This is a genomic window from Amphritea atlantica, assembly GCF_018860855.1.
GTDB classification, from domain to species: domain Bacteria; phylum Pseudomonadota; class Gammaproteobacteria; order Pseudomonadales; family Balneatricaceae; genus Amphritea; species Amphritea atlantica_A.
The window spans coordinates 230,686-288,356 of sequence record NZ_JAHKQE010000030.1 but is presented as its reverse complement, the minus strand read 5'-3'; the positions used below and the strand labels follow the sequence as shown (position 1 = coordinate 288,356).

At 46.8% G+C, this 57,671-nt stretch carries 61 protein-coding genes and 4 tRNA genes (2 of these 65 only partly in view); 15 read left to right on the top strand and 50 right to left on the bottom strand.

All coding sequences use genetic code 11. From position 1 onward, the window contains the following. The 6 genes from KO512_RS14705 to KO512_RS14680 form a co-directional block, all read right to left on the bottom strand. Window positions 1–727, bottom strand: the start of a protein-coding gene (locus tag KO512_RS14705; RefSeq protein ID WP_215953097.1) for a GGDEF/EAL domain-containing response regulator. Its footprint begins 1,490 nt before the window's first position; only the first 727 of its 2,217 coding nucleotides appear in the window; its start codon is at window positions 725–727; its stop codon lies off the left edge, out of view. A 371-nt stretch (window positions 728–1,098) separates the two neighbouring features. Continuing rightward, window positions 1,099–2,325 (bottom strand): tyrosine-type recombinase/integrase, encoded by a 1,227-nt coding sequence (locus tag KO512_RS20520; RefSeq protein ID WP_215953096.1) that lies wholly within the window; start codon window positions 2,323–2,325, stop codon window positions 1,099–1,101. A gap of 1,340 nt (window positions 2,326–3,665) precedes the next feature. Next, complete coding sequence (locus tag KO512_RS14695) at window positions 3,666–3,944, bottom strand: hypothetical protein (RefSeq protein WP_215953095.1); 279 nt, start codon at window positions 3,942–3,944, stop codon at window positions 3,666–3,668. An 82-nt stretch (window positions 3,945–4,026) separates the two neighbouring features. Next, window positions 4,027–4,692 (bottom strand): response regulator, encoded by a 666-nt coding sequence (locus KO512_RS14690; RefSeq protein WP_215953094.1) that lies wholly within the window; start codon window positions 4,690–4,692, stop codon window positions 4,027–4,029. A 73-nt stretch (window positions 4,693–4,765) separates the two neighbouring features. Then, window positions 4,766–5,218, bottom strand: coding sequence for a response regulator (locus KO512_RS14685; RefSeq protein WP_215953093.1), 453 nt, complete (start codon window positions 5,216–5,218; stop codon window positions 4,766–4,768). A 20-nt stretch (window positions 5,219–5,238) separates the two neighbouring features. Then, window positions 5,239–6,114 (bottom strand): DNA-binding protein, encoded by an 876-nt coding sequence (locus KO512_RS14680; protein WP_215953092.1) that lies wholly within the window; start codon window positions 6,112–6,114, stop codon window positions 5,239–5,241. Window positions 6,115–6,339: 225 nt separating this feature from the next. Here KO512_RS14680 and gap point away from each other — a divergent pair, with 225 nt between their 5' ends. Beyond that, window positions 6,340–7,347 (top strand): type I glyceraldehyde-3-phosphate dehydrogenase, encoded by a 1,008-nt coding sequence (gene gap / locus KO512_RS14675; RefSeq protein WP_215953091.1) that lies wholly within the window; start codon window positions 6,340–6,342, stop codon window positions 7,345–7,347. A gap of 255 nt (window positions 7,348–7,602) precedes the next feature. Here the strand turns inward: gap and KO512_RS14670 are convergent. The 11 genes from KO512_RS14670 to KO512_RS14620 all read right to left on the bottom strand — a co-directional run bounded on the left by KO512_RS14670 (window position 7,603) and on the right by KO512_RS14620 (window position 17,325). Continuing rightward, window positions 7,603–7,678 (bottom strand) — tRNA-Gly (locus KO512_RS14670). A 46-nt stretch (window positions 7,679–7,724) separates the two neighbouring features. Further along, window positions 7,725–7,811 (bottom strand) — tRNA-Leu (locus KO512_RS14665). A gap of 443 nt (window positions 7,812–8,254) precedes the next feature. Next, a complete protein-coding gene (locus tag KO512_RS14660) occupies window positions 8,255–9,586 on the bottom strand; it encodes a hypothetical protein (RefSeq protein ID WP_215953090.1) in 1,332 nt (443 codons plus the stop codon). Window positions 9,587–9,588: 2 nt separating this feature from the next. Further along, complete coding sequence (locus KO512_RS14655) at window positions 9,589–10,149, bottom strand: hypothetical protein (protein WP_215953089.1); 561 nt, start codon at window positions 10,147–10,149, stop codon at window positions 9,589–9,591. Between the two features lie 70 nt (window positions 10,150–10,219). Beyond that, window positions 10,220–10,723 carry a YbjN domain-containing protein gene (locus KO512_RS14650; RefSeq protein ID WP_215953088.1) on the bottom strand — a complete coding sequence of 168 codons (504 nt, stop codon included), beginning with the start codon at window positions 10,721–10,723 and terminating at the stop codon, window positions 10,220–10,222. After that, a complete protein-coding gene (locus KO512_RS14645) occupies window positions 10,723–13,473 on the bottom strand; it encodes an AAA family ATPase (protein WP_215953087.1) in 2,751 nt (916 codons plus the stop codon). The genes KO512_RS14650 and KO512_RS14645 overlap by 1 nt, the downstream gene beginning before the upstream one ends. 723 nt (window positions 13,474–14,196) lie before the next feature. Continuing rightward, window positions 14,197–14,270: transfer RNA gene (locus tag KO512_RS14640), tRNA-Cys, on the bottom strand. Window positions 14,271–14,311: 41 nt separating this feature from the next. After that, window positions 14,312–14,387, bottom strand: a tRNA-Gly gene (locus KO512_RS14635). Window positions 14,388–14,499: 112 nt separating this feature from the next. Then, window positions 14,500–15,048 carry a CDP-diacylglycerol--glycerol-3-phosphate 3-phosphatidyltransferase gene (gene pgsA / locus KO512_RS14630; RefSeq protein ID WP_215953086.1) on the bottom strand — a complete coding sequence of 183 codons (549 nt, stop codon included), beginning with the start codon at window positions 15,046–15,048 and terminating at the stop codon, window positions 14,500–14,502. A 50-nt stretch (window positions 15,049–15,098) separates the two neighbouring features. Then, the gene (uvrC, locus tag KO512_RS14625) at window positions 15,099–16,985 is read right to left on the bottom strand and encodes an excinuclease ABC subunit UvrC (protein ID WP_215953085.1); all 1,887 of its coding nucleotides are present in this window, start codon (window positions 16,983–16,985) and stop codon (window positions 15,099–15,101) included. A gap of 25 nt (window positions 16,986–17,010) precedes the next feature. Then, the gene (locus KO512_RS14620; protein ID WP_215953084.1) at window positions 17,011–17,325 is read right to left on the bottom strand and encodes an excinuclease ABC subunit C; all 315 of its coding nucleotides are present in this window, start codon (window positions 17,323–17,325) and stop codon (window positions 17,011–17,013) included. 83 nt (window positions 17,326–17,408) lie between these two features. Here KO512_RS14620 and KO512_RS14615 point away from each other — a divergent pair, with 83 nt between their 5' ends. Beyond that, window positions 17,409–18,359 (top strand): DUF1853 family protein, encoded by a 951-nt coding sequence (locus tag KO512_RS14615; RefSeq protein WP_215953083.1) that lies wholly within the window; start codon window positions 17,409–17,411, stop codon window positions 18,357–18,359. A gap of 84 nt (window positions 18,360–18,443) precedes the next feature. Here KO512_RS14615 and KO512_RS14610 read toward each other — a convergent pair whose 3' ends face one another. Then, window positions 18,444–18,587: a hypothetical protein gene (locus KO512_RS14610; protein WP_215953082.1), complete on the bottom strand. Its 144-nt coding sequence runs from the start codon at window positions 18,585–18,587 to the stop codon at window positions 18,444–18,446. Between the two features lie 208 nt (window positions 18,588–18,795). Next, window positions 18,796–19,659: an NAD(P)-dependent oxidoreductase gene (locus KO512_RS14605; RefSeq protein ID WP_215953081.1), complete on the bottom strand. Its 864-nt coding sequence runs from the start codon at window positions 19,657–19,659 to the stop codon at window positions 18,796–18,798. Between the two features lie 98 nt (window positions 19,660–19,757). On the opposite strand from KO512_RS14605, the gene KO512_RS14600 reads away from it, so the two are divergent. After that, window positions 19,758–20,303 carry a TlpA disulfide reductase family protein gene (locus KO512_RS14600; RefSeq protein ID WP_215953080.1) on the top strand — a complete coding sequence of 182 codons (546 nt, stop codon included), beginning with the start codon at window positions 19,758–19,760 and terminating at the stop codon, window positions 20,301–20,303. A gap of 190 nt (window positions 20,304–20,493) precedes the next feature. Here KO512_RS14600 and KO512_RS14595 read toward each other — a convergent pair whose 3' ends face one another. The 3 genes from KO512_RS14595 to KO512_RS14585 form a co-directional block, all read right to left on the bottom strand. Continuing rightward, window positions 20,494–21,675 carry a pyridoxal-phosphate-dependent aminotransferase family protein gene (locus tag KO512_RS14595; protein WP_215953079.1) on the bottom strand — a complete coding sequence of 394 codons (1,182 nt, stop codon included), beginning with the start codon at window positions 21,673–21,675 and terminating at the stop codon, window positions 20,494–20,496. A 65-nt stretch (window positions 21,676–21,740) separates the two neighbouring features. After that, window positions 21,741–22,499 (bottom strand): 5'-methylthioadenosine/S-adenosylhomocysteine nucleosidase, encoded by a 759-nt coding sequence (mtnN, locus tag KO512_RS14590; protein WP_215953078.1) that lies wholly within the window; start codon window positions 22,497–22,499, stop codon window positions 21,741–21,743. A 222-nt stretch (window positions 22,500–22,721) separates the two neighbouring features. Next, window positions 22,722–23,513: a pseudouridine synthase gene (locus KO512_RS14585; RefSeq protein ID WP_215953077.1), complete on the bottom strand. Its 792-nt coding sequence runs from the start codon at window positions 23,511–23,513 to the stop codon at window positions 22,722–22,724. Window positions 23,514–23,759: 246 nt separating this feature from the next. On the opposite strand from KO512_RS14585, the gene KO512_RS14580 reads away from it, so the two are divergent. The 8 genes from KO512_RS14580 to KO512_RS14545 all read left to right on the top strand — a co-directional run bounded on the left by KO512_RS14580 (window position 23,760) and on the right by KO512_RS14545 (window position 28,271). Next, window positions 23,760–24,440 carry a Bax inhibitor-1/YccA family protein gene (locus KO512_RS14580; protein ID WP_215953141.1) on the top strand — a complete coding sequence of 227 codons (681 nt, stop codon included), beginning with the start codon at window positions 23,760–23,762 and terminating at the stop codon, window positions 24,438–24,440. 95 nt (window positions 24,441–24,535) lie between these two features. Next, window positions 24,536–24,928 carry a sulfurtransferase complex subunit TusD gene (gene tusD, locus KO512_RS14575; protein WP_215953076.1) on the top strand — a complete coding sequence of 131 codons (393 nt, stop codon included), beginning with the start codon at window positions 24,536–24,538 and terminating at the stop codon, window positions 24,926–24,928. Window positions 24,929–24,931: 3 nt separating this feature from the next. Beyond that, window positions 24,932–25,300: a sulfurtransferase complex subunit TusC gene (gene tusC / locus KO512_RS14570; RefSeq protein WP_215953075.1), complete on the top strand. Its 369-nt coding sequence runs from the start codon at window positions 24,932–24,934 to the stop codon at window positions 25,298–25,300. Beyond that, the gene (gene tusB / locus KO512_RS14565) at window positions 25,300–25,596 is read left to right on the top strand and encodes a sulfurtransferase complex subunit TusB (protein ID WP_215953074.1); all 297 of its coding nucleotides are present in this window, start codon (window positions 25,300–25,302) and stop codon (window positions 25,594–25,596) included. Before tusC ends, tusB begins: the two co-directional genes overlap by 1 nt. Before the next feature lies 1 nt (window position 25,597). Next, complete coding sequence (locus tag KO512_RS14560) at window positions 25,598–25,954, top strand: TusE/DsrC/DsvC family sulfur relay protein (RefSeq protein WP_215953073.1); 357 nt, start codon at window positions 25,598–25,600, stop codon at window positions 25,952–25,954. Window positions 25,955–25,967: 13 nt separating this feature from the next. Beyond that, the gene (locus KO512_RS14555) at window positions 25,968–26,891 is read left to right on the top strand and encodes an NAD(P)-dependent oxidoreductase (protein ID WP_215953072.1); all 924 of its coding nucleotides are present in this window, start codon (window positions 25,968–25,970) and stop codon (window positions 26,889–26,891) included. A gap of 46 nt (window positions 26,892–26,937) precedes the next feature. Next, window positions 26,938–27,714, top strand: coding sequence for a hydroxypyruvate isomerase family protein (locus tag KO512_RS14550; RefSeq protein WP_215953071.1), 777 nt, complete (start codon window positions 26,938–26,940; stop codon window positions 27,712–27,714). An 11-nt stretch (window positions 27,715–27,725) separates the two neighbouring features. Beyond that, a complete protein-coding gene (locus tag KO512_RS14545; protein WP_436792279.1) occupies window positions 27,726–28,271 on the top strand; it encodes a chemotaxis protein CheW in 546 nt (181 codons plus the stop codon). A 208-nt stretch (window positions 28,272–28,479) separates the two neighbouring features. On the opposite strand, the gene KO512_RS14540 is transcribed toward KO512_RS14545, so the two are convergent. The 16 genes from KO512_RS14540 to KO512_RS14465 all read right to left on the bottom strand — a co-directional run bounded on the left by KO512_RS14540 (window position 28,480) and on the right by KO512_RS14465 (window position 41,279). Continuing rightward, complete coding sequence (locus tag KO512_RS14540; protein WP_215953070.1) at window positions 28,480–28,884, bottom strand: secondary thiamine-phosphate synthase enzyme YjbQ; 405 nt, start codon at window positions 28,882–28,884, stop codon at window positions 28,480–28,482. An 85-nt stretch (window positions 28,885–28,969) separates the two neighbouring features. Further along, window positions 28,970–30,070, bottom strand: a complete 1,101-nt coding sequence (locus KO512_RS14535; RefSeq protein ID WP_215953069.1) for a malate dehydrogenase — start codon at window positions 30,068–30,070, stop codon at window positions 28,970–28,972. A 147-nt stretch (window positions 30,071–30,217) separates the two neighbouring features. Continuing rightward, on the bottom strand, window positions 30,218–31,105 hold the full coding sequence (locus KO512_RS14530; protein ID WP_252735031.1) for a radical SAM protein: 888 nt from the start codon (window positions 31,103–31,105) through the stop codon (window positions 30,218–30,220). 8 nt (window positions 31,106–31,113) lie between these two features. Beyond that, a complete protein-coding gene (locus KO512_RS14525) occupies window positions 31,114–31,902 on the bottom strand; it encodes a TatD family hydrolase (protein ID WP_215953067.1) in 789 nt (262 codons plus the stop codon). 16 nt (window positions 31,903–31,918) lie between these two features. Further along, the gene (locus tag KO512_RS14520) at window positions 31,919–32,269 is read right to left on the bottom strand and encodes a PilZ domain-containing protein (protein WP_215953066.1); all 351 of its coding nucleotides are present in this window, start codon (window positions 32,267–32,269) and stop codon (window positions 31,919–31,921) included. Between the two features lie 95 nt (window positions 32,270–32,364). Then, on the bottom strand, window positions 32,365–33,384 hold the full coding sequence (locus KO512_RS14515) for a DNA polymerase III subunit delta' (protein WP_215953065.1): 1,020 nt from the start codon (window positions 33,382–33,384) through the stop codon (window positions 32,365–32,367). After that, window positions 33,381–34,016 (bottom strand): dTMP kinase, encoded by a 636-nt coding sequence (gene tmk / locus KO512_RS14510; protein WP_215953064.1) that lies wholly within the window; start codon window positions 34,014–34,016, stop codon window positions 33,381–33,383. The genes KO512_RS14515 and tmk overlap by 4 nt, the downstream gene beginning before the upstream one ends. A gap of 38 nt (window positions 34,017–34,054) precedes the next feature. After that, complete coding sequence (mltG, locus tag KO512_RS14505; protein WP_215953063.1) at window positions 34,055–35,086, bottom strand: endolytic transglycosylase MltG; 1,032 nt, start codon at window positions 35,084–35,086, stop codon at window positions 34,055–34,057. Then, window positions 35,086–35,985 carry an aminodeoxychorismate lyase gene (gene pabC / locus KO512_RS14500; protein ID WP_215953062.1) on the bottom strand — a complete coding sequence of 300 codons (900 nt, stop codon included), beginning with the start codon at window positions 35,983–35,985 and terminating at the stop codon, window positions 35,086–35,088. The genes mltG and pabC overlap by 1 nt, the downstream gene beginning before the upstream one ends. Beyond that, entirely contained in the window at window positions 35,985–37,223 is a 1,239-nt protein-coding gene (gene fabF / locus KO512_RS14495) for a beta-ketoacyl-ACP synthase II (RefSeq protein ID WP_215953061.1), read from the bottom strand. The genes pabC and fabF overlap by 1 nt, the downstream gene beginning before the upstream one ends. A gap of 89 nt (window positions 37,224–37,312) precedes the next feature. Next, complete coding sequence (gene acpP / locus KO512_RS14490) at window positions 37,313–37,546, bottom strand: acyl carrier protein (protein ID WP_126160046.1); 234 nt, start codon at window positions 37,544–37,546, stop codon at window positions 37,313–37,315. A gap of 159 nt (window positions 37,547–37,705) precedes the next feature. Then, window positions 37,706–38,449, bottom strand: coding sequence for a 3-oxoacyl-ACP reductase FabG (fabG, locus tag KO512_RS14485; RefSeq protein WP_215953060.1), 744 nt, complete (start codon window positions 38,447–38,449; stop codon window positions 37,706–37,708). 24 nt (window positions 38,450–38,473) lie between these two features. Beyond that, the gene (fabD, locus tag KO512_RS14480; protein ID WP_215953059.1) at window positions 38,474–39,406 is read right to left on the bottom strand and encodes an ACP S-malonyltransferase; all 933 of its coding nucleotides are present in this window, start codon (window positions 39,404–39,406) and stop codon (window positions 38,474–38,476) included. A gap of 116 nt (window positions 39,407–39,522) precedes the next feature. Further along, entirely contained in the window at window positions 39,523–40,560 is a 1,038-nt protein-coding gene (gene plsX, locus KO512_RS14475; RefSeq protein WP_252735030.1) for a phosphate acyltransferase PlsX, read from the bottom strand. Window positions 40,561–40,562: 2 nt separating this feature from the next. Beyond that, window positions 40,563–40,745 carry a 50S ribosomal protein L32 gene (gene rpmF, locus KO512_RS14470; protein WP_215953058.1) on the bottom strand — a complete coding sequence of 61 codons (183 nt, stop codon included), beginning with the start codon at window positions 40,743–40,745 and terminating at the stop codon, window positions 40,563–40,565. Between the two features lie 18 nt (window positions 40,746–40,763). After that, window positions 40,764–41,279: a YceD family protein gene (locus KO512_RS14465; protein WP_215953057.1), complete on the bottom strand. Its 516-nt coding sequence runs from the start codon at window positions 41,277–41,279 to the stop codon at window positions 40,764–40,766. A 121-nt stretch (window positions 41,280–41,400) separates the two neighbouring features. Between KO512_RS14465 and KO512_RS14460 the strand changes: the two genes are divergently transcribed. From KO512_RS14460 to KO512_RS14450, 3 genes are all read left to right on the top strand, one after another. Beyond that, window positions 41,401–41,979 carry a Maf family protein gene (locus KO512_RS14460; protein ID WP_215953056.1) on the top strand — a complete coding sequence of 193 codons (579 nt, stop codon included), beginning with the start codon at window positions 41,401–41,403 and terminating at the stop codon, window positions 41,977–41,979. Between the two features lie 167 nt (window positions 41,980–42,146). Further along, complete coding sequence (locus KO512_RS14455) at window positions 42,147–43,064, top strand: homocysteine S-methyltransferase family protein (protein ID WP_215953055.1); 918 nt, start codon at window positions 42,147–42,149, stop codon at window positions 43,062–43,064. A 262-nt stretch (window positions 43,065–43,326) separates the two neighbouring features. Continuing rightward, the gene (locus tag KO512_RS14450; protein WP_215953054.1) at window positions 43,327–43,923 is read left to right on the top strand and encodes a YiiX/YebB-like N1pC/P60 family cysteine hydrolase; all 597 of its coding nucleotides are present in this window, start codon (window positions 43,327–43,329) and stop codon (window positions 43,921–43,923) included. Between the two features lie 35 nt (window positions 43,924–43,958). Here KO512_RS14450 and KO512_RS14445 read toward each other — a convergent pair whose 3' ends face one another. After that, window positions 43,959–44,879: a cation diffusion facilitator family transporter gene (locus tag KO512_RS14445; protein WP_215953053.1), complete on the bottom strand. Its 921-nt coding sequence runs from the start codon at window positions 44,877–44,879 to the stop codon at window positions 43,959–43,961. A gap of 185 nt (window positions 44,880–45,064) precedes the next feature. Here KO512_RS14445 and KO512_RS14440 point away from each other — a divergent pair, with 185 nt between their 5' ends. Next, window positions 45,065–47,467 (top strand): fatty acid cis/trans isomerase, encoded by a 2,403-nt coding sequence (locus KO512_RS14440; RefSeq protein ID WP_215953052.1) that lies wholly within the window; start codon window positions 45,065–45,067, stop codon window positions 47,465–47,467. Window positions 47,468–47,532: 65 nt separating this feature from the next. On the opposite strand, the gene KO512_RS14435 is transcribed toward KO512_RS14440, so the two are convergent. The 11 genes from KO512_RS14435 to paaN all read right to left on the bottom strand — a co-directional run. Beyond that, window positions 47,533–47,817 carry a hypothetical protein gene (locus KO512_RS14435; RefSeq protein ID WP_215953051.1) on the bottom strand — a complete coding sequence of 95 codons (285 nt, stop codon included), beginning with the start codon at window positions 47,815–47,817 and terminating at the stop codon, window positions 47,533–47,535. A 500-nt stretch (window positions 47,818–48,317) separates the two neighbouring features. After that, complete coding sequence (locus KO512_RS14430) at window positions 48,318–48,962, bottom strand: DsbA family oxidoreductase (RefSeq protein WP_215953050.1); 645 nt, start codon at window positions 48,960–48,962, stop codon at window positions 48,318–48,320. 149 nt (window positions 48,963–49,111) lie between these two features. After that, entirely contained in the window at window positions 49,112–49,978 is an 867-nt protein-coding gene (yghU, locus tag KO512_RS14425; RefSeq protein WP_215953049.1) for a glutathione-dependent disulfide-bond oxidoreductase, read from the bottom strand. Window positions 49,979–49,992: 14 nt separating this feature from the next. Beyond that, on the bottom strand, window positions 49,993–50,673 hold the full coding sequence (locus KO512_RS14420; protein ID WP_215953048.1) for a glutathione S-transferase family protein: 681 nt from the start codon (window positions 50,671–50,673) through the stop codon (window positions 49,993–49,995). Window positions 50,674–50,748: 75 nt separating this feature from the next. Continuing rightward, on the bottom strand, window positions 50,749–51,423 hold the full coding sequence (locus KO512_RS14415) for a haloacid dehalogenase type II (protein ID WP_215953047.1): 675 nt from the start codon (window positions 51,421–51,423) through the stop codon (window positions 50,749–50,751). Window positions 51,424–51,539: 116 nt separating this feature from the next. Then, a complete protein-coding gene (locus KO512_RS14410) occupies window positions 51,540–52,058 on the bottom strand; it encodes a hypothetical protein (protein ID WP_215953046.1) in 519 nt (172 codons plus the stop codon). Between the two features lie 629 nt (window positions 52,059–52,687). Then, entirely contained in the window at window positions 52,688–53,692 is a 1,005-nt protein-coding gene (sppA, locus tag KO512_RS14405) for a signal peptide peptidase SppA (protein WP_303492303.1), read from the bottom strand. Window positions 53,693–53,732: 40 nt separating this feature from the next. Then, the gene (locus KO512_RS14400; protein WP_215953045.1) at window positions 53,733–54,395 is read right to left on the bottom strand and encodes an HAD-IIIA family hydrolase; all 663 of its coding nucleotides are present in this window, start codon (window positions 54,393–54,395) and stop codon (window positions 53,733–53,735) included. 109 nt (window positions 54,396–54,504) lie between these two features. Next, a complete protein-coding gene (locus KO512_RS14395; protein ID WP_252735029.1) occupies window positions 54,505–55,254 on the bottom strand; it encodes an SDR family oxidoreductase in 750 nt (249 codons plus the stop codon). 192 nt (window positions 55,255–55,446) lie between these two features. Further along, window positions 55,447–56,232 (bottom strand): enoyl-CoA hydratase-related protein, encoded by a 786-nt coding sequence (locus tag KO512_RS14390; RefSeq protein WP_215953044.1) that lies wholly within the window; start codon window positions 56,230–56,232, stop codon window positions 55,447–55,449. Between the two features lie 132 nt (window positions 56,233–56,364). Continuing rightward, window positions 56,365–57,671 carry the 3' portion of a phenylacetic acid degradation protein PaaN gene (gene paaN / locus KO512_RS14385; protein ID WP_215953043.1) on the bottom strand. It continues 373 nt past the right edge of the window, so the window shows 1,307 of its 1,680 coding nt (coding positions 374–1,680); its start codon lies beyond the right edge, outside the window; it ends in the stop codon at window positions 56,365–56,367.

Below are 57,671 nucleotides of genomic sequence, written 5' to 3'. Positions count from 1 at the left end.
CTTCAAGTTTAAGCTCGCCAAGGCTTTTATATTTTCGATCAGATACATTAAAGCTACCACTGACAGCGAGGATTCGGGCGTCAGGAGAGAATTGGTCACCCTGATAAGAGAAGCAAACAATGCCGCCTTGCTGGATCCCAATGATATGGCCGATTTCATTGAGGACAGTTTCTGTGAAACTGGTTAAGTTTTGCTTATTACTGATGCTGCGTGCTGCATCAACCAGCATCTGTAAGCCTTGCTTAGCCTCAATGAGTTCTGAAAGATAGCGCCACGTACGGATATGACTGCTGACGACGGTATGCAGCGTATCCCGTACTAGATCAGATTTATTCCAGTATTCATCGATATCGTACTGAGCCATCACTTCATTACGGGGTGCCATCCCTGGCTGCCCAGTCACGAGAATAATACGTACCGTTGAATTACCCAGTACATCTCGAATAGTTCCAGCCAGTCTTAGGCCCGCATCATCGTCCTCCATGACCACATCAAGGAGGATGACGCAGATATCATTGTTATGAGAAATAACTTGCGCGGCTTCACTGATTGAGTTTGCGGTTAGCATCTCAACTGGACGGCCATAAACGATCAAATCTTTTAAGCTATAAATCAGAGAGGCTTGGTAGGTAGTATCATCCTCAACACTGAGCACCTTCCACGGTGAAACGGACATTTCACTGACACTTGAATCTTCAGAAAAATGGAATAATTCTAGTTCTGACATAAAGAATCCTTTGCTCTAGTCAAGGCATGCTTTGATAGTATTAAATGAATATCATTATTTGGCAATCGAAACTTGGGCAAAGGATAGTATTATTAATGTTTGTTTTTGTTGAAAAAACAACGATAGGCCGCACATAAAGCAGGCCTTAAAAAGGTGCTGTTCTGCATAAAACGTTGAGGCAGATCCCTAGAGGACGATAGTTACAAGCCCTTTTTTCGTTATTAAAAATGCTCGGGGTAGCTAGCCTTAGGAGAATAACAAGCACCCCAACGCAAAATCATTAATTTACAGCCAATAAATTCAACTCATAACTTTAATAGATCAATATAATCAAATGATTATAAAGATTAATAAAGTAAATTATTTGACTATCAAACCCCTTGGTCTTTGGCGCTCGATGCCCGTTCCATATTGTCAGAATCAACATACAGTTCATCGGTAGTTCTGATACTTCCATGACCTAGGTCGGCTTGAACATGTGCAAGATTACGACCGGCAGCGACTTCCATTGACGCGCCAGTGTGTCTTAACCAATGGGTGGTAGCGGCACGGAGCTCTGAGGCTTCAACATCAAAGCCATCCTGAATAAGGGCATGGCAGCCTTCTTGCAGCGCCCATTCAACAATATTGCGCAGTTGACGACTGCCAATGCCACGGTTTTTAACGCGGGACTCAATGACCGGTTCAGCAGAGTCTTTAGAGGGAAGGGGACTCAGGCCTCGATGGAGGCGATATCGTTGCAAAAACTGAATATACTCATTAGAAATTGAAACATCCCGCTCTTTGGAACCTTTACCGTAGGTACGAAACCACCAGTTACCCTCATGATCCCGGTGAAAGTGGGACATCACCGGCAACCAGTTAGGCCGTTCAGAAAGCTCTGAAATCCGTAGTTTAAGTGATTTAAGGGTGGCCACCACAAACAGTGTTCTTTCATGTTCGGCGTCAGCATCAGCCATCGATTTAGCGGCACTGAGCAGGTATTCCCACTGCAATTCGGATAAGCGACGAGCGGTGTTGATACCGGTTTCTTGACGTAGATAGGGGCAGTTTTTCTTCACAATTGGAATATGGTTGCCAGGCGCATAATCCTCAGCCATAAGATAGTTAAATAGCACGCTAAGGTTAGAGAACAAACCCTGCCAAGATTTAGTATTAAGCCTGCCCATACCGGCCCCCACAAGACGAAATGGCCGCCAGTTAGGGTTAGGTTGGCGCTGACCATTATTGCTCAAGAAGCGCTTTTCGATATGTTTTGATTGCCATAGAGGGTCGGGCTTGGCGACAAAATCCATGTATTCTTCCAAATCACGACGACGCAATGTGGCAATGGATCGCTTTTTGATTAACCAAGCCCAAAGGAGAAGCCGTTCAGCATCACCTCGGAATTTATCGTAGGTATCCCGACTTTTTTTGCTATAGCTACAGAGGAAGTCTTTGGTATAACGATAATCATCTAAGGCATCATCAACAGCAACATTTAGCACGAAGTCCTCAACCGCAGGCGATTGATCAGGAAACGTGGCATTACGAGGGATCTGATTAAAGTGCTTAGCTGAATCAAATAAGGGTAAGCCGGGAAAGTTTTTGTTCGACACAGACTTTAAACCTCAATCACCGATACGGGATAAAGGCTGTATTATAAAGATTAGACGCTCTCATTACCAGTAGTGTCTACTACTGGAAGTAGGATCAAGAGCATTAATAACGGTGTTTCAGCTCTTAAGCCCAGCACCTTATTCTAAGGATATTTAGATAAACGATAGCCATCACTGTCGACTGCTTATCTCAACAGCAACTTGATTAGATCGGCATTAGCTTAGCCATTAAAGTTTCAAAGGTGCTCATTCAGTGAACCCGAATATCACCAATCAATGTCTCTACGATTGAGGTTCGTTATTTACCCTGCGATGACTGATAGATTTTTGGACGACAAACTTATCCAAGTATCCAAGTTTATCAGTAGGATGATTGGCTGCTAAAACGTGAAGACTATTCGAGACTGATTTTAAGGACAGCATTTGAGAGTTAAGTAATAAGCACATCGTTTCAGGTTCTGTTTACATTGACAGAATGCCTCCCGAAAGCACTAAGTGAAGTTGGTCCGATTTAGGCAATAGTTTCTCAACCAGATTGAATTACCCCTAAACGGGCAGATTAGTTTGGTGACCGTAAGGCTTAGAAAAATACAAATTGTTACGTTGAGTCACCGGAAGAAAACACACCTGTCGGGTAGTCATCTGCTGACGGAATAGTGAGGTTAAAATATGACGTGCGCTGAGTTACATGAAACCACGTATTACCCACAAAAAAAGATTTAGCGGGCCTCTCCGCACGATGCGTTTTGGCATCAGTACAAGACAAGAATGCCATCAGCATACACTCAAACAATTCAAACGGATTTAACCGAGTTATAACGATCCACTCGGCGGGCGACAACGATACAGATGACTACCCATAACTTAGATTACGTTAAATAGAGCAAAGCGCTGAGGAAGCAGCATGACCCGCTCAGGCAGAACCATAAATAATTATCCTATTTAACATAATATACATTATACGAAGTTATATATTTATAAAGATAACCGCTATTTCGGCATTATAAAGACTGCTATTACTCACTTCGCTATAGCTTGGTTAAAGAGAAAAACAGTAAGAATTAGCGTGCGCTACGTGAAAAATTTGAGGTTATTGGCACTAACTGCCGCCAAACATCGCTCTACGCACACATGCTCAACCTTGCTTTAATGGTTCACAGAATTCAAACAGCGACGAATGTAAAAACAGGCATTATGATGCCGGCCTGCTCTGCTAATTTGATAGCCTTAGGTGTGGTTATTAGAGGTAATAATTCGGTGTTAATACGATAGAAATACGCTTTGATGCCGGTCTTTGAGCGTTCACTAAAAGAACGCTTTCGAGTAGATTAACGAGAAATTCAAGAGATTAAAACAGGCTGTGCTGGACACTCATAACTACAGACTAGGTATGGTGAAACAGCAACCAGTTCTTGAGTTTGGTATGACTGAACAATGAGCTCTTGAGCCCCACAAGTTTTGTCCGTTTTAGCAAGCACCTGATATGGCACACCTCGGCAAAGCAGCCGCCGATCATCACTATAAAAATCGGCATCAAGGTAGATTTCATCTCCGACGTTTATTTCCCGCCAGAGAAAATCAGCTTCGAGTATCAGCTCAGATTGATCCTGACTATACATAGATTGGGCCTCAGATAAGCATGCATGAAAAGCTAGATTGACCCCAAAGCCAACCTATAATTCACGGCCCGAAATAGATTATTCAGGCTTCTACAATCTTATGACGAATAGCCAGATGTACAAGCTCAGAATTGTTATTGATACCCAGTTTGCGCAGAATATTGGCGCGATGGGCATGTACCGTTTTAGGACTAAGAAACATATCTTCGGCAACCTGAGCGGCAGAGTGCCCTTGAGCCAAGCAGGAAAAAACCTGAAATTCACGTTTCGTGAGTTTGGCAAAAGGCGAGCAGGAATCGCCGCCTCCGGGTGTAATCATCTCTCGAATGCTTTCAGCGTAGTAAGTATGCCCTTCTGACACCATATGAACAGCTTTTATAAGCTCGTCAGGCGCGCAACGCTTAGTCAGGTAGCCAGAGGCGCCGGCTTGAACAACATGGGCTGGAAACGGCTCACTCTCCATGACCGTCAACACCAAGACACGGGCTTCAGGATCTTTTGCACGAATAACGCGGATCGCTTCGAGTCCACCATAACCCTGCGCACTACCGCTTTCAGAGCTGTCGGTAGGCATCGACAGATCCATAATCACCACATCGGGCCGGACAGAGAGATATTTTTCGACCGCTTCTTGGCCGCTGCTCGCCTCAGCGATGATATCGATCTGGCTATCATTATCCAATAAACGCTGGAACCCTGCTCTTACAACAGGATGATCATCAACCAATAATACCGTGATAGCGCTCATGTATAGCCTGAATCCATTTGATTATCATGTGCAGTAATTATACCCATCAAAGCGACAGAGTGTAGCGATTAGGTCAACTGTTATCGTTTTCAACCATACTATCGGCACCGCAATAAACACCATGGGTATCGATATCAAGGGCTACAGCCGGCGAAACATCATCAGAACGCACCACAACAGGCATGGCAACGAGTTCATCGCTATAGCCGACGAGCTTAATGCCCTCCTTCTTACAATGCATCAATACCTTCTCCAACGCTCGGATAACGGCGGCTTGGCGGGTGCTTAAATGGCGATCGCTGGGCTGATCATCAGAGGGCTTTTTGCTGGTCACCTGGCGAATGGCATAACCCTGTTCATCTACTAATTGCAGGGTAATCCCCGCCAATTTTTCTTTGACCAAGACGACCTTGCCCAGGTTAAAAACAACCTCGTCCGTGCAGCAAACAGAACCGTCGGGGTCGCAGCTTTTGATCCCTTCCAGAATCTCTCCGTAGGCGGAGCCTTTATCCAGATATGTGTCCATAATCCCTATAATTCAACTAATTATGACTTTAACTTAAAGTTTTCTAGCAAGGAATGAAGCCGTTCAACTTCACTCTCTTTTTCTTTTAACCGAGCTTCGAGCAGCGGCTCAAGACGACTAGACGTGGAGCGCTGCTCAAGTTCCTGATAGCGCAAATCTTGTTGGCTGATTACCTGCTCCAACTGGTGTTTCTCTTTAATACTGCTGCGCTCAACATCAAATAGAGACTCTCTGAGCTGACGATTTTCATCTTGCAACGTTTGCAGGTGCTTTTCCAGCCGAGAAGACTCTCCCTCAAGGTACTGATTTTTATGTTGATACTCCAGCAATTCCTGCTGGTGATTGCCATCACCACAACGTTCCATCCGATCTAGAGTAATCTCATACTCTTTAATTTGACGCTTTAGATCACGATTTTCCGCTTCAAGACGCATCTCTCTTTCGTCCTGCTCCAGCTGTTTTTTCTGCAGCTGTGCAATATACGCAAGGTTTTGCTGATTTTCAGCCATTAGTTTATCAGATAGGTCCTGCAAGCGACGTAGATCATCTCGGTGGGCCGTATTTTGCCCTTCGAGTGAGGATTCTAGCTCGAGATAGTGCTGTTCTAATTGTTGTCGTTGATCTGACAACTGATGTTCGGCATAGGCCAGTGCTTGCTGCCATAGGGTGTTAGCGCTATTAAATACGGGTTCAGGTATCTCTGGACGGGCGTTTTGCTCTAACAGTCTTTTTCCTAACCCCTGCCACCAATCATTTAACGCCTTATTGATGGTAGTAAGACTACCTGAGCCTAGCTCATTGCGTACCATCTGCTGCGTTGGCTTGCGCCCCTCAGCCAGTAAGTTATCAGCGATTTCAAATACTTTTTCATAGGTTTTAGGCTGTGTTGTCAGCATTATCTCAGGCCACATTGATATTAAAAATACACAATACATATTGGATACTAATCTTATATCAGTTGCATCAATGCGACCAGTTAAATCCCCTGCTATTTTATAGACCCCATCGACCCACCACCTCAAAATAAGAGGTCTCTGCGCAGTTTAATTTTTACCAGACTTTGCTTTATTGCATTATCGTTTTATGCTGAAACTAAAGTCATGCAACACAAGGAGCACCTCATGCCTATCAGAGTCGCGATAAATGGTTATGGACGCATAGGTCGCAATATTCTTCGCGCCCTTTACGAGTCAGGTAAAAATAGCCAGATTAAAATTATTGCTATTAACGATCTCGGCGACAGCAAAGTTAACGCACATCTAACTGAGTTCGATAGCGTACATGGACACTTCAATCATCCTGTCAGCGCCGAAGGTGATTTAATGAGAGTGGCTGGGGATGACATTAAAATTATCAGTGAAGCGGATCCTCACGCCCTACCGTGGGCTGAACTGAATATTGATATCGTTTATGAATGTACCGGTCACTTTACCAGCAGAGAAACTGCGTCGGTCCATCTAGATCAGGGCGCTAAGCGCGTTTTAGTATCGGCCCCTGCCAAAAATGCCGACGCCACGATTGTCTACGGCGTTAACCACGGCATTCTCAAACCTGAGCACAAGGTCATATCCAACGCTTCATGCACCACCAACTGCCTCGCCCCTGTCGCCAAAACGTTGAACGATAATATCGGCATTACTGAAGGTATTATGACGACGATTCACGCCTACACAAACGATCAACACCTGCTGGATGTTTATAGCAATGATATCTATCGCGCACGGGCTGCGGGTCTATCGATGATCCCTACCCGTACCGGCGCTGCTGAAGCGGTTGGCATTGTAATGCCTGAACTGAAAGGCAAATTGACAGGACTCGCCGTGCGTGTGCCGACAGCAAACGTATCACTGGTGGATCTCTGCTTTAGGCCTGGCCGCAAAACCTCGGTAGAAGAGATTAACCAACTAATGCGAGAAGCATCCCAAGGTAGCCTAAAAAATATACTCGAATATAATGAGCTTCCACTGGTGTCGGTGGATTTCAATCACCATTCAGCGTCGTCTATTTTTGATAGTAATCAAACCCATGTAATGGACGGTCTGGTAAAGGTTTTTGCTTGGTATGATAACGAATGGGGTTTTTCAAACCGAATGCTGGATACCACACTCGAAATTTTTCGCGATCAATAACAACATAGACTCTCGTGCGATCACTCAGACACATGCATAGGTGGTCGCCGCACTCTCTTTAGTAACCATTAACGTTGATCGCTTAGCGTTTAGATTTTTTTGAATCGATAACCGTAGCAAGGTATTGAGGATAAATGACTAACAAAGGATGAGGAAAATATAGAAATGCTTAATGCTCTAAGCTATGCAGCTGGACATAAAGAACTATGAGATAGATTTAGCAAAGAAGAGATGCAGAAGAATAACAAGTGAAACTGGAGCGGAATATCGGGCTCGAACCGACGACCTGAACCTTGGCAAGGTTCCGCTCTACCAACTGAGCTAATTCCGCTTCACTTTTTTTACTCTAATCATTCATCCATTGAATGATCATTAAATGGTGCCCGGAGCCGGACTTGAACCGGCACGACCTTTCAGTCGGGAGATTTTAAGTCTCCTATGTCTACCGATTCCATCATCCGGGCAAAACATAAAGACTCAGCTGTAATTTAACTGACTCTGTCTAAGTTGAGACCTGCTTCAAATCCCTTTCAGCTCAACAACTTGAGGGCTATTATCCGAATATAAACATTAAATGCAAGCCCTATCTGCCAATATTTTTACAACTATTAGAGTCGGTTAAATCGAATAGCAAAATGACGTTATTGACTACAGGACTAACCACCCACTTCCAAGCAACTGAATCGAAACAAATTTAACAACAGAAGCGACTCAAATCCCTCTGAGCATTGTGCGCTGCTCGCTTCATACGACGGCACAAAAATCCACTCTACTCAAGCGCTCGCTAGATGCTCGACTTGCTAATGATCAACAATCATTCAGCATCTAAGCGATCTTAAAAAACCGCAAGAATTTAAAAAGTCACCGGTTATGGTTCAAAATAGCTCTCACCTTTGTCCAACGGTTGCTACACCTTGGCGCTATCGTAACGATCATCTTCAGAAGCGGTATTCAATAATTCATACTTAATACCCAGCAAAGGAATCTCATCGTCTGGACCGTAGGTAGCAAGAACCGCCTCAATCGTCTTGCGTGTGCTACGAATGCGAGGCGAATAGTGGGATAGCTGAATATTCTTGGATAACATTGAAAACAGTTTTTTACTGTCATCGCCAAGGCTTTCATATGAGTCTTCCGCCGCTTTATAGAGGTCGCTTTCACTGGCTTCGTCAGAGGCCCCATAAAGAATTTGCTCTGTTTCAGCATAGCGGTGAGAGAATGCGTATTTAATCTGCTGTGAGCTAGGTAGGTTATTAATCAGATCAACCAAAAACAGCGCTCCCGTATTAAAATACAAGCACTTACCTGATTGATTCGGTGTGGTGTGCGTCATTAAAAAATAACCCGCCAAGAGCACTTCAGGGCTCCAGCGTCCTAGGTCAGCACCCACGCTTTCCTTCAGCTCATTAAGCTCTGAAATGTAAAAGCAGAAAGGCAATAATGGATGAACCTTCTCATTCGAGCCGGTTAAAGAGTTGCTGACCTCCTGAAGATCCAGCCGCTCCATAACAGCATTTTTAGCATCCGCTAACCAATTTTCACTGCTCCCCGCGCCGATAAATTGGCCTTTAAAATATCCGTGCTCATAGGCGTCTAAAAGCAGTATCTTCTTTCCCGGCGCTTGCACTGAAATATTCCACGATTCATTCACCGATGAATATTTGAATGCCAAATCAATAGAGTCTACAAGCTGTTGAATATGCTGCTTTATATCGGTGTGCAGCTTTTCTAATACATCGGTAATACCGTTTTTATTGGTGGCTAAAATCTCTTGGATGTAACTGGCTTTATGCTGATCATCAATGAAGTTGATCACCGAATATTTAGCCGCCGTTTCGCGCTTAAGAAAGGAATAAAAGCCCTCTTCAAACCGGTTAGAAGCGGACACTAAACTATTCGCAGATTGCGTGATCGCATAATAGCTATCGATCAGTTGTTCGTGCAAACCCTCGTAATAGGTATGCAGTTCTTGCGATTGCTGACGAGCAGAGATATCGGCAGTACGCGAAGCGATCGCAATCGCTACATAGGCCCCCGCAAATGCGATAGGTAAGCCTATAATCAGGTTCAGAGAGTCTGCAACCGCCGACCACTGATCAAAATGCATCAACGCTAACATATCAGCAGGACTGATCCACCACAGTGTCACCGCAAACAGAATCACAGAGACAAACAGGAGAAAAATAATGCCTAATTTAAAATCACGAAACTCACGATTTTTTCTAGGAGCACGAGCCATTTCTATTTTATCCCCTGATTGCGCCGCTTAATCTCAACTAGCAACTCTAGCTGCTGATCGGAATTCATTTTTGATATTTCGTGGCTTAAATCAGATTTGTAATCAAGCAGCGGTAACCGCCCCTCTTCGACAGCGGCTCTGACATCCTGATCATTGGTATCAATTAACGTGATTAAGGCTTTAACCACACGGATAACCTGCTGCTTTGTGAGCGAAGCATCTTCTAGCGGGAAATCAACAATCATTCTGATTTCGCCGTCTCGATGATCATAATCATAAAAACAGAGCTTCTTCTCGAAGGATTTACGAACAGCCACTTCAAAAAAAGCCTTGCGATTATTCCGATCAACGCAATTATAAAGCTTGGGGACGATAAACTTAATTAACTCACCGTTCTCCTGCACTGAAAACAGAACGGTAGCGTAGTGGTCGCCATCTTTATCCTTATATACCTTGGTTGGAAAACCAGAATAGATATACCCACCACTGTCACTAGGCTTAGACTTATATTTCCAACCAATATCATCTAAAAGCGCTTCCAGTTGTTTAAAAGACGTTGCCACACCTATCCCCTATGAACATATAAAAATAAGGCCAAACACACGGGTTTGACCTAGGTAAACAATCGTCAAATTAAATGCCGGTATTGCCATCTAGAGCAGCCAATTGAGCGAGTAGCTCTTGGCGCTTAAGTTCTTTAGGATCGATCTCAGCCTCGACACCTAGCACCTGCTTCATTTCAGGAATTATTTCACAACTTTTGGTGATCGTATTGAGCATACGTGCGAACTGCTTAAGCGTTAAATCGCCGTCCTCTATACCAAAACCAATGCTGATGTGGTGATCATGATCACTCGGGTCGTATTCCCACGCCCCCAGTTTTGTCTGATAGTTTCTATAGAGCATCCAGCTGAGTAGCGCTGCTCTATTTTCGTCATTAGCCTCTTTGACTAGATCGTCTAGATGCTGGACGGTACGAATTTGCAAGAATTCGCCATCTTCCATTAGGCGGATGACAATCATGACTTGCCCATTCTCATCCTTCGCACCGGTCAGCAGTGTATCCTCATCTTTCTGCTGATAATTAAAATCCAACTCATCCAAATACTGCTCAAGCTTATTTAACGTAATTGCCATTAAAAATTCTCCATTAATTTACAAAATTTCATCTGATCTAAAACTTCTTCATCTAAAACGGCTTCAGCGACGGCTTCAATTTTAGGCCAGTGTTGCGACACTAATTCGTGGGTTTTGGCCGTTGCTTCATCTATCCAGCAAGCCATTCTTTCATCAACTTTATTTTGATAAGAGGGATGATCTGTATAACCTCTCATCGCTTCAATATTCAGGTTATACAGACTGTCATCCATACCCCAGCAACCAATGGCCAGCCAGGCATAATGCATCGCTTGCTTAAGGTCTCCCGCAGCGCCGCTATCCAGCCCTTGCTCAGCAAACTGCTTCAACTGTGCCGCTCGTCCGGCCAAAGCAACGCAAGACATATTAAATAGAAAGGATCGGGTGTAGTCGTGGCTTTGCTCGTTATCATAGGAAACCATGCCGAGAAAATCTGCACGCGCAACCACGGTAATCTGCTCAATACGCCGCTCCGGCAGCAAAATATGTGAAATCACAGCATGTGCCGCCTCGTGATAAGCGGTCTCTTCAAGATGTTGACGACTATCTTCTAAGTTTAACGGCTGACCATACTTAAGCGTATTAATCTGTTCTAAGAGACATTGCTGATCAACCCGCTCCATCCCCTCACGCAAGGCAAACAGAACACTTTCACGAGATACTTTTTGCAGGTCTGCACCACTAAAGCCCGCGGTCAGCAATAGCACCTGATCAATATCAATATTGGAATCAAACATCTCTTTTTCCAACATCTTACCAATAAACCAGCTACGTGCGTCTTTATCTAACTGTGGCACCTCATAGTGTAGATCGATACGACCGGAGCGTAATATCGCCGAGTCAATCAGCTCCTTTCGATTGGTTGCAGCAATAATAAATACGTCATCATCATTACCACTAAAACCATCAATCTCAACAAGCATACGATTCACTAGTGCATCGGCTTGGGGGCCTGCGGCTCCTCGTTTCGGCAATGCATCAATTTCATCAATAAAAATAACGGATGGAGCATATTCTCGCGCTCTAGCAAATAGCTTGCGAATAAAGTCTTCATTAAGCAGGTCATTACCCGAACAGGAGAGAAAAGGTAAATCCGCTTGATGGGCAAAGGCTTTAGCCAGCAGGGTTTTGCCCGTACCCGGCACACCATAGAGCAGCATACCTTTAGGCGGCTGCACCCCCTGCTGAGATAGATACTCACGCTCTTTAAGCAAATGTATAACCTCATTCAGGCGGGCTTTAATCTTGTGATGGCCAGCGATCTGCTCAAAGGAAATATCAGGTAGGTCAACCTGAATGCCTGACGCATCGCTAAAGTCATCCTCGTTTGCCAACTTTTCGATGCGAGCATTAGTATATTGCAAAGACAACACGCCATCGCTTTCATGGATCTCAAAATCAAAGAATACCCGCTGATGCTTAGTGACCAACAGGTTCGGTAACTTGATAAAATCCAACTCAGCAAGAAAAGTCTCCGCGCTTTCGCTCAAGGAGATCATGACACGCTCTACATTGACATCTGGGTGTTGCAGCAAATAATCAGTGATAGGGTCAAATGCAAGATCTCCTATGCGTGATTTCATCTCACGGGTATCAAACCTTGGCGCAAATCTCAGCACCAATAACGGCACTAACGTTTCTAACGATTGAAATTGCACCGCCAATCCGAGCTTGCTTTCAAAAGACTGACTATCATCAATCAGCAGCTGCGTTGCAATCTTAGATAAACCCGTGAGCGATAGCTTCTTAAACAGCACAACACTGCCCTGGGCTAACCGAGATAGCAGCTCAGGGGGAATCGCGGCAACCGTATTACCATTCTCAACTTTTGTTTCTTTACGAATCACCTGAAGTAGCGTCTCTCGCGCTTGATGAGGATTGTTTTCTGTTTGGCTGGTAAAGGTGCGATTACTGTAGAGGCTGCTACCCAAATTAGAGGTGAAAATAATGATGGTCTCCCTGAAATCCACCTCTTCACCGCTATATTCATCCTTTAGGTATCCGGCTGACAGCATTCTTAAGAGTGATGTTTGCACCCGAGTATGGGACTTCTCTACTTCATCAAAGATAATGATCGACTTTGGATTGTCTTTTACAAACTGAGTCAGCTGACCTTCCCCTGCACTTTCAAACCCTTTGCGCAGGCCGACAAGGGCAAATCCCTCTTTTTCAGAGTTCAGCTGGGTCATATCAAACGACTTAACTTTATAGCCCTGAAGTCCCAACCCCAGAATTTCCGCCATGTAGGTCTTACCGGTTGCAGGCGGACCTAAGAATGAAAAAATAGCCCTAGGACGATTCGCTTTCTCGGCCCATGACATTTTCATCACGGCGTCACTCACCGCTTCTACCGCTTCGTCCTGATCAAATATCTGACTAGTCAGCAGCTCATTCATCTCAGCCAAGCTGGCGACAACGGATTTATAGAGTCCCTTGCGAATATTGAAATACAGCTCCGATACATTAGATTCGAAAGAGATCCCTAGCGTTTTTAGTTCAGCAATCAGTGCTTGAACCTCTGGCGCATAAGAAACCCGCTCTTTAGATGCTATTTGCTCGAGCAGTTCAGATGAAAACAGTTCAGATTTTTCGTGAGACGTTGAAACATCAACGAGCTCGCACACCTTGGTGAAAGCGGCACTATCCGCTGCTTTTAACGCCGTCAATGACTGCTGGATATGGGAAATATTAATCCATGAAGCGCTTTCTTGAAGGGCAAAGACTTTTGCGCCTAATAAGATCTTTCGCATGTTGTATTATCCTAATGACGAATGATGCAATCCGATTCTTGATCACACTCTGTCGCCCAAAACGTTACACAAGCACCGCTATGGCACAGCGATAACTAGAAATCGATTCATCTATCACGGCTACTGGCAGTAAAAGCATTCTGGGTGCATTTATAACGCAGCCCAACTAAAGCCAAGCATTAGGTAATACAATGAGTTAAAACCGAGACACAGGAAAACAGCTCTACACTCTCAGTTCTACATTAATTTTATTCATGTGAAGAATGTTATCAAAATTATGGGGGCTTTACCTACTAACTTTGCCTCGAAGATTGATTCACATTCGATATATTGAGGGACTAGATAAGCGGAGGTCTAACACAGAACTTTAGCTGTCTATTTTTTGTTCAATTTAAAGGCATTTGCCATCTTTAGACGTTAAGACGAACCACCAATAAATCAATACAACGCAGCACTAAAAAATTGAGTACAAAAAACGATTAAGACGTGATGAGCAAATAAAACAGGCGCAATGTTATGACTGACCGGCTGAATATCGAAAATCCAGTGCTGCAAAATAACAGATCAAGCAGCAAGTGATACCTGGGGCAAAAACTCCGAACGATTACCACGTGGCTGAGCACCCTTTCGTTTGTGTTCGAAAGTCATCTGCGGAGTTATTCTGAAGGTAAATTTTAGGCATAAAAAAAGCCACCTAAGTGACTGTTTTAGTAAGTATTTAAATGGAGGCGCGGGTCGGAATCGAACCGGCGTTCACGGAGTTGCAGTCCGCTGCATGACCACTCTGCCACCGCGCCTAAGGTAATTACTTACCATCCAATCTTGCGTTACCGCAAAATGGAGCGGAATATCGGGCTCGAACCGACGACCTGAACCTTGGCAAGGTTCCGCTCTACCAACTGAGCTAATTCCGCGTGCTTCCTAAGAAGTGGTGCGTATTATAGACAGCTCTCCTTTTATGTCAACAACTTTTCAGTAGTAAAAAAGTGCAATCAGATTAACAAGTTAGATCTGTATAACGATTGATCAGATATCTTCTGTCAGATCCGGCCATGCCGCCTTTAGATAGATATACATAGACCACAGGGTTAGCACCGAGGCCAGATAAAGCGCACCGATACCGATCCATGACAACATCGTATAAGGCGCAAAGCCCAGCATAATCATGATTGACAGCATTTGCAGTGCCGTTTTTAACTTGCCGATATAAGAGACCGCTATGTTCGCTCGCTTACCTAACTCTGCCATCCATTCACGCAATGCAGAAATCACAATCTCCCGACTAATAATCACAATGGCCGGTGCAGTAATCCAAAAAACCGAATAAGTATCCACCAATAATACCAGCGCAGTAGCCACCATCAGTTTATCGGCAACGGGATCAAGAAAAGCGCCGAAGGGTGATGCCTGGTCTAGTTTTCGCGCCAAATAACCATCAAACCAATCGGTTACCGCCGCAAACGCAAACACAAAGGCCGCTGCCATCGGTCCCCAGGCATAAGGCAGGTAATAAATTAAAACAAATACTGGGATCAGAACAATGCGCAACAGTGTCAGGATATTGGGTATTTTCATCGATGTTCAACTTTCCTGTTCAACGTGGCTGTGTGTAAATAGTGCGACCATTAGGGGTCGTGATGTAGCGAAGCATATATATCTTCTGCAATTTTGCGGCTTATAGTAGAGACTTTTCCAATTTCTTCAATACTTGCCGTCTCAATAGACTGAACACTGCCAAAATGCTTTAACAACTCACGCCGCCGTTTGGGGCCAACGCCGGGAATTCCCTCAAGGGATGATTTACGGCGGGCTTTACCACGACGTGCTCGGTGTCCGGTAATCGCAAAGCGGTGTGACTCATCTCGAATATACTGTATCAGATGCAGGGCCGGTGAGTCAGCCCGCAAAGCGATCTCGACTCCCGTCTCTCCCATAATCAAGGTTTCCAGCCCCGCCTTACGATCACTACCTTTGGCTACTCCGACAATCAATACTTCTTCGATCTGCAGCTCGGCTAGCACCTCCACTGCCTGAGTCACCTGCCCTTTACCACCATCAATCCAGAGAATGTCAGGCAGTTTGCCTTCGCCTTTTTTCAGCCGGGTATAGCGTCGGGTTAATGCTTGATGCATAGCAGCGTAATCATCACCGCCGGTGATACCCTCGATATTAAAATGGCGATAATCCGATTTCAGTGGGCCGTTGCGATCAAATACGACGCAGGAAGCCACCGTTGCTTCACCCGAACTATGGCTAATATCAAAACATTCCATGCGCTGCGGAATCGAATCCAACTGCAGCGCTTCCTGTAACGCCAGATAGCGATTGTAGATACTCTGTTTACTGGCCAAGTGACTCTGCAAATTTTGCTCGGCATTGGTTTGCGCCAATTTTTGCCAAGCGGCCTTATCAGAGCGCACGCGATGCACCAAAGTGACTTTACGTCCACTGCGCTCACCTAACGCATCTTCTAATACTTCCCGATCCGCGGGTTCCTCTAAGGTCACTAATACCGGTGGAATCTCTCGCCCTCCGGCTAGATACCATTGCGCGATAAAAGCGGACAGCAGCTCTGTAGTGGTCTCTTCAATACCAAAACGAGGGTGATACACCTTACTGCCAATAATTCGCCCGCCTCGCACAAACAACATATGCATACAGACCGAACCGGACTGCTGAGCACACCCAATCACATCTGCATCGCCGGTTTGACCGCTCACATGCTGCTGCTCTTGTACTTGCTGCAGGCTGGATATCTGATCTCGGTAGATCGCCGCCTCTTCAAACTTGAGTGCACTGGATGCTGTCTCCATTTGAGAAGCTAATTCATCCATAATGTGGCTATTTTTGCCTTCCAGAAACATCATTGCATGACGAATATCGGTCTGATATGCCTCCGGTGTAGGAATGCCAACACAGGGTGCACTGCAACGCTTGATTTGATATTGCAGACAGGGGCGCGAACGATTTTTAAAGAAACTCTCTTCGCACTGACGAATACGAAACACCCTTTGCATAATTGCCAAGCTATCACGAACCGCACCGCTACTGGGGAAAGGCCCAAAATAGCGGCCTTTTTGCCGTTTGGCACCGCGATGAAAGCGCACCGCAGGGTATTCTTGGCCAGTAGAAACGAAGATATATGGATAGGACTTATCGTCCCGCAATAGAATATTATAGGGCGGACGATTCGTCTTGATTAGATTTTGTTCGAGCAGTAAAGCCTCGGTTTCACTATTGGTCACCGTAACCTGAATATCCGCAATACGGCTAACTAACGCCTGCGTTTTGGTATTCAGGCCAGTTGGCCGAAAATAGCTACTGACACGATTTTTAAGGTTCTTGGCTTTGCCGACATAGAGAATCTCACCCGCACGATTAAACATCTGATAGATGCCTGGCCGTCGCGTCAAACGGGAGAGAAACCCCTTGCTATCAAAAGAGTCATCATCGCGCTGTTCCGGCTGCTTATTTAGCTCCGCCAGCGAGTCATTATCAGGGGTATCATTCATGCGGCTATTCTAACTGTCCGCCCTTCTACTCCTCAAGAAGATTCAATAACTTATTAGCATCCATATGATAATGGGTCGCTTCTCGATGGATCTCTTCGAGTTGCTGGCGGGTTGCATCTGAGATGCCCGCACCGCGAGACAAACTGACTTCCAGATAAACACTGATCTCGGCATAATAATAGAGCCGCGCATTAAAGCTTTGCGCCCGTTTAAGTTTAGAAAGAGAGATCATAGCGCCATTGAGCATAATGGTGTTGATATCAGAGTCGCTCATCAGGGGATGACGATCTTGTTCTGCTGCTAAATTATTCAAATCAACCGCGCGTTTATTTGCTGCCATGAGACATCCTGAAAAAAGTGGAGTAGAGTTAATGATATCTTATTACTTTATGAGCTTTTCACTTTAATGTGAATATTTGAGCTATGAACCTATCTTTAAGTTGTCATCCTGATCACCTTTCTGAATCAGATCCCCTGCAATCACGTTTATCCTATCAACATGAGATCATTCGAGATCTGCACTGGTTAATCTACAGTCCCTCGTTAATGACACTGCCTGATGACCAGTCATCGGATTGGTTATTTAATCAATCAGCTATTCATGAACGCCTGCAAAAACTCGATGAAAATCCTCAACCACTGATTAACGCATTACGCCAACAAGCCAAGTTTCGACTCGGCTACTACTTTGAAGATTTGATTAGAATGTACATTCAATCATTTATTCAACCCATTGATCTTAAGTGCAATATACAAGTTTCAAGAGATAAAACAACGGTAGGAGAATATGACTTTTTAATGGCCCTTAAAGAGGGCATGAAAATTCATCTTGAAGCCGCGGTAAAGTTTTATCTATGCACCTCACAAGACCCTGAGAACTGTGCTTTAGAGGACTTTATTGGCCCCAATCGTTCAGATCGGCTCGACAAAAAATGGCAACGACTCACCGACCATCAGATGCGCCTATCGCATACCGATGCAGGGAAAGACCGCGCCACCTCCCTAGGATTACTCCCAGAAAAACATTCGCTTCTCTTACGAGGTTATCTGTTTTATCCCTTTGCCCACTGGCTGGATTATCACCCCCCTGCCCCTATTAGTGCTGATCATTTAAAAGGGTGGTGGGTTCGAGGCGCTGACGTTGAGTCGCTGGGGTCGGAATATCAGTATGTCATGCTGATGAAGCCTCGCTGGCTAGCATTAGCGCTGTGCGGCTTTCAGGAAACACTCTCCTGCTCTGAACTCATTGAGAGAACCGATGATATCACTACCCCGAAACTGATCGCTCGGCTACAGTTTGATTCTAACGAGGGGCTTTGGCGTGAAATGGATAGAGGCTTTATAGTGCCGGATAGCTGGAATCTTAAGCGCTAATAGCCGCTCATTAACAAATATGACGGGCAAATTTCAAGCATAAAAAAAGCAGCCATTGTGGCTGCTTTTAAAAAACACGTTTAATTACTTAACGCGCTCGGTCGCTTTCGCTGCATCTTTTGCCATGCACTTGCGTAGGTAGTAAATCGCAACGAAAGAACCTACAACCATTGCTGAAACGATTACCATACTTGGTACGAAAGAGATCATGCTGTATTTATCGGCCATAGAACTGTCCTCATGTGTTACCGTCATGACTAAAGACGGATAATTTATGTGGTTATATATTTTTTAGTTATTAGGCGCGATTATAGAGCATCCTCTCTCAGGCACAATAGTCTAAAGCTCTATTCATCCGTATGTGCTTTTTACCCGTTTACTAAGCAGGACATCCGTCCTGCTCAAAGCCTAGCCCTAAACGATGAATAAGCTTTACTTACTTTTCAAGACGTTTAACCAGACTAGAGGTATCCCAACGATTACCACCGAGCTTTTGTACTTCCGCATAAAACTGATCAACCAGCGCGGTGACTGGCAACTGAGCACCATTGCTACGCGCTTCATCTAGCGTGATCTTGAGATCTTTACGCATCCAGTCGACAGCAAAACCGAAATCAAACTGATCATCGATCATCGTTTGATGGCGATTGGTCATCTGCCAAGAACCTGCAGCACCATGCTGAATCACATCAAACACGGCTGATGCATCAAGCCCCGCCTGCTTCGCAAAATGAACCCCTTCAGCAAGCCCTTGCACTAGCCCTGCAATACAGATCTGGTTGACCATTTTAGCCAACTGACCACAACCGGCCTGACCTAATAATTTAGCTGATTTTGCATAGCAATCGATTACCGGCATCACCTTATCAAAAACGGTAGGCTCACCACCGATCATAATACTCAGCACGCCATTTTCAGCACCTGCTTGACCGCCAGAAACGGGCGCATCAAGAAACTCTAGCCCTTGCTCTGCGGCAACAATCGCCAGCTCTCGGGCTATTTCAGCCGAAGCGGTGGTGTGGTCAACCAAAATCGCACCCTGCGCCATGCTACTAAACACGCCCTGAGAACCTGTAACCACTGACCGCAAGTCGTTATCATTCCCTACACAGGTAAAGACAATCTCAGCATCACGGGCTGCCTCGGCAGGTGTGACAGCGCTTTTACCTTTGTACTCCTGACACCATTGATCGGCTTTGCTTGCCGTGCGGTTATAAACAGTGACCTCATGTCCAGCTTTTGCCAGATGACCCGCCATTGGATAGCCCATCACTCCCAGACCGATAAATGCAACTTTCATACGCTCTCCACTCCACCCTAAGGCTGACTATTGTTATGATCAGACTATTCTATGCTAATGATATATATTCAAACACCTTTAATTTTTAGAGCTAAAAAATGCCATTACCCCACATCACCTCAGCTAGCCACACACGGCCATCGAAGAAGCATGGCTTTATTGCCCTGCTGATCATTATGCTATGCAGTGCTGCGCTCAGCCCTGCAGCATTTGCGGCAAAGTCTTTTTATGACGACCTCAAAGTGAACCATCTCGATGACACCTCGGCCGACCTCAATCAATACAAAGGCCGCTTGGTGCTGGTTAATTTTTGGGCCACCTGGTGCCCGCCCTGCGTTGAGGAGATGCCTTCATTGCAGCGACTACAACAGCAGTTTGATCCTGAAAAGTTTCAGGTGATTGCTATTAATCTCGGCCAGAGTAGCGCAACTGTAGAACAGTTTTTTGCCCAGCAAGCCTTTGACTTCGATCTACCTGTTTACTTGGATAGTAAAGGCCAAGGATTTTCTCAGCTGAAAATAGCAGGCATGCCCTCAAGCTTTCTCATCAGTGCTGATGGCGAGCTGATCGAAAAAATTGTCGGTGCTCGTGAGTGGGATCACCCAGCCAATCTAAAAGCAGTACACGAGATGATACAAGAGTAATAAGTGCGCCGACTAAATCAGATATCGCTTTACTTATCACGGCATAAGGTGATCAACCGCTAGCAAGGATTAGTAGCGTTCAGAAAGAAAACAACGTCGACTCATAGAGTCGACGTTGTTTGATGAATGTTAAGGCTTTCTAGCAAGTTGTGTGATGACTCAATCATTACACGATGAATTAGATAACACCTTACTTCGCGCTATAAACTGCTTCAGCAGCGGGAATCGCTTTACCGGTTTTAATGTCCGCGCCCATCGCCGAGAGTGTGTTTTCTAAAGCATTCAAGCAGAGCAAGACATTCTTCTTATTGCAGGCACTGCCCATTAAGCCGATACGCCATACTTTGCCAGCCAACGCACCGAGCCCTGCACCGATCTCTAGACTGTAATCATCCAACAAGCGGTTACGTACTTTAGCTTCATCAATCCCTTCTGGGACAAACACCGAATTTAGTTGCGGCAAACGATACGGCTCTTCAACAAGGAAGCCGATGCCCATCGCTTCGAGTCCATCGCGCAAAGCATTGTGATGATGCTGATGACGGGCCCAAGCGTTTTCTAAACCCTCCTCTTCCAGCATGACCAAGGATTCGTGAAAAGCATACAGAGAGTTGACCGGCGCCGTGTGATGATAAGCACGCTTAGCGCCGCCACCCCAATAGCCCATCACCAATTTCTGATCGAGGAACCAACTAGGCGTTTTGCTTTGACGTTGCTCAATCACTTCAATAGCACGGGTATTAAAACTGACCGGCGAAATGCCCGGCGGGCAAGAAAGACACTTCTGAGTGCCTGAATACACCGCATCAATACCCCAACCATCCACATCTATCTCACTGCCGCCTAACGATGTCACCGCATCAACAATGGTCAACGCGTTATACTTACGGGCGATTTGGCACAGCGTTTTAGCATCAGACAGCACCCCAGTTGAGGTTTCCGCATGCACAAACGCCAATACTTTAACATCGCTATTGGCTGCAAATGCCGCTTCTACTTTGGCAGGATCAACAGGCTTGCCCCACTCGTCCTCCACCATAATCGCGGTCGCACCAAAGCGTTCGACATTCTCTTTCATCCGACCGCCAAACACACCGTTCTGACAGACAATGACTTTATCACCTGGCTCAACCAAGTTGACAAAGCAAGCTTCCATACCGGCAGAACCCGGTGCCGAAATGGGCATGGTCAACGGGCTTTCGGTTTTAAAGGCATACTGCAGCATCTGTTTAACTTCATCCATCATGCGGATGAACTCAGGATCAAGGTGACCGATCGTTGGCCGCGCCAATGCAGCAAGAACCCGAGGATCTACATCAGAAGGGCCTGGGCCCATTAAAGTGCGCTGCGGCGGATAGAAAGATTTAGTCATAGTATGTGGCTCTTTAATATTATTTTTTAACGTATGTCGATAATTTCAGCATTAGACAATGGCTATCAGGCGGCTTCTTTAGCAATGGTCTCTACAATGGCAATCACCATCTCAGCCGAATGTTTTGCTGCAACCAGCAAGAACTGGTCAAACGAAAGGTTAGATTCTTTTCCGGCAATATCCGACAAGGCCCGAATGACGATAAACGGCATATCAAACTGATAACAGGTTTGCGCGATCGCAGCGGCTTCCATCTCGACCGCTTTCATCGTCGGAAAAAGCGCTCGGGTCTGAGCAACACGTTCGGGGCAGTTCATAAAAGAATCACCGGTGGCGATTAAACCTTTCACCGTATTAATGCCGACCATTTGGGAAATACAGCGCTGCGCAACATCGGCCAAGAAATTATCCGGCGTGAAGCCCGCTGGTAACCCAGGCACCTGGCCATGCTCATAACCGAAAATGGTCACATCAACATCGTGGTGACGCACTTCATCACAAATCACCACATCCCCGACTTCTAACTCTGTAGCAAAACCGCCGGCGGAACCGGTGTTAATGACACAGGTCGGTTCAAATGTTTGTAGCATCAGGGTCGTACCGATAGCGGCATTGACTTTACCGATGCCTGACTTAAGCAGTACGACATCAACGCCGTGCAGCGTACCCGTATAGAGGCTATAACCAGCGATGGTATATTCCTGCCGACCCTCCAGGGTTTGTTTCAGCAATTCGACCTCTTCATCCATGGCGCCGATAATACCGATTTTGAGCTTGTCAGACTGAGCGTTCAGGCGCTCAGCGAAGGAGGTGTTGTTGGTCATTCAGGTGATTCCATCACGAGTAGTAAAAAGAGAGTGTTAATAAAGATCAAGGATACGCAATTTGTGCCACCGAACAAATAGACAATAGTTAGAAAAAGACATTAAACCATCAGTTTTATTCGAGTATTTAAGAAATTAGGCCTTAGGTTTTTAATAAGGCCTTTAATTAGTGGGTAAACATAACTCTTTATAGGCAATACAGGCCCAAGATGAAAATCCAACTTATTGCGTTATATTGATTTCGTCAGCGGCATTATCACCACTCGGCTCTATGCTTTCATCAGGTGCGGGGTACAATCCCTGCCAGCCAAATTGTGAAAACAACTGATCAATCCATGCCGTCACCGGTGCATTAATAACGACCGGCTGCTGGGTAAAGGGATGGATAAACTCAAGCTGTGTTGCCATCAACAGTAATCGCTCTAAACCAAAATGCTCGCGAAACAGCGTATTATGCTTGCCATCGCCATGCTGGGTATCGCCCACCAAGGGGTGAAAGATATGTTTAAAGTGGCGGCGAATCTGATGCTTACGCCCCGTTTTAGGTTTTACCTCGACTAATGAATAGCGTGCGGCGGGGTATTTACTGACTGGAATGGGCAACTCCACTATACCTAAGCGTCGATATTCACTGACAGCCTCTTTAGCCGGCTTATTTGGATTCGCTCTCTTATCCGCCACTTTATCGATAATCTCTTTCAACGGATAATCAATAATGTCCTGCTCTTCGGTATAACCACGACAGACACACAGATAGGTTTTCTGCACACGACGTTCGGCGAAACAGATATTCAACTTATTGGCGGCTTCCGATGATTTTGCAAAAATCAGCACCCCAGAGGTTGGTCGATCGAGACGATGAACGGTATAAGCTTTCATGCCTAATTGTTCACGGATCAACGCAACAGCATTAGGCGCGCGCCGCTCAATAGGACTCGGATGCACCAACAATCCTGCGGGCTTATCGATTGCAAAATAGTGTTCATCTTCAAAGATGACGTTGATGGAGTACATCGTTATAACTTACCTAAATAGATCAAGGCGGGCAGCTTAACAATAAATTATCCCATTGCCTATGAACCCAACGGGCATGATCAGGTCATATATATGAAGAGATAAAGGTTATCAGTATCGCCATTAAACAGGATAAAGCATTTAACACATATTCCCTGTATGGTTGAAATACTGACAAAAACCTATATATATAACCTATCAATAAACTTAAACGGCACCTAAAGCCTTAATTTTCAGAGGGATATGATGCGTAATATCGATACAATGACCGTCCGTTCAGAGCAATCTGTACTGTCGACCAATAAGGTGATTCGCAATACCTACATGCTGCTGTCCATGACGATGGTGTTCAGTGCAGTAACTGCGGGTATCTCTATGGTCATCAACCCACCAATGATCTTCGCTTTGGGAGCAATGATCCTCGGTATGGTCTTAACCTTCGTTATCAGTAAAAAACAAAATAGCGCTGCGGCACTACCTTTAGTTTTTGCTTTTACCGGTTTGTTTGGTTTTGCCCTAGGCCCAATCCTGAATCGCTATCTAGGCATGGCCAATGGCGGCGAGATCGTTATGACGGCGATGGGTATGACGGCAGCAACCTTCCTAGGTTTGTCTGCTTACGTACTGACCAGCAAAAAAGATTTCAGCTTTATGGGTGGATTCCTATCAGCTGGCCTAATCATAGTACTGGTTGCTATGGTTGCCTTGATGATTCTGCCAATGTTTGGCGTTAACGTTGGCGCAATGCATCTCGCACTGTCGGCTGCTGTTGTTCTGCTAATGTCTGGTTTTATTTTGTATGACACCAGCAACATTGTTAACGGCACTTACACAAACTACATCATGGCCACCGTTAGCCTCTACACCAGCATATTTAACCTGTTCATCCACCTACTAAGCCTAGTTGGATTCCTTAACGACGACTAAGCACAGCTACTTCGCTTAGACTGAAAAGCACACACAAAGCCTTGCAATCCTGATAAGATTGCAGGGCTTTTTTAGTTTACAGAAATCAAACCATTATGAAGTTTTCAATCGTTATTACCGGCGCGCCGTACAGCTCTCAGGCATCCGCCAGCGCTTTGCAGTTTAGCCGCAGCGTTCTGAGGCTTGGACACGAGATTCATCGGGTGTTTTTTTATGCTGATGGTGTCCACAGTGGCACAGCACTCGCCGCACCGCCCCAGGACGAAACCAATATTCCTGCTGAGTGGACCACTCTGGCACAGGAGCATCAGCTTGATTTAGTCGTCTGCATTGCCGCTGCTGTACGCCGTGGAATATTGGATGAAGGTGAGGCCCGTCGCTATGAAAAAAGTGGCCACAACCTTGCGCCAGATTTTACCCTGTCAGGCTTAGGGCAACTGGTCGAGGCTGGCATTGTGTCCGACCGCGTTGTGACGTTTGGAGCTTAAAACATGAGTGACACAAAAAAATCATTCCTGATTATCAATCGCAAAGCCCCCTACGGTAGCAGTGCCGCCCGAGACGCTTTAGATGTCGCCCTAACCATATCGGTATTTGAACAACCCCTTAGTCTGCTATATATGGATGATGCGGTATGGCAATTACTACCGGATCACCAAGCGGGCGCCATTGGTCAGAAAAACCTTTCAGCAAACCTTGCGATGCTGGAAATGTACGATATCGACCAACTGTACGTTTGTCGCCAAGCACTAAACCAACGGGGCATCCGCCCCAGCGATATCAAATTAAATATCACCCTGCTGGATTCACAGGGCATTGCTGCGCTGATCAAACAACAAGATCAAGTATTGAGTTTCTGATGACAACACTACATTTGATTAACAAAACCCCCTCAGAAAGCAGCGCGCTACGTGATAGCCTATCGGCGATCAGCGACGGTGATGCGCTACTGCTGATTGAAAACGGCGTATACGCAGCCATGCCTGCCTATGCGGAACGATTTACCCGTTTACCCAGAACAATACAATGTTACTTGCTAAATAATGATGCTCTAGCGCGGGGTTTGAATGACCTTAATCCCGATTTCGGTGCCATCGATTACGACGGCTTTGTTGAGTTGAGCTGTCGTTATAACAAAGTAGTGAGTTGGTTCTAATATGACAGCAGATAACAACGAGCAGCAATACTTACAGGTTAACGAGCAAACGATCCCTGTTGATCCTGAGGGCTATTTACGTCATCTAGATGACTGGAATGAAGCGGTTGCCGAACAACTAGCCGCACAAGAAGCGATTCAACTCACGGAAGCTCACTGGGAGATTCTGCGCGTACTGCGGCAGTTCTATCAACAGTTCGAAATGTCTCCGGCTATGCGCCCACTGATCAAAGCCGTCGCCAACGAACTGGGTAGTGACAAGGGTAAAAGCATCTACCTGATGAGCCTATTTCCCGGCAGTCCGGCCAAATTAGCCAGCAAGATTGCCGGACTACCAAAACCCACTAACTGCCTATAACGGAGTACTAAAGATGCGGATCGCTTTTTTGGGCATCGGCTTAATGGGCCGCCCTATGGCCAGTCATTTATTAACCGCGGGCTTCCAACTCAGCTTATGGAACCGCACCCGCAGTAAAGCTGAAGCTTTGGTCTGTTTAGGCGCACAGGTTGCCAATACCCCAGCAGAAGCAATTGCCGATGCCGATATCATTATCACCATGCTAGAGAACGGCCCTATTGTTGATCAGGTGCTGTTTAACTCAACGCCTGCAGTGCAATTTAAAGCCGGCAGCACGGTAATTGATATGAGTTCGATCCCTCCCGAGATGGCCCGCCAACACGCAGAAAAACTGCAGAACATGGCGGTAAATTACCTTGATGCGCCAGTATCAGGCGGCACTGTCGGTGCAGAACAGGCATCCCTATCCATTATGGCCGGTGGTAATGCGGCCGTCTTTGAAGGCTGCCAAGCAGTCTTTTCAGCATTAGGGAAAGCCACCTATATAGGCCCGGCCGGATCAGGTCAGCTTGCCAAATGTGCCAATCAAGCCATTGTAGGCATTACCATAGGTGCGGTTTCAGAAGCACTGCTGTTGGCCGCTGAAGGCGGAGCCGATCCTGCCGCCGTACGTCAAGCGCTACTCGGTGGCTTTGCCGGCAGCCGCATTCTTGAACTGCATGGGCAACGAATGATCGATCGTGAATTCAATCCTGGCGCGACCTCTCGAGTGCAGCTTAAAGATCTGCGGACCATTTTAGATACCGCCCATAGCGAACAACTAAAATTACCGCTGGTCGAACAGACCTATCAGCAATACCAAAAGCTGGTCGATAACGGCTTAGAAGAGGTCGATCACAGCGGCTTACTACTACAACTGGAAATCGACAATGGCGATCGTCGGTTAAACGATAAAGCGACACAATCACCCTACTCCACAAACGATAAAAACAACTAAACACCGATTTAGCCATATCGATAAGAACAACAGAGAGTTATGTTATATGCCTAATTTTGCCGTTAATCTAAGCATGCTATTCACCGAGGTGCCTTTAGCCGAACGTTTTTCTGCTGCCGCTGAGCAAGGCTTTAGCAAGGTCGAGATTCAATTTCCTTACGCCTTAGCCGCCACCGAGATTGCCCACTTACTTAAGCAGAACAATCAACAGATTGTGCTTTTAAATGCACCCGCTGGCGATGCACAAAAAGGCGACCGTGGTATCGCGTGCCACCCTCACCGAGTGTCTGAATTCCGTGAAGGTGTAGCCCAAGCGATTGACTATGCCAAACAACTAAACTGTCCTAATATCAATATATTATCTGGCATATCTCCGGTTGGCTATGATGCCGATTTGATTGAAAAAACCTTAATTGACAACCTAACATTCTGTGCTGAACAGATGGCCGAAGCAGGCATTCAGCTGCTTGTCGAAGCGATCAATACTCAAGATATCCCCGGCTTCTTTGTTAATAACAGCCGACAAGCCTTTGCATTATTTGAGGCGATAGGCCACCCAAATATAAAACTGCAGTATGATATCTATCATATGCAGATTATGGAGGGTAACCTGATTCATACCTTGACGAACAATCTCGATAAGATTGGCCATATCCAGTTTGCCGATGTACCTGGGCGGCATGAACCTCAAACTGGTGAACTAAACTTCAGCAATATTTTTCAAGCTCTGGATGATATGGGATACTCAGGTATTACCAGCCTTGAATATAATCCTTCCGTCAGCACGACTGAAAGTCTGCACTGGCTGAAACAGATAGCATAAGAGAGCAACCCATGGGTCTTGAAGACGCAGCAGAACAACTACAGCAGATTCAGGCAGAACTGAGCGCTAACGTGTACGATCTGCATAAAAAGAATGGTGAGAGCCAGGAAGCCTATCGTAAGTGGGCGACCTTTTCGATTGCCGATGAACTCTATGCAATTGATGTGATGCAGGTAAAAGAGGTGTTGCGCTACACCGACATTACGCCGGTTCCTGGCGCACGGGATGGCGTACTGGGCATTATCAACCTACGCGGTAGCGTCGTTACGGTGGTGAGTTCGCGTACTCTTTTTTGCCTAGAAGACAAAGAGATCGATCACAATACCCGCATTATCGTTGTCGAATTTGATGATCAGGAAGTACTAGGTATTTTGGTCGACGGCGTTGATGAAGTGATTAACCTGCCGGAAAGTGAAACCGATCGCGCCCCAGGCGTGCTGCGCGAAGACAGTCAGCGACAGTTTGTTCAAGGGGTATGCTATCGGGAAGAGCACCTTATTATCCTACTGGACCTCGATAAGATGTTGGCAGGTTTTAAACTTCCATCAGAAGAGTAACGGATAACCGAGCCATAGTCCGCGCACCTATTTGCAATCACTCTCGACAACATCAAGCGACATAAAAGATAGCCCGTTAAAGCGACTTTGCCGTCACCACGGGCTGTTTTTATAACCTTCGATTAGCTCGACCTTCTTTGGTTATCTGCTATATAGCGCCCAAAAAAGCACCTACCTCAAGCACGAAACCAACTCACTCAAGCAAAACCTAACCAATATGCGCCGCAATACATCTAACCTGATGATGATGGCGATGTTCCCAACAAAACACACCTTGCCAAGTCCCCAGCAGCAAACGACCCTCCATTATTGGGATCGACAGTGTGGTCGCCGTTAATGCCGCTTTAATATGTGCAGGCATGTCATCACACCCTTCAGACAGGTGGGTATACAGGGGATCACCCTCAGGCACGAGACGGTTAAGCCAGTTTTCTAAATCATGTTGCGCACTCGGATCGGCATTTTCCTGGATCGTCAGGCTCGCACTGGTGTGCTGAATCAACAAACTGCAAAGCCCCTCCTTCACAGCGCTACGACTAACGAGACGATTAACCTGCTCGGTAAACTCATATAACCCCTGCCCACGGGTGGTTACACTGATAATCTCAACCATCGTTCTTTATCCTCTATAAAAAACCCCGCTAGAGCATGTCACTCTAGCAGGGCTATAAACAGCGGAATACTCAATAAACCTAAAATTAAAGCACTCGGCTATTATTCAAAAACTTACTTTCAGGAGCTGGCCCAGTGCCGTCGGCATAGAGAGTAACGCCTGACTTCAGACAGATCGTCAAGTTCATGTGTGACTCTTCGGTCTCTGTTGGCAGCAGATGATTGATCACTGCTTTTTCTTCCAGCAGCTCAAGCTCTGTAGCAGTCAGCTGTTTACGACTGAAATCACTGATATCCAACCCATGGACAATCTGATAACGACCGTAGTTACAACGCACAGGGAATGAGAAGAAAATTCCCTTCTCAATGCCATAACTACCGTCGCTGATGATCCCCATGCTAACAATTTCACCAGGCTCAGTTCCCTGTGACCAGTTATGCATCTGATCAACAATGGCCTGCGCCGCTGAAGCAGCACTCGACAGCCCTCGAGCCTTAATAATCTCGCTGCCGCGTTCTTGCACCCGAGGAATAAACTCATCCCGATACCAAGCGGTATCAATCTGCCCCATAGCAGGCGCACCAAATACCGTGGCGTGATGCAGGTCTGGATACTGAGTGGGCGAGTGGTTACCCCAAATGATGATATTCTGAATATCACGGGCAGTGACACCACACTGACTGGCCAACATCCCTTTAGCACGGTTATGATCCAAACGAGTCAAACAGGTAAACTGAGAAGGGCTTAGCTTAGGCGCATTCCGACTGGCAATCAGTGCATTGGTGTTCGCCGGGTTGCCGGTCACCAGCACTTTAACATCACGGTTTGCAAAATCATTTAGAGCCTTACCCTGACGGGCAAAGATTTCGGCATTCACTTCCAGCAGATCACTGCGTTCCATGCCCGGTCCACGCGGACGTGCGCCTACCAGCAATGCGTAATGGCAGTTACAAAAGCCCTCTTCAACGTTATCGTGCAGGGTAATTGTGTGTAGCAATGGATAGGCACAATCTTCCAGCTCCATGGCAACACCACGCAACGACTCCATCGCCCCCGGCAGCTCAATCAACTGCAGAATCACCGGCTGATCCTTACCCATCATCTCGCCGGCAGCAATTTTAAATAACAAACTATAACTAATGGCACCCGCGGCACCCGTTACTGCAATACGGACTGGTCTTCTCATCTTATATTCCTTTTTATTATATACCTATCAGCAACGCACCTTATACAAAAGCATAAAGCAGCGACTTTACAATGTAACGACGACTAAAGAACCAATCGTTATGCTGTTTAAGTATATGGCTAGATTCAAGTTGTAGATTGGTTGGCGTTACAAGCCCCGTTGATAGTCCTGACGAAGAAACACCCGATCGGGCGTTTCGATAGCGCTACGTAACTGCTTAAGCATCATTTCAAGGTCACGGTTAAGAACTCCTTTCAAAACCAAAAAATTTGACGCATGGTCGCTGCGAAAAATAGTTTTCTCCAACCTTAGATTTGATAAAAACAGTTCCATCTCTTCAAATAACTGCCGCTGATTGAGGGCCGTAAAATCGCCACCAAACCCCTGCGCCACGCGTTGATTACCCCGCCGAGAGAAAAGCACCAGCGTTGCCAGGTAATCAGGCTGTACTCGGTTGATCAGTTTGGCAGACGACAGCGCATGCTGATTGCTCATTCGCGTCCCGCCCAGGCCGTTTATCAGCATAACCGATGTTTTAATACCGGCTTCTTTTGCCTTTAGCAGAGACTCGGCCGTCGTTTGAAAGGTTTCGCCTTTATCGATACAACGCAAGATTTCATCATCGCCGCTTTCAGCACCGACATAAATCAAGCTTAAACCCAGCTCTCGTAGCTGTTGCAACTCCTCAACAGACTTATGTTTAAGATTAGAGGGCAAGGCATAAGTGGATACCCGCGTCACATTGGGCAGATGAGTACGAATAGCCTCCAGAATCGTTTTTAAGCGCCGAAACGACAGCACCATAGGATCGCCATCACCTAGGAAAACCCGCCTGACACCGGGAAGCTGCTGACCACAGCGGCGAATCTCTTCAAGCAGTACGGCTTCATTTTTTGGTTTGAATTTTTTCTGGGGATCAATATACATCTCACAGAAAGTACAACGGTTCCAACTGCAGCCATTCGTGACTTGCAGAATCAATGAATTCGCTTCGCTAGGTGGCCGGTAGACCGGCTCAATATAACTGATCGGCATCGAATAGCTCATGACCCAGTCTGAGTGACCTTATTAAACATACGATCGAAGTTGTGGCTGGTTATTTCAGCCACCTCTTCAATACGCAGCCCTTTAATGTCCGCCACACATTGCGCCACTTCGACCACATACTGAGGCTCATTAGGTTTGCCACGGTACGGCACCGGCGCTAAATAGGGAGAATCTGTTTCGATCAATAGATTTTCCATCGGCACTTGCCGAACCACTTCGCGCAGCTCAGCCGCATTACGAAAAGTGATAATGCCGGAAAATGAGATCATATAGTTGAGATCCATCGCCTGCTGCGCCATCGCCCAGTTTTCAGTGAAACAGTGCAACACGCCCCCTACTTCGGGATCGGCATGTTGGCGCAGTAACGACAGAGTATCTTCACGGGCATCGCGGGTATGTACAATCACCGGCAGGCGAGATGTTGCCGACGCGTTAAGGTGACGAATAAAGCTTTCTTGCTGCAGCTCAATACTATCTTGCTGATAAAAGTAATCGAGACCGGTTTCACCCAGCGCAACCACTCTAGGATCAGCAGCATAACCGAGCAGATCGGCTATTTCGGGCATACCGTCAACGACATGTAGCGGATGAACGCCCGCAGAGGCAAAAACGTTATCGAAACGTTTAACGGTTTGCAGCATTTCAGGAAGTTGTTGCAACTCAATCGCAACACAGAGCATACGGGAGACATTTTTCGCCGCCGCTGCATCCATAACCTCTTGCAGCTCATTATTTCGGACAGACAGATCCAGTCTGTCCAGGTGACAGTGGGAATCTACAAACATAGGAGGTAACTCAGAATTACATGGTATTGGTGCGTCTACCCGAATTCATCAGGGGGGCGACATAGTTTTCAATCTTAGAAATCAGCGTCGCATCTTCCTGAGACAATTGAATGCCTATACCAGGAATACGACCGCCTTGTGCCGCTCGAGGAGTGACCCAAACCACTTTACCGGTGACCGGAATTTTGTCGGGTTCATCAATCAAGCTCAGCAGCATAAAGACTTCTTCGCCAAGCTGATAAGTTCGGGTCGTAGGAATAAATAATCCCCCGTTCTTAATAAACGGCATATATGATTTATAGAGATCTTCCTTGTTCTCGATTGCCAGGGATAAAATCCCGTGACTCATGCGGGGTACAACTGACATGGGCCGTATAGCCTCCCTCGTACTTATTTCATCCTAATTCAGACTTGACTACATACTACTATTGCTTGGCGTCGCTGTATATCCTGTCAACTCAGTTAGTCAGGTCTCGGCAGCGAATGCCATTCATTTAATAACGTCTCCATCAACAACTGCTTATTAGGATTGCGACGAAACATCAGATCTTTCCTCGCCGCCTGCACCTGATCAGCAAAGGCGTAAAGCTTACGATGACCCACCTTTCGCGCCAATGCTAAAAGCATATTATGAGCATCAGTATGACGTAACAGATCTGGGTCAGCCTGATTTTCAGCAGAGCGCGCAATATCGACCACCCAACTATAGATCCAGCCCAACAACAGCTCAAGATCCTCCCGATAAAGTGACTGAGCCACCTCAACAGAACTACTACGTTCCTTAAGAATATCCGCCAGCCCTTTTAAGACTTTAGCCCGCAAGCCGAGCAGATCATCCTGTTTGTAGGCCAACGCCTGTAGAGGTGAATTATGAGCAATCACAAGCAATTGAGCCGCCTCCTCAGGAGCGACCTCTAACTGAGTCGATACCCACTGTGTCGCCAATGACACGTCGGCCGGCGGCATATCAACTCGCTGACAGCGGCTTTTAATCGTCGGTAACATCTGCCCCAACCGGTGAGTCAACAGCATGATCAGCGTGTTAGATCCAGGCTCTTCCAGCATTTTTAGTAGCGCATTTGAGGCATTGATATTCATGCTATCGGCGGGGTCAATGATCACTACTCGATAACCACCCTGCTGCGCGGTGGAATAAATAAACGCCGTGAGCTCACGAATTTGATCGATCTTGATTGGTTTTCCCGGTTCGTCCGGTTTGAGCTGATAGAGGTCCGGATGACCGCCACTACCGGTCAGTTCACAGCTACGACAATGACCGCACGCAGCACCGTTATGTGGCTCGCGACAGAGAACATAATTTGCTAATGCCATCGCGAAACAAGCTTTACCGATTCCCTCAGGACCATTAATCAGCAATGCATGGGGGAAACGGTTTTGCGCTTTGAGTTCCAGCAAGTATTCCCAGCGCCCTTTTAGCCAAGGTAGCACCATCGCCCGGTCTTGCCAAAGGTCATCGCTCACTGAGCTTGCTCCTGAAGGTAGTGTTCCAATACGCTAGCGATCTGCGCTTGCACCTGCTCAAGCGTGCCAGAGGCGTCGATTACCGCAAAGCGTTGTGGATCGGCGGCGGCACGTTCAAGATAAGCATTACGCACCTGTTCAAAAAAAGCCATACGTTCATTTTCAAAGCGATCTAACTCACCCCGTTCACGGGCGCGTGCCAAGCCAATCTCGACCGGCAAATCCAATAAAATAGTCAGATCCGGCTGCAAGCCACGCTGCACCATAAGCTCTAACGAGCCGATCATCTCTTTACTCAGACCCCGCCCACCGCCTTGATAGGCAAAGGTGGCATCGGTAAAACGATCACACAGTACCCATCGATTGGCATCTAAGGCTGGCCGAATAACCGCTTGCAGATGCTGCGCCCGAGCAGCGAACACCAACAACAACTCGGCATCGTCCGCCACCACTTCATCGCGATTGGCTAACAGCAGCTCACGCACCTCTTCAGCCAGCGGCGTGCCACCGGGCTCCCGGGTCAGCTGATAGTCGATCTGATGCTGCTGCAAGACAGATTCTATAAACCGCAAGTTGGTAGACTTACCTACCCCTTCGGTGCCCTCGAGTGTGATAAAACGGCCTGAACTCATGTTTTCAACTCATATTATCCAATGATTAGGCTTTAACGCTAGCTTCCTGGGCTCGAACGATAGTCGCTACGACGGCGCAGCTGATACTCTCTGACCGCCTTATTGTGATCTTTCAAGGTAGCAGAAAACTGATGGCTACCATCTCCCTTGGCGACAAAATATAACCACTTACCCTCATCCGGGTGCAGTGCGGCTTGAATAGCATCACGACCCACCATCGCGATCGGTGTCGGCGGTAAACCACTGATGGTATAGGTGTTGTATGCGGTCGGTTTGCGCAAGTCTGACCGACGAATATTACCCTGATAACGATCCCCCATACCATAGATCACGGTAGGGTCCGTTTGCAGCTTCATCCCTTTTTTCAAACGCTGCACAAATACGCCAGCAATCAGCGGCCGCTCACTCGCTTTAGCGGTTTCTTTTTCAACGATAGAGGCCATGATCAAAGCCTCATAAGCAGATGTGTAAGGTAGGTCTTTCGCTTTATTCTGCCAAGCTTTATCAAGTTCCGCTTGCAGCAGTGCATGGGCCCGCTTTAGCAAATCAGCATCGCTCATACCACGATGGAACTGATAGGTATCGGCCAAAAACATCCCTTCCGGATGCTTTCCTTCCAATCCCAGTTCGATCATTATTTGTGCATCGGTCTTATCGGCGAAGGTATTTTTAATATTCGAATTTGATTCAAGAGAGGTGCGTAACTGTTTGAAAGTAAGCCCTTCTATCACCGTAAACTTATAGGAAAGGGTTTTCCCCTCAATCAGTTGTAGCACCAATGTGCGCGGAGTCGTGCCGGGCACAATCTCATATTCACCCGCCTTCAGTAGATGACCCACCTTCTTTAATCGGATAAAGAATGAGAACCAGTCGGGCTTATCCAGCACACCCTCAGCGGCAAGCTGGCCAGCAAATCGACTAAAACTACTGCCGGGTTCGACCATCACGATTTTTGCTTGTGATAGGTTTAGCGGGCTATCCAGATAAGACTGCAAAGAGCGCCATCCGCCGTAGGCTAGCGCGACCACAACCAGCAAGGTAATTAGAAAAGAGATAACGACTTTACGCACTAATAAATTCCTTCAGCAGACAGACTCGACTGCAAACACTGGGTAATCGGCCCAATGGACCACCTTGACTGACGCTGATCAGCCAGAGTGCATTGAATCACCGGCCAGATCGCAATAATACTGTTACACACAAAGACTTCATCCGCCTGATACAGCGTATCTACGGCAAACAAACCTTCCTTCAATGGGATTTCCCGTTGTGCCGCGAGACGTATAATCTGTTCGCGGATAATGCCTTTGACACCACATCGATCAAGTTGAGGGGTATACAGCACCCCATCACGACACCAGAACAGATTACTCATCGTGCCTTCTACCAGATAACCTTCAGCATCCAGTACTAAGCCTTCTCTAATGTCTGGGGTAGACCACTCTGCCCGCGCCAGCACCTGCTCTAAGCGATTCAGATGTTTAATCCCGGCCAGTTGTGGCGCAATCGCTAATCTCGTCTGACACAAACGCACAGCCACGCCATTCGCCGAGGGATGGTCAGGATAGCTAGGAAATGCATTTAACTGAACGATTCGATTGATTGGCACGCCAGCATCCACCGCATAACCGCGTCCACCGCAGCCTCGGGTAATGGTGATTTTCAACACTTGACGTTCAGGTAAGGAGGGTTGCTTTGCCAGCAGTATCGCTAGATCTGCCAATAAAGTCTGTTCGATATTATCCGCTAAAGGGATGAAAAGACGACTAGCACCCGCCTTAAGACGCTCAAGATGAGCCTGCCAAGCGACCGGCCGCCCCTGCTGCAGGGTAATGGTTTCAAATAAACCATGGCCGTAGGCTAGCCCCCGGTCGGCAACCGGAAGTGACTGTTCAAACAAACCATTAATCAGCGTGGTAGGCAGCATAGGAACAGAAAAGCGGGTACGCCGATAGCGCACCCGACTCATCAGATCTTACGGAATACTAGGGTACCGTTGGTACCACCAAAACCGAAAGAGTTAGATACCGCAGCCTCGATAACAGCCTCTTGAGCCGTATGAGCTACGTAGTTCAGATCACAACCTTCGGATGGGTTATCCAGGTTGATCGTCGGTGGCGCAACCTGATCGCGAATTGCCAGCACCGAGAAAATGGCTTCAACAGCACCTGCAGCGCCCAGCAAATGACCAATCATCGACTTAGTCGAACTCATGCGCACTTGCTCTGCGGCATTACCTAACACCAGTTTAGCGGCATTAGACTCAGCGATATCACCTGCCGGTGTCGAAGTACCATGAGCATTAATGTAATTAATTTGCTCAGGATTAAGGCCCGCGTCTCTGACAGCGTTCGACATCGACATCGCAGCACCTTTGCCATCGGCCGGTGGTGAGGTCATATGATAGGCATCATCACTCATACCGAAGCCAACGAGTTCAGCGTAGATATTCGCGCCACGTGCTTTAGCTGATTCGTACTCTTCTAGTACCACAACGCCCGCACCATCACCCAGTACAAAACCATCACGATCACGATCCCATGGACGGCTAGCCGCCTGCGGATCATCGTTGCGGGTTGAGAGCGCCCGCGCTGCAGAGAAACCACCGACACCTAATGGTGTGGTTGCCATCTCGGCACCGCCAGCAATCATGACATCCGCATCGCTGTTCTGAATCATCCGCGCCGCAAAACCAATATTATGGGTACCGGTTGTACACGCCGTGGTAATAGCAATATTTGGCCCTTTAAAGCCATATTTAATCGCCAAATTACCGGAGATCATATTGATGATACTACCGGGCACAAAGAACGGTGAAATCCGTCGAGGGCCACTTTTGTTAAGCGTATCGTGGGTCGCCTCGATCATCGGCAAACCACCAATACCCGAACCAATGGCTACACCGATACGGGGGGCATTCTCTTCAGTCACATTCAGCTCGGCATCTTCAACAGCCTGAATTGCTGCAACCATACCGTACTGAATGAACAGATCCATTTTCCGTGCATCTTTCGAGGTCATGTAACCGTCGAGATCCAGCCCTTTAATCGGGGCAGAAAAACGGGTACCGAACGACGTCGTATCAAAGTGGGTAATGTTAGCCACGCCACTCTTACCGTTAAGAATGCTGGTCCATGTCTCCTGGACAGTGTTACCGACCGGGGTCAGCATACCCATGCCTGTAACAACGACTCTTCTCCGAGACATTAAAATCCTCCTGGGTTACCGGTATAACAAAAGAAAAGCCGCACTATATCACTATAGTTGCGGCTTCTCGGTAGTCTGGTGTGAGTCGATTACTGGTGTGCGTTGATGTAATCGATTGCCAGTCTAACAGTGGTGATTTTCTCTGCTTCTTCATCAGGAATTTCAGTTTCGAATTCCTCTTCCAGAGCCATAACAAGCTCTACAGTATCCAGAGAGTCTGCACCGAGGTCTTCAACAAAAGAAGCATCGATAGTAACTTCTTCTTCTTTAACACCCAGCTGTTCAGCAATGATTTTCTTTACGCGATCTTCGATGTTGCTCATAACTCTTCCTATTGTTTATCGACATCCACATCCGAAGATGTGAACAGGGATTTTATTAGAATCCGCCGCTATGGATCAAGCCTGACGGCGATATTTCTCCAGTGAGCTGCGGCTCATTATCAACACTTTTACAGAAAAAACAATTCCTCAGGGAAAACTTTATGACATATACATGCCGCCATTGACATGAATCGTGTCTCCGGTCACATATCCGCCGGCATCACTGGCTAAAAAACCAACAACAGCGGCGACTTCTTCAGGCTGCCCTAAGCGCCCCATTGGAATCTGTTTCTGCAATGCTACTTTGTGTTCTTCCGGCAACCCACTGGTCATATCAGTATCGATAAAACCAGGCGCTACACAGTTGACAGTGATATTGCGGGAGCCAACTTCACGGGCCAGCGCCCGACTGAAACCTTCCATACCCGACTTAGCAGCAGCGTAGTTAGCCTGCCCAGCATTGCCCATAGAGGCAACCACTGATGAAACATTAATAATACGGCCCCAACGCGCTTTGGTCATGCCGCGCAAACAGCCTTTCACCATTCGATATACGGACGTCAAATTGGTATTCATCACAGAATCCCACTCTTCCTCTTTCATCCGTAGCATGATGTTATCCCGGGTGATACCCGCATTATTGACGATGATAGCCACAGGGCCAAACTGTTCCTGCACTGCTTTCAACACCCCATCAACCGACTCACTTGAGCCTACATCAAGACATAAACCTGCACCTTTTACGCCCGCTTCCTGGAGGTAGTCGGTGATTGAAGCGGCACCCTTATCACTGGTCGCGGTGCCAACAACAACGACACCTTGACGCCCCAGCTCTAGCGCAATCGCTTTACCGATCCCTCGAGTAGCACCGGTAATCAGCGCAACTTTGCCTTCGATACTCATAATCTGTTTCCTTTAATTCAGAGACTAAGCGCTCAGCGCCTTCTCAAGACCTGCAGGGTCATTAATTGCGCCAACTACCAGACTGCGCTGAACTTTTTTATTCAGCCCTGACAGCACCTTTCCAGGCCCACACTCAACGGTACGCTCAACACCCTGCTCAATCATATTTTGTACAGAATCAGTCCATAAAACTGGACTATACAACTGCGCCAATAAATTTTCGACCAACTCATTAACGCTATTAGGCGCTTTGGCCGTAAAATTTTGCACAACCTGAATCGACGGCAGCTTAATATCAATACTCTTTAGCTCTGCCTTCATCTGTTCTGCCGCGGGCTTCATCAACACGCAGTGAGAAGGCACACTAACTGGCAACGGAATAGCCCGCTTCGCACCGGCGGCTTTACAGCCTTCCATCGCCCGTTCAACAGCCGCTTTATTCCCTGCAATCACAACCTGCCCAGGGCAATTAAAGTTAACCGGTGAGACAACCTCATCATCCGCTGCCGCATCACACGCGGCTTGGATAGCTTCATCCGCTAAACCAAGGATCGCGGCCATTGCGCCAGTACCAGCAGGCACCGCTTGCTGCATAAACTCACCCCGCAGCTTAACGAGATTCACCGCGTCTTTAAAGTCGATCGCACCGGCACAAACCAGCGCAGTATACTCGCCCAAGCTGTGTCCTGCCATCACTGCAGGCATGGCACCACCCTGCTGCTGCCACAGACGCCATAAAGCGACACCCGCAGTTAGCAAAGCAGGCTGGGTACGATCAGTTTGGTTTAGATCCGCTTCAGGACCCTCTTGAGTCAATGCCCAGAGATCATATCCCAGCACATCAGAGGCTTCAGCGAAGGTTTCCTGGATAATAGAATGTTCAGCAGCTAGCTCAGCTAGCATGGCCAGATGTTGCGAGCCCTGACCGGGAAAAACAAAAGCGAGGGGTTGTGGCATTATTACCTCAATATACAGATAAACGCATAACAATTTAAAGAACGTAGTTTACAGGATTCACAATGAATTAAAATGATTGTCTTACAGATCAAGCATTTCCGTTATAGATAGGCCCACTACGCATCAGCAATATGCGACTCAAGCTGGCGATTTATGCTACCAGGCACATCCATAATGACTTCAGCCACCGCTTGATCGATAGCATAACCAAAGCACTCACGATTAGCCGAGCCATGACTCTTGACCACAATCCCCTGCAAACCTAACAGACTAGCCCCATTGCGACGGGCCGGATCAATATGCGCCCGAATCTCTTCCAAAACAGGTTTAGCCAGCCAGGCCATCAATTTGCGTCGCCATGAACGACTAAAACTGAGCTTGAGCTGCTGACCAATCAAACGGGCAACGCCTTCACTGCTTTTAAGGGCGATATTGCCGACAAAACCATCACAGACCACGACATCGACTTTGCCGGTAAAAATATCACCACCTTCAATAAAGCCGTGATAATTCAAACCGCCATGCTCACGAATAAGACGGGATGCCAGCTTGACCTGCTCATTCCCCTTAATCTCTTCAGCACCGACATTCAACAACCCCACACGCGGCGCTGCAATCCCCTCGACGGCGCTGGTCATGACCGAGCCCATAATGGCGAATTGCAACAGATGCTCAGCACTACAGTCCACATTAGCACCCAGATCAAGCATATAGCTAACACCATCAACAGAGGGGATCGCGGTAATAATGGCGGGCCGATCAATACCCGGCAACATCTTTAAAGTAAACCGCCCCAGCGCCATTAATGCACCCGTATTACCGGCACTGACACAGGCCTGCGCCTGCCCTTCCGCAACTTGCGCAATCGCTCGATACATTGAAGTATCGCGACGTTTACGCAGCGCATAGGAAGGCCGCTCATCACAAGCGATGACTTTTTCAGCATTAATAACAGAGATGCGCGAAGACAACGTCTTATCAGAAAATTTAGCTAGCGCTTGGTTTAACAGAGGGGTGAGAATATCTTGCTGACCAATGACTTGCAGGGTCAGATATGGATGACGCTTTAAGGCATCAACTGAGGCGGGAATAACAACGCGGGGACCGAAGTCCCCGCCCATCGCGTCAACCGCGATGCAAATGCTGTCAGACAATCTTACTCGTCGTCTTGCTGTGCAACAACCTGCTTACCACGGTAAAAACCGTCAGCACTTACGTGGTGACGACGGTGAGTTTCACCAGTGGTTACTTCTACTGAAAGAGTTGGGTTGCCCAGTGCATCGTGTGAACGACGCTGACCGCGACGTGAACGAGTTACTTTGCTCTTTTGTACTGCCATGGGTATATAGCTCCTATTTCACTTATCAGCCTTCAGTGAGGCTAATACACTGAAAGGGTTCGGTTTATCAGTTTCATTGTCAGTCGTCGCCTCGTCACCGAAGGATGTCTGCACACTGCAATCGTCATGGTATGGTACGATAGGAAGCGATAAAATCAACTCTTCCTCGACCATCGGAAACAATTCCAGATCATCTCCCGCTACAATCAAAGGATCATAGTACCTGGGTAGATTTTTTGCATGCTCCTCGGTTGGAGCGACAGCCAAATTGAACTTAGCTTCGACTTCGATCTCAACTGGCTCAAGACAGCGCTGACAGGTCATAAAGACCTTAGCGTCAGCGGTGCCCTTAATTGTACGGATGCGCAATTCATCAGTATCAAATTGCAGATCAACTGATGCTTTACCCTGCTTATCAGCCAGCATTGTGGCCAGATTCGGCAGTAGAGTAAACTCAACGTCACCTTGTATCCGTACTCCCCGGTCAGCAAGCTTACGCGGGTCAATTTTCTTTGGTAATGGGGCGTTCGACATAAGCGCGCAATTCTAGGGGTCAAAAGACCGTCTGTCAAAGGAAATAAGGCTTTAAAAGCTAAAAAAACACGCTAATATCTGCAGCTTAACTTAACCCCGACCATTTTGGAGAAATTGAGGCATGACTCAGCTAATTCTAGCGTCCAGCTCACCTTACAGAAAAGCCCTGCTGGATAAGCTTAACCTCCGTTATACCGCCATCTCTCCCGATATTGATGAAACTCGGCTAACAACTGAAACGCCCGACGCCTACGTGAGACGCTTAGCCGAAGGTAAAGCCCGCGCGCTACAGCCAGATTTTCCTGATGCACTAATCATCGGCTCAGACCAAACCGCTATTATTAACGGTGAAACTATCGGTAAATCCGGTGATTACACGACCGCCTTTCAGCAACTGTCGGATGCATCAGGGCAAAAGATTACCTTTCTCACCGGCTTAAGCCTACTTAATAGTCGTACCGGAGAGTGCCAAACCGACGTTATCCCCTTTCATGTGCACTTTCGCAACCTGACCCCGTCAATGATAGATAACTATCTTAAAGCTGAACAGCCCTACAATTGTGCGGGTAGCTTTAAATCTGAGGGGCTAGGCATTGCGCTGTTTGAAAAACTCGAAGGAGATGACCCCAATACACTAATAGGGTTACCACTCATTAGGCTTATCAAAATGCTGGAGAGTCAGGGCCTCCATATACTTTAAACATTGCCGAGAATACGCGACATAAAGCAGCAACCGTCTTGAAACAGGGCTCTACATTAAAGGGCCCTACTCGTTAGTCGTGATGTAACTAATTCAGGATAAATTCTTGAATCCCTTTTCGGCAAAGTTAGAATTCATTCCATTTTTAATTCACGGGACAAAGCACGATGAGTAAGGTCACAATACTGAATGGTGGCGTAGGTAGAGAACTTGAGCGTCGCGGTGCACCATTCAAGCAACCTGAGTGGTCGGCATTAGCCATGATGGAAGCACCTGAAATGGTTCAAGCAGTACACAAAGCTTATATCGATGCCGGCGCTCAGGTCATTATTACCAATAGCTACGCATTAGTCCCTTTTCATATCGGTGAAGAGCGATTTAAGGCACTCGGTGCAACGCTCGCAGAGCAATCAGCCCTCGTTGCCCGCGAGGCTGTAAATCAATCGAGCAAGAACGATATAGTCATCGCCGGGTCAATACCGCCCTTGTTTGGCTCTTATCGTGCAGACCTGTATCAAGCCGAGCTGGCCGACGACATCGCCCTACCGCTCATCACGGCTCTTAACCCACATATCGACCTCTGGCTGAATGAAACACAGAGTCTCATTGAAGAGGCGTTAACGGTTAAATCACTGGTGGATCGCATCGATACCGAGCACAAACCCTACTGGGTCTCTTTTACGCTCGAAGATGCAAAACTAACTGAGCAACCTCAATTGCGCTCCGGCGAAACCGTTGTGGCTGCCGTGCATGCAATGATTGATACAGGTGTTGATGCTATTCTCTTTAATTGCAGTCAACCCGAAGTGATTACCGCGGCCATCGAACTGACGCAAAAAATACTAGCGCAAAGCTCATCAGCGCAAGCCAAAACAATCAAAATTGGCGCCTACGCGAATGCTTTTCCTCCACAACCCAAAGAAGCAAAAGCGAATGATATGCTAAATGAAGTGCGGCGGGATTTAACCCCAACCACCTATCTAGAATGGGCTCAAAAGTGGCACTCACTCGGAGCGGAGTTGATCGGGGGTTGCTGTGGTATTGGCCCAGAGCACATACAAGTGCTGAGTAAAAACCTCAACTAATCCTCAAGATGCCCACCTATCACTGCTAGGTATGCATTGATCCCAACAAAGACCAGCCTAACAAAACTGGTCTTTGCGTTTATCCTTATTCATTATGTTCAAATAAAGCCTAATACCTAGCGCTCGCTAAAACCCTGTAATTCAAGCCGAAAGGTATCGATATACGCTACTTTTTGCATCTATCTATCTTAAAACCACCCCATTCTCCAGAATCAACGCCATTGAAACAGACACCTAACACGCAACAACAATGGAGTTGAATATGACACACGCAAACAACACGCTGGTACAACGGGTGACCGCAACCCTTGAAGAAGGCGATATTCTATTCATCTCGATCGATGCCTTTCTCTATAAACAGGTCGCTAAGGGCACCGGTAGCTGGAGTTCCCATGTGGGCTTTGCCATTAAAGAAGAGGATCAGTGGTTTGTTATTGAAAGCAAAGTACCGGTGGTCTGTAAAACGCCCTTAGACAAATTTCTTAGCCGTACCTGCAATAATGAAGTCATGGTACGCCGCCTCAAACAACCCTTAACTCAAACTGAGATCGAGCAACTAAAAGCCTCATCGACCAAGCTAGCCAATAAGCTGAGCAACCAGCTCTATCACTTAGGTTTTGATTTCGATTCCGAGCGACAATTCTGCTCCAAGTTTGTCCATCTGGTCTTTAAAGATGCATTGAATATTGAACTAGGCAAAGCACAAACCCTTGAACAATTACTGCAAGAGAATCCTCAGGCGTCGGTTCGCTTCTGGCGTTGCTGGTTCTTAGGCTTTATCCCTTGGCAGCGCAGGACTCTGACACCCGCCAGCCAAATCACGGATGATCAGCTCAATACGGTATTCACGACCGTATGAACCTCAATCAGCACTGCATGCCTAACGATTTAAAATTAATGATGATGCTCATGCTCGACCTGTCGCAAACTATCGAGCATGCAACTTTGCTCATCCGTAGCCGATTCAATCTGAATGGTGGCATGGGCGATATCAAAATGATCATGAAAGTGCTGCTGTAAATGACGTAATAAATGATTATTCAGCTTTGTGTCATTCACCACCAGATGAACGGTTAGCGCAACCTCGGTAGTACTTAGAGGCCAGACATGCAGATCATGAATCCGCTCGACAGACTCCAATTCAGTAATATATTGCTTTAATGCCACGATATCGATGCTCTCTGGTACCGCATCTAAGGCATAGTTCAACGAATCCTTAAGTAAGCTAAGCGTCCCCAGTAAAACAACCGCAACGATAATCAAGCTGATCACGGGATCGATCCACAACCACCCCTTAAATAGAACAAATACACCGGCAATCACAACACCCAGAGAAACGACGGCATCGGCCGCCATATGAAGAAAAGCGCCTTTAATATTCAGATCATCCTTCTGACCACTAAAAAATAACCAGGCGGTCAATGCATTAATAACGACTCCAATAGCCGCTACCACGATCATGGTCATCCCCTCTACTGGCGCTGGATCAGCAAAACGATTGAGCGCTTCCCAAGCAATACCTCCCAGCGCAAGCAATAGTAAAACAGCACTAGCCAGTGACGCTAACACCGGTGCCTTGCGCAAACCATAGGTGCGTTTTTCGGTGGCCGCTAGGCCCGCTAAATAACTGGCGCCCCACGCCAACATCAAACTAAATACATCACTGAGGTTATGCCCAGCATCTGCAATTAATGCGAGTGAATCAGACAAAATACCGTAGGCCGCCTCAATCACAACGAATATGATATTTAGCGTGATACCTATAGCAAAAGCTTTGTTGTAATTAGTGACATGATGACTGTGGTTATGACTCATATGCTTCCTGCACTTATCGATATAATCTTCAGCGATGACATGGGTTAATCATACTCATCCTAGAAGGTTTTTAACACGTTGAATGGATTACTGCTCAGCGACGGGCTTACAACAACCGGCTCAGGTATTAAGTAACGGAGGTATTTGTTACTCTGGTTTTTTAAAACACTGGCGTAGTACCGCGAATGAAAAAACCAATACAGGGTAAAACCTATGCAAGTATTTTTCTAATTGCGGGGATGATCTTTTTTCTCTCGGCGTCAGATAAAAAAAACAAAGAGATCGACCCTCGTATTGCCACCGCTGAACAGTCTTACAACTTTGATAGCGATGTCCGCCCCATTCTGGATACAAAGTGTCTGGCCTGTCACGCCTGCTACGATGCCCCCTGTCAGTTGAAGATGGAGTCCTATCACGGGATAGAGCGTGGCGCGTCAAAACTGCGCGTCTATGATGGAGGGCGGCTAAGCGATGCTATTCCGACACGCCTTTATATTGACGCACAAACCCCACAGGAGTGGCGTCAAAAAGGGTTTTATTCCGTACTATCCCACTATAGTGACAACGAAGACCAAACCGCTCCGTTGATGCAGCAGATGCTAGATCTCGGATACAACAGTCCGCTTCCCTCCGATAAGGTAGTACCAGATGATATTGAACTCGGCTTTGACCGAGTTAACACCTGCCCTGCACCGGGTGAATTTAGTGATTATGCCGAGCAGTTCCCCCACGGCGGCATGCCTTTAGCGGTTTCGGGATTGAATCAACAGGAATATCAAACCCTGTCAACCTGGTTAAAGCAGGGTGCGAAAATCGATTCGCCGCCGATCGAAATCAGTGCAACAGATAAAACCATAATTGCACGCTGGGAAAACTGGCTAAATCAGCCAAATAAGCGATCCCAGTTACTCGCCCGCTACCTTTATGAACATCTTTTTTTAGGCCATCTTTACCTACAAGATCCCGCGCGACTTGCAGGACAGCAACATAACGAGGTTCAATTCTATCAATTAATTCGCTCCTATACGCCATCTGGTGAAGCCGTCATTGTGCCCACAGTGCAGCCGAATGATGATGCTCAAAAAGCTTTTATTTATCGCTTAATACCGATTGCAGGCACCATTGTGCATAAAACCCATATTACCTATCGGTTTGATGCTGAACGACTTAAGCACTATCAACAGCTCTTTTCTAGCATACAGTGGGATGTCACTAGTCTGCCGGGTTATCGCTTTGCCGACCGATCCAACCCCTTTGTCACCTTCGCCGCGATTCCCGCAAAGCTGCGCTATCGTTTTCTTTTAGATAATGCGAAGTATTTTGTACGCAACTTTATCCGCGGACCTGTCTGCCGTGGGCAAATTGCGACCAATGTTATCCGAGATCAATTCTGGGTCATGTTTGAAAATCCAGCGTTGGAACGCTACACCAATGATGAAGCTTATCAGGCAACCGTTAACCCCTATCTTGGCTTACCCGGTGAAAAAACATCGTTGCTTAAATTTGGTAGTGAGTGGCTCACCTACAGCGATGATCGTAATCACTATTTGAGCCTACGTGAGAAAGCTTATCAACAAGCGTTTCCCGCTGGCGCATCACTAGAGCAGATTTGGGGTGGCGAACAAACCAATCACAATGCTTTTTTAACCGTCTTTAGACATCATAACAGTGCTTCGGTCACTGAGGGCTGGCAGGGGGAAATTCCATTAACGGCTTGGGTGATGGGTTATCCATTACTGGAACGAACTTACTATGAGTTGGTGGTCAATTTTGATGTTTTTGGCAGCGTCTCCCACCAAGCACAGACACGACTCTACTTTGATCTGATTCGCAATGGCTCAGAAACCAACTTTCTTCGCTTTATGCCAGCGAATAAGCGTAAAAAAATCTATGCCAACTGGTATCAATCAAGCGCCAAACTAAAAACCAAGATTACCTATCATGCACTGGATAGCCAAACGCCTAGCAACATTGTCTACCACAGCGATGACCCAAAACAGGAGTTCTTGCAAACCCTGCTCGACAACTACCCTGCTCTGACCGGCAAAGGCGACCCAATCAACCGTTGCGACCACTGCAAACTAATACATACCGAGCCCTCAGCACAGATCAGTCATAGGCTGAGTCAACTGGCAGCAAAGCCAGCCTCTCAATTAGCTGGTATTAAGTGGTTGCCGGAGGTTAGTTTTGTGCGTATTAATCTCGATGGTGAAAGCGGAGATAAAACTGACGATCACTTTTTAGCTTACACCATATTACGTAACCGCCGACACAGCAGCGTAGCCTATCTATTAGGGGAATCCTTACGCTATCAAGAAAACCTCGACAGCCTGTCCATCTTACCGGCTCCGGTTGGCAGTTATCCCAACCTGATATTGCAGATGAATCTTAGTGAAGTTGATGAGTTTGTTACACAGTTTCGCCACATCAACTCAGATCATAAATTCGAGCAGTTTATTCAACGCTGGGCCGTTGGTCGGATGAACCCTCACTTCTGGGAAGTGTTTCATAGTTTCAAAACATATATGCAAGGCACTCACCCACTAGAAGCGGGTGTATATGATATGAACCGCTATGGGCATTGGTAAATCAAACAACCTAATATATTAGCGGCTCATTTAGAGCCGCCGCGATCAATTTAGCATTCACGCTGTTACTTTAGCAGCGCAACCTCCGTCGCTTCAGTCACGGTGTTCGCATCAGCTCTTTCAATGATTTTCACCAATGTTGTTTGAATCACCTCATCTTTTCGCACATCCGTTTTACCTTCAAAAATCTGGGATTGTGGCTGCGCGCCCTCCTCTGCTACAAACTCAACCATAACCTGCGTGGCGCAATCTGTAGCAGTACCGAAATACTTTATCGCAATCGTCGGATAGCCTTTAGATACTTTCTTAACCTGCTTGGCGATGCGGCTTCTCGCTTTATCCAGATTCATGTGTCTTCCTCAAAACAGTCATCATTAACAGATCAGAGGATACTCGTTAGTAAGCATCCCGCTTGATCATACATAGGAGCATAATGCACTGATTTTCACGCTATTAATATGACCACAAGTCATTGTTTTGAATAGCGTAAAAATAACAGAGGAATATTGGCTCAAATCAACCAAGAGTGCAGGGGTTGCGCAGAAACAATGAGCGGCTCAACCGCCTGATACTTTAAACGTTAAGTTAGGCTTACTTCGTTATCTAGAATGACAATAAAATAGCAACGTTCGATATAACGGCGCAAAAGTTAAGATTCAGCTTTGATAAGCAGCTCGATTATCGAGATGGCAATGGATTTATAGCAATGTAACAAGGCTGCTGAAACAGGTCGAACAGACGCTACCCAATGCCCGACCATTGAGCACCACTGGGAGCCAATATCATGAGACAATATTGCTCGCCTGATTTGGCCTAACTCGCCTGACAGTGATGCCCGTCATATCAAAAACTACTGCTCGGCTAGTTCGCGTAGCACCTCTTTATAAGTGCTCTGCGGGTGTGCACCAGTCAGTGCGCTGCTACGATTAAAGATTACCGTTGGCACCCCAGAAATTCCCTGCCGCTGCCACTGCTGCTCTAAATTCATGACTCGATCAGCGCGTTCGATATCATCTAACGCCAATGTAGCGGCTTCTCGTTCTAATCCCACACTCTCGGCCTCAGCTAACAATAGGGAGCGATCGGATACATCTTTATGCTCACTAAAGAACGCGGCAAATAACCGTTGTTTTAACGCATGCTGCACCCCCTGCTCATGGGCAAAATCTAACAATAGGTGAGCATCTCGAGTGTTAACTATCTTCATTTCTTCAAAGTAGTTAAATTCAAAACCATACTCCGCACCAAGGGCTGTGATATTAGCGCGTGCGTTGTCACTATCTTCGCGCGTGGCACCGTACTTACGCAGCACATGGGCCCGCAGCTCTTCGCCTTCAGCGGGCATATCGGGGTTTAGCTCAAAGGGTTGCCATTCGATCTCGACCCTATCTTGCAGATCTAGCTCATTAATAGCGGCTTCTAACCGCTTATAGCCAATGATGCACCATGGACATACCACATCAGAGATAATATCTAGCTTAATCTTATCGTTCATATAAAGACTCTTGGTTAGGCAATTGACAGGTGGTCATGTTTATTGAGTAATGCTCACTGTTATCGATAATCAGATTGAGCAATGAGCAACCATCAAGAAAAGCGGTACAGTGGATGACAGGCACCCACTGCAGGAGAATTTAAAACGGCTTACGCTGGTTTTAACGCCAAGACTTTATCAATATCCTCAGCCGAATGACGTTCAGGAAGCTGTTCCCAGCTTTCACCCCAAGAACGATTGACGATACGGCCACGCTCAACACCTTCACGGAGCTCCAACATTTTTGCCCAACGGACAACATGACGATAAGAATCAACTTGCAGAAATTCTGCAGCATCGTACAAATTACCTAAGACTAAATTGCCATACCAAGGCCAAATAGCCATATCCGCAATGGTGTATTCTTCACCCGCGACAAAGGTATTATCTGCCAGTTGCTTATCTAAAACATCCAATTGACGCTTTGTTTCCATCGCAAAGCGGTTGATGGGATATTCTTGCTTTTCATCCGCGTAAGCATAAAAGTGACCAAACCCACCGCCTAAAAATGGAGCTGAACCTTGCGCCCAGAATAACCAATTAAAGGTCTGCGTGCGTGCCGCGCCGCTCTTAGGTAGAAATTGACCAAACTTCTCGGCAAGATGAACCAGAATAGAGGCTGACTCAAATACGTTAACCGCTTCATCACCAGATTTATCCAGTAAAGCAGGGATTTTCGAATTTGGGTTAACCGCCACAAATCCTGATGAGAACTGATCCGATTCCCCAATATTAATCAGGAAAGCATCATACTCTGCATCTTTAATACCCAGCGCCAATAGCTCTTCAAGCATAATGGTTACTTTTTGACCATTGGGCGTAGCAAGAGAGTAAAGCTGAAGAGAGTGCTCACCAATTGGCAATGTTTTTTCGAATCTAGCACCCGATTCAGGACTATTGATATTAGCCCACTTATTAGCACCACTTGTATCATTAACCCAAACCTTGGGTGGGATGTATTGGTTTTCCACTCTCATCACTCCGTACGTTATTAAGTGTTTTTAGCAAAATTTTGTGGGAAAAGCGCGCGAGCCGCCACGTCATCAAAATCAGACTTAAATTCAATATCGTTATCAATGTTACGGGCACGTTCTACCGCAGGGCGCGCATTGATACTAGCAAACCAACGCTTGAGATTGGGGTAGCTATCTAAACCATCGCCACCCAATACAGGCGCCGCTTTATCAATCCAACCCCAGGCAGAGATGTCAGCGATTGAGTACTCATCACCAACGATAAATTCCCGGCCTTCCATATGTGCATCAAGCACTTCGTAATGACGTTCAGCTTCACGCAGATAACGGTTAATGGCATAAGGTACCTGCTCAGGTGCTTTATGTCTAAAGTGCACCGACTGCCCCGAAAATGGACCTAAACCTGAGGCGATAAACATCAACCAAGACAACATTTCACCGCGATCTTCCGCTTTACCAGCCAGCAGCCCAGTTTTTTCAGATAGATACATCAAGATGGCATTAGAATCAAATACACGCTGACCATCATCCTCAATCGCAGGGGTTTTACCGTTAGGATTGATCGCACGGTATTCCGGCGTATGCTGCTCGCCTTTCATGGTATCAACGGGCACTAATTCATATGGAAGACCCGTTTCTTCAAGAAACAAAGCAACTTTCATCGGGTTTGGCGTTTGGTGAAAGTAAAACTTAATCATTTTATTATCCTATTACCATTGATGGTTTTATTTATTTTGAACGGTCTAACTCAAAGCATAAGGTCGCTATAAATATTAATCGTCTGTCGCAATGATTTTCGCGGCAATATCATCCATGGTTGAAGCATCAATATCGGGTTTGATATAGAGCGGATGATAAGGCGCACCAGAGCGATCGATATAAGCACCCTGCAAACCGGCACTCATTGCACCATGGATATCCCAATCATGGGTCGCCACGAGTCGCAGTTTCGCCTTCGGTTGCCCCAGTTTACTGGCGACAAATTCATATGCCGCAGGGCTAGGCTTAAAGGTGCCCGCTTCTTCGACACTGATAAGCTCATCAAAATAGCTATCGAGCCCTGCATTATGAATTTGATTATTAATTAAATTCAGTGATGAATTGGAGAACGCCACTAAACGGAATCCTGCTGAGCGCAGTGAAGCTAACGCTGTTTTTATATCAGGGTGTGCGGGCAAGCTGGAAAAACCACCGACAACGCTATCAATTTGATCGCTCGACAACTCTATACCTTTTTTCCCTGCGAGGGCTTCAAGCATAATCTTAGACAAGGTGGCGAAATTAGTCTTTACGCCGGTGATCATCGACACAGTCGAGGCATGCAACAACATAGAAAACCAGGTATCGGTATAACATTCATCGCCAAATATTGACTTAAACTTAGGCCTTAAAACATTTAAATTCAAAACCGTTTCGTTTATATCGAACAAAATCGTAGTCTGTTTCATAAGTCACCTTTCGCTATCATTACGTCAGCTATACATCGTACTTAAAGAATCAGCATAGCTAACTATTTATCGGATCAGCCAAGAATAATCGAGCTGCTTTAACCGTATTCTCTCTACTATTTTACTTTTTTAGCATAGAGGTATAAGACAAAACTGATCGCAGCAAAAAAGACCAAATGTAATAAAAACTTAACGTCAAGACTGAAATTCAAAGGCGGCAGCTTTTCAACATGAAGCTGTTGAAACGAAACTAACTGTACGATCATCGCGTTAGCCGGTGGTGCGATCACTGTTGTGATCCATGTAAACAGAAATGTGACCAGGATAATCAACGCTAACCGCCGGGTGCTTAACAGCAAAATACCGCACAACAAGCCGTAAAAAATAGACACCAGTAAATGGGCAGTCCAGGCAATCATAATCGCTGGCACACTACCCCAGCCACCTAATTGCTGATAAAAAGCGGCATGGCGACTCGTGAGTGTATCCATGCCAAATAGTGGCTGAATGATAATAAAAACAACCCCCGCCACTAATCCGAGGATAGCCGCCATGAGTAAAAACTGCAGTCTAAAAGTGTTGTCAGACATCACTTGCGAAGTTGATACAGATCTTTCAGACGCGTCTTTGTTCATGGCAGGCCTATATTTCTCTTAATAATATTCAGTGAGAGAACTATAGCCATACTTGAACAGTCGATCAAGCTATTTATGAACGATTGTTCAAAATTAATGAGACAGCTATCCAACGACCTATGTTAAGCGAACTTCATGATGGTTTTAATGCTGATTTAGGTTCTTTTGTAAGTCGCTACAGCATCATCGGTGCGGTTCGTACCTACCTACACCATCGGTGCGGTTCATTCTTCACCTCATCCAACGCGATATTTTCGTTGTGAATGCTTACCGCATCGTTCTCGGCACAATGATTGTCGTAGGCTGGTGAGCTTTGCGAACCGCACCACCGGTACGCCGTGTATCGCACCATCCTACCTGCACCATCGGTGCGGTTCGTTCCTACCTACACCATCGGTGCGGTTCATTCTTCACCGCACCCTACGCGAGATTTTCGTTGTGAATATTTACCGTATCGTTCCCGGCACAATGATTGTCGTAGGGGCTGGTGAGCTTTGCGAACCGCACCACCGGTAAGCTGTGTATCGCACCACCCTACCTGCACCACCGGTGCGATTCATTCCTCTACGGATTTTCGACAAAAAAGGCCGCGACATTGCTGTAGCGGCCTTGAACTTATCATTGCGTGCTTAACGCAGCTGTACTGAATTATTCAGCCCTAATTGAGTGGCAATGGTTTTACCAAAGCTAACGCCTAAACGATCAATCAGTTGCTCTAGCGGTGTACCTTTTGGTGAGTAGTCGACCAGCTTATCGGCACCAACCAGATCCCGCGCCACTGAACTACTACTACCTAGACCATCGATCAAGCCTAGCTCTAATGCTTGTTCACCGGTCCAGACCAAGCCACTGAACAGTTGGTCATTCTCTTTCAGCCGATCACCACGCCCTTTACGCACTTGGTCGATAAATTGCGCGTGAGTGGTATTCAGCACGGTCTGCCAAAAGGCACGATCCTTCTCTTCCAAAGGAGAGAACGGATCAAGGAAGGTTTTATTCTCACCGGCAATCAGGTTGCGTCGCTCGACACCCACTTTCTCCATCAGATCCACGAAACCAAATCCGGATGACACCACCCCAATGGAGCCAACCAAGCTGGCTTTATCCGCGTAGATTTCATCAGCCGAAGCGGCAATGTAATAGGCACCAGAAGCACCAATATCGAGAATGACTGCATAAACTTTTTTCTCGGGATGCAATGACCGTAAGCGCTTCACCTCGTCATAAACATAACCCGATTGAACGGGGCTACCACCGGGACTATTGATTCTCAGAATAACCGCTTTAGCGTTATCATCATCGAATGCCTTTCGCAGTGAATAGATAATCTTATCGGCACTGGCGTCTTCACCATCCGCGATCACCCCCTTCACTTGCACCACTGCCGTATGTTCACCACCCTCATCGAGGTCAGGCGTAAAACTATCCGCGAAAAGATAGATGCCTAAAATGACAAACAGATAACCAAAGGTGAGTAGTTTAAAAAATACGCCCCAACGGCGGGCACTACGCTGCTCTTTTTGCAGCCCCATCATTGTCCGTTCTATGAGTCGCCACTCTTTGGTTTTATGTTCTGGCGGTTTAACGCTTTCACTATCCTTGTTATCTTCAGCTTCCCAGGGATTTGAGCCCACTTGGTTCTCCTTACATTATCTAGCTTAAATTATATCGATATTACGAAGGTTGGCCGGAAGCCTGCACTAACCAGTTTTCCAGTTCAACAAAGCGATGCATCACCAATACAGGGTTATACGGGGTTAATCGATCAATATGATGCGCGCCATAACTCGCGGCAATCGTATCCATACCCGCTCTGACACCCATTTCCAAATCAAATTCCGTATCTCCGATCATTACCGCCTCTGCAGGACTCAAACCCGTTTCAGCAAGGATCTCTTCAAGCATGTGAGGATGCGGCTTTGACGTGGTTTCATCGGCACAACGGGAGGTTTCAAACAGATATTCAAGACCTGTTTGGTCAAAGACACGATCCAGCCCTCGACGGCTTTTACCCGTAGCAACAGCCAACCGATAACCTTTTTGCTTCAGATTGATCAGCGTTTGTTCCACCCCGTCAAACAACTCAGTGGGCGTATCATCGGCTTCGAGGTAGTAATGACCGTAACGGTCGCGAAGTGGAGCAATCAGGCTATCGTCGACACCGGGAATCAGCATTCGTATGGCTTCAGGCAAACCTAAACCGATAATATTACGTACCGCCTCATCGGACAGTTCAGGCTGTTCAAGGTCCCGAGCCGCCTTTTGCATACTGGAAATGATCCGCGCAGCAGAGTCGATAATGGTGCCATCCCAGTCAAAAATAAGTAGCTTATACACAATATTTATCCAGCGCTGTTAATTGTAGAACTTAGAGGTTGATCTTACGTTAACAGCGCAATAAAGATAACCATGGATTTAAAATGGTTTTAAACTAATCCACGACGAGTTAACTTTCCTGTACCGTGGGTCGAATCAGCAGTTCACTGACATCCACGTGCGCAGGCTGAGTAACGGCATAAAGTATCGCGTTAGCAATATCTTCAGGCTTTAGATTGGCCACTGCTTCGCCATACATATTCTCTTTCACAGCGGCCCGAATTTTGTCATGCACGATACTGTCCGGTAGCTCCGTAGAGACAGCGCCCGGCTGAACATCGGTCACCCGCACGCCATAACGAATAGCCTCTTTACGCAGCGTATCAGAGATAGCTCTAACCGCATGTTTAGTACCGGCATAAACCCCAGCACTAGGGTAAGTCAAACGCGCAGCAACGGAACTAATATTCACAATATGTCCCTGCTTGCGCTCTGCCATCCCAGGATAGACTGCGTGAATGGCATATAAAACGCCTTTAATATTCGTATCAATCATCTGCTCCCACTCATCGACTCGACCGTTTATGAACGGACTGATCGGCATGGTCCCTGCATTGTTGATAAGGATGTCGACTCCACCCTGAGCAGTAATCAGCTCACCTACCCGCTGCATACCTTGCCGGTCGGAAACATCGACAGGGGCAATACAGACTTCACGTCCCGTTGCGCGCAACTCATCGGCTAACTGTTGTAGCCTATCTTCCCGTCGAGCACTGATCACCAAGTCAGCACCTTCAGCAGCCAATAGGCGGGCCGTTGCTTGACCAATTCCCGAACTAGCGCCGGTAACCCAAGCGGTTTTTCCTAATAATTTCATCATATAAACTCTATATTTATAAACTCTATATTTATAAACTCTATATTCGATCGCTATATTCAATTTCAAAATATAGACGTTTAAAGCAGTCGATATATTGAAACGATACCTTTATGACAGAAACACAAAAGCCGCCAAAGTAGAACTCGGCGGCTTTATCGCGATTTAATGATGCAGCACCATCAATCAGCAGGTTTACCTATTTTTAAACACCGGTTTACGCTTTTCAGCAAAAGCATTCATACCTTCGGAGCAATCATCAAAGGCAAATGTCGCCTCAAATGCCCGCCGCTCAAACCGCAAACCATCATCAAGGGAGCAACTAACTCCCATGTTTACACTCTCTTTAATCAGCATAATCGTAGGACGTGACATGGACGCAATCTTCGCGCCGGTTTTGAGTGCTTGTTCAGCTAGAGCATCAGCTGACACAATACGAGCGACCAGACCTGACCGCTCAGCTTCTTCGGCATCCATCATTCGACCCGTCAGACACATTTCCATCGCCTTCGCTTTACCGACCGCTTTGGTCAAACGCTGCGTACCACCCGCACCCGGCATGGTGCCAATACTGACCTCCGGCTGACCGAACTTAGCATTATCAGCCGCAATAATAAAATCGCACGCCATGACCATTTCGCAGCCGCCTCCGAGGGCAAATCCTGCGACAGCAGCAATAATGGGTTTGCGAGCATCTTCAATTGCGCGCCAGCAATCACGCTGAATATAAGGGAAATTCCTGGCATGCAACGCAGGAAAAGACTGGTCTTTCATCTCTTTGATATCAGCACCCGCGGCAAACACCTGATCACCGCCGGTCAGGATGATACAGCCAATACTATCATCGGCTTCAAAACAATCGACCGCCTCGCCCACTTCACGACACAGCATCGCATTGAGGGCGTTCATCACCTTAGGCCGGTTTAGGGTAATAATTCCGACCCCTTGCTTAACTTCCGTCAGAATACACTGGTAGCTCATAAAACACTCTTTTCAATCAATCCGGTTGTCACAGGATACCGGTCAGGAATAGCACACTGCCATCTCTAACACTCAGCCGATCCCTGTTCAACAAAGCGAATCGGCTGGGCATCAACCTTACATTCAATCTATTCAGGCGTGTTTACGGCTCTGAACAACACGGAAACGGTTAGCGACAAAGGCTAAGTCGGACAGTGACGCATTCGCCGCAGGGTTGCTGCCGGTCGCATGGAAGTCACTAAACGCAGCACTCTGGTTAACATACACACCACCGGTCAGGTTAATAGAAAGCGCAACACCCACATCCAGTGCCGCTTCTTCTATCTGATCAAGTACCGCTTCGCTGGTTGAGTAACAACCCATGGTAATGGCACCATGATTTTTAACCGCTTTGTGCGCCAGTTCGATTGAGTGGGCATTGCTGTCAGTCCGAACCAAGAAGCTAATAGGACCAAACAACTCTTCCATATAAGCATCTTCTTTATCGGCGTCCACAGCGATCAGTAGCGGGCTACGCATCCGCCCCTCTTTAAACCAAGGGTTTTCTGGACGATCAGATTCACGCACAATCGTGCCGACCCGCTCACCCAGTTCACGGGCACTATCGACACGCTGATCGGTAACCTCAGCCTGAATGCAACCTAACACCATCGCAGCGCGTTCAGGGTCCGAGAGGAAACGCGTGATACCCGTGCTCAGCGCCTCAGCTACCTCATCAAAGCTTTTGTGCCCCTGATCTGTCTCAATACCACCGGCGGGAATAAAGATATCCTGCGGTGTGGTACACATTTGTCCAGAATAAAGACTCAGCGTAAATGAGAGGTTCTGAATCATCCCTTTAAAGTTATCAGTGGAATCGATAATAATCGTATTCACACCGGCCTTTTCGGTATACACCACGGCTTGATGACAGTTCTGTTCCAACCAGTCACCGAAAGCCGTATTGCCGGTAAAGTCGATTACACGGATCTCTTCCCGTTGCGCCAAAGTCTTAGTGCATGGCTGCGATGGATCCGCATCAATCACCATTGAAGCGATATAGGGTGGTAGACCCTGCTCGCTAAGGACTTCCTGAGCAATTTGAATGGTCAGAGCTGCCGGTAGAATGCCCGCTGGGTGCGGCTTCACAATGACCGGATTACCGGTTACCAATGAGGCAAACAAACCTGGATAGGTATTCCAAGTCGGGAAAGTAGAACAGCCAATCACCAGTGCTACACCGCGCCCAGTCACCGTGAAGGTCTTATCCATCACTAATGGATCATGTTTACCCTGCGGTTTTGTCCAAGTAGCAGCGCCTGGAGTATGAGTCATCGCATCATAACTATAAGCGATCGCTTCCAGACCTCGGTCCTGAGCATGTGGACCACCGGCTTGAAAGGCCATCATGAACCCCTGCCCCGAGGTGTGCATGACGGAGTAACCCATTTCAAAGCTAC

Bases quoted from the DNA above. Each gene is read 5' to 3' on its own strand.
- KO512_RS14620 (WP_215953084.1), bottom strand. From the start codon at position 17,325: ATGGCAGCAAATAAACGCGCGGTTGATTTGAATAATTTAGCAGCAGAA.
- tusC (WP_215953075.1), top strand. From the start codon at position 24,932: ATGAGTGACACAAAAAAATCATTCCTGATTATCAATCGCAAAGCCCCC.
- tusD (WP_215953076.1), top strand. From the start codon at position 24,536: ATGAAGTTTTCAATCGTTATTACCGGCGCGCCGTACAGCTCTCAGGCA.
- KO512_RS14455 (WP_215953055.1), top strand. From the start codon at position 42,147: ATGAGTAAGGTCACAATACTGAATGGTGGCGTAGGTAGAGAACTTGAG.
- rpmF (WP_215953058.1), bottom strand. From the start codon at position 40,745: ATGGCAGTACAAAAGAGCAAAGTAACTCGTTCACGTCGCGGTCAGCGT.
- KO512_RS14540 (WP_215953070.1), bottom strand. From the start codon at position 28,884: ATGGTTGAGATTATCAGTGTAACCACCCGTGGGCAGGGGTTATATGAG.
- KO512_RS14395 (WP_252735029.1), bottom strand. From the start codon at position 55,254: ATGATGAAATTATTAGGAAAAACCGCTTGGGTTACCGGCGCTAGTTCG.
- KO512_RS14585 (WP_215953077.1), bottom strand. From the start codon at position 23,513: ATGTACTCCATCAACGTCATCTTTGAAGATGAACACTATTTTGCAATC.
- KO512_RS14535 (WP_215953069.1), bottom strand. From the start codon at position 30,070: ATGAGAAGACCAGTCCGTATTGCAGTAACGGGTGCCGCGGGTGCCATT.
- KO512_RS14680 (WP_215953092.1), bottom strand. From the start codon at position 6,114: ATGCTGACAACACAGCCTAAAACCTATGAAAAAGTATTTGAAATCGCT.
- gap (WP_215953091.1), top strand. From the start codon at position 6,340: ATGCCTATCAGAGTCGCGATAAATGGTTATGGACGCATAGGTCGCAAT.
- mtnN (WP_215953078.1), bottom strand. From the start codon at position 22,499: ATGACCAACAACACCTCCTTCGCTGAGCGCCTGAACGCTCAGTCTGAC.
- KO512_RS14650 (WP_215953088.1), bottom strand. From the start codon at position 10,723: ATGGCAATTACGTTAAATAAGCTTGAGCAGTATTTGGATGAGTTGGAT.
- KO512_RS14415 (WP_215953047.1), bottom strand. From the start codon at position 51,423: ATGAAACAGACTACGATTTTGTTCGATATAAACGAAACGGTTTTGAAT.
- KO512_RS14420 (WP_215953048.1), bottom strand. From the start codon at position 50,673: ATGATTAAGTTTTACTTTCACCAAACGCCAAACCCGATGAAAGTTGCT.
- KO512_RS14435 (WP_215953051.1), bottom strand. From the start codon at position 47,817: ATGAATCTGGATAAAGCGAGAAGCCGCATCGCCAAGCAGGTTAAGAAA.
- KO512_RS14545 (WP_436792279.1), top strand. From the start codon at position 27,726: ATGGGTCTTGAAGACGCAGCAGAACAACTACAGCAGATTCAGGCAGAA.
- KO512_RS14445 (WP_215953053.1), bottom strand. From the start codon at position 44,879: ATGAGTCATAACCACAGTCATCATGTCACTAATTACAACAAAGCTTTT.
- KO512_RS14685 (WP_215953093.1), bottom strand. From the start codon at position 5,218: ATGGACACATATCTGGATAAAGGCTCCGCCTACGGAGAGATTCTGGAA.
- tusB (WP_215953074.1), top strand. From the start codon at position 25,300: ATGACAACACTACATTTGATTAACAAAACCCCCTCAGAAAGCAGCGCG.
- KO512_RS14520 (WP_215953066.1), bottom strand. From the start codon at position 32,269: ATGTCAGTTGTACCCCGCATGAGTCACGGGATTTTATCCCTGGCAATC.
- KO512_RS14605 (WP_215953081.1), bottom strand. From the start codon at position 19,659: ATGAAAGTTGCATTTATCGGTCTGGGAGTGATGGGCTATCCAATGGCG.
- KO512_RS14580 (WP_215953141.1), top strand. From the start codon at position 23,760: ATGCGTAATATCGATACAATGACCGTCCGTTCAGAGCAATCTGTACTG.
- pgsA (WP_215953086.1), bottom strand. From the start codon at position 15,048: ATGAAAATACCCAATATCCTGACACTGTTGCGCATTGTTCTGATCCCA.
- uvrC (WP_215953085.1), bottom strand. From the start codon at position 16,985: ATGAATGATACCCCTGATAATGACTCGCTGGCGGAGCTAAATAAGCAG.
- KO512_RS14530 (WP_252735031.1), bottom strand. From the start codon at position 31,105: ATGCCGATCAGTTATATTGAGCCGGTCTACCGGCCACCTAGCGAAGCG.
- KO512_RS14525 (WP_215953067.1), bottom strand. From the start codon at position 31,902: ATGTTTGTAGATTCCCACTGTCACCTGGACAGACTGGATCTGTCTGTC.
- tmk (WP_215953064.1), bottom strand. From the start codon at position 34,016: ATGAGTTCAGGCCGTTTTATCACACTCGAGGGCACCGAAGGGGTAGGT.
- KO512_RS14660 (WP_215953090.1), bottom strand. From the start codon at position 9,586: ATGGCTCGTGCTCCTAGAAAAAATCGTGAGTTTCGTGATTTTAAATTA.
- KO512_RS14550 (WP_215953071.1), top strand. From the start codon at position 26,938: ATGCCTAATTTTGCCGTTAATCTAAGCATGCTATTCACCGAGGTGCCT.
- KO512_RS14440 (WP_215953052.1), top strand. From the start codon at position 45,065: ATGAAAAAACCAATACAGGGTAAAACCTATGCAAGTATTTTTCTAATT.
- KO512_RS14410 (WP_215953046.1), bottom strand. From the start codon at position 52,058: ATGAACAAAGACGCGTCTGAAAGATCTGTATCAACTTCGCAAGTGATG.
- KO512_RS14610 (WP_215953082.1), bottom strand. From the start codon at position 18,587: ATGGCCGATAAATACAGCATGATCTCTTTCGTACCAAGTATGGTAATC.
- fabG (WP_215953060.1), bottom strand. From the start codon at position 38,449: ATGAGTATCGAAGGCAAAGTTGCGCTGATTACCGGTGCTACTCGAGGG.
- yghU (WP_215953049.1), bottom strand. From the start codon at position 49,978: ATGAGAGTGGAAAACCAATACATCCCACCCAAGGTTTGGGTTAATGAT.
- KO512_RS14690 (WP_215953094.1), bottom strand. From the start codon at position 4,692: ATGAGCGCTATCACGGTATTATTGGTTGATGATCATCCTGTTGTAAGA.
- KO512_RS14645 (WP_215953087.1), bottom strand. From the start codon at position 13,473: ATGCGAAAGATCTTATTAGGCGCAAAAGTCTTTGCCCTTCAAGAAAGC.
- KO512_RS14695 (WP_215953095.1), bottom strand. From the start codon at position 3,944: ATGTATAGTCAGGATCAATCTGAGCTGATACTCGAAGCTGATTTTCTC.
- KO512_RS14560 (WP_215953073.1), top strand. From the start codon at position 25,598: ATGACAGCAGATAACAACGAGCAGCAATACTTACAGGTTAACGAGCAA.
- fabF (WP_215953061.1), bottom strand. From the start codon at position 37,223: ATGTCTCGGAGAAGAGTCGTTGTTACAGGCATGGGTATGCTGACCCCG.
- KO512_RS14465 (WP_215953057.1), bottom strand. From the start codon at position 41,279: ATGTCGAACGCCCCATTACCAAAGAAAATTGACCCGCGTAAGCTTGCT.
- KO512_RS14595 (WP_215953079.1), bottom strand. From the start codon at position 21,675: ATGACTAAATCTTTCTATCCGCCGCAGCGCACTTTAATGGGCCCAGGC.
- KO512_RS14600 (WP_215953080.1), top strand. From the start codon at position 19,758: ATGCCATTACCCCACATCACCTCAGCTAGCCACACACGGCCATCGAAG.
- fabD (WP_215953059.1), bottom strand. From the start codon at position 39,406: ATGCCACAACCCCTCGCTTTTGTTTTTCCCGGTCAGGGCTCGCAACAT.
- acpP (WP_126160046.1), bottom strand. From the start codon at position 37,546: ATGAGCAACATCGAAGATCGCGTAAAGAAAATCATTGCTGAACAGCTG.
- pabC (WP_215953062.1), bottom strand. From the start codon at position 35,985: ATGAGTCGGGTGCGCTATCGGCGTACCCGCTTTTCTGTTCCTATGCTG.
- KO512_RS14430 (WP_215953050.1), bottom strand. From the start codon at position 48,962: ATGAACGATAAGATTAAGCTAGATATTATCTCTGATGTGGTATGTCCA.
- KO512_RS14615 (WP_215953083.1), top strand. From the start codon at position 17,409: ATGAACCTATCTTTAAGTTGTCATCCTGATCACCTTTCTGAATCAGAT.
- KO512_RS14460 (WP_215953056.1), top strand. From the start codon at position 41,401: ATGACTCAGCTAATTCTAGCGTCCAGCTCACCTTACAGAAAAGCCCTG.
- KO512_RS14555 (WP_215953072.1), top strand. From the start codon at position 25,968: ATGCGGATCGCTTTTTTGGGCATCGGCTTAATGGGCCGCCCTATGGCC.
- KO512_RS14390 (WP_215953044.1), bottom strand. From the start codon at position 56,232: ATGAGCTACCAGTGTATTCTGACGGAAGTTAAGCAAGGGGTCGGAATT.
- KO512_RS14450 (WP_215953054.1), top strand. From the start codon at position 43,327: ATGACACACGCAAACAACACGCTGGTACAACGGGTGACCGCAACCCTT.